This is a genomic window from Paenibacillus helianthi (genome assembly GCF_001909055.1).
Classification (GTDB): domain Bacteria; phylum Bacillota; class Bacilli; order Paenibacillales; family Paenibacillaceae; genus Paenibacillus_AQ; species Paenibacillus_AQ helianthi.
The window spans coordinates 57,672-115,342 of sequence record NZ_LVWI01000031.1; the positions used below are offsets into that span (position 1 = coordinate 57,672).

The following is a 57,671-nucleotide window of genomic DNA, read 5'->3' on the forward strand; positions in this document are numbered from 1 at the left end:
TTGCGGTTACAGGGGGGTATATTTATTTGCGCTGTATACGGAAATTTCTGTGATATTAAAATCAAGTGAATACACAAACATTGTCCCGTCAGTGATTTTATGCTGGCGGGCTTTTTTGTGCATTATAGTTTGGTTATGAGACACTAACGGAATGCGTTAAAAAGGCGGAAAAAGGAATCGAAACACATCCGTGATAACGGGTTTTTTAAGAAAATTAGTGACAATATTCGAACGCAAAAAAAACCGCCTGTAAAAGGAATAAAGATCATTGACGATGTTGCTCATACTATGATCCGATCATGTTTTATGTGACATTTTTAACATCTTAATTTTTAATTTTATTGCTAAATTAAGGGTGACATTAGGTTCCACATTCGACTTGGGAAGTCAGGATTAACACACAATATTCACATTTTGTCGTTTTTATGGCAGATTATCTTCTATTAAAGTAACACAGCACTGTCGCGTATAAAGAAATCGATTGAAATCCATAAATTATTGTGATTCCTGAGGCGTGGAAAATGCAAGATATGTCACTTCGCGACTTGCAAAATCAAGTTACAATCGTTGAAAAAGTCATAAGGATGTTATTCTACTTGACACTAAGAAAGGGGTTATGTCGATGGTACAATTACCTATCGTTAACGATCTCGGATTTTTTGAGATTCGTCTGGAGTCCATTGGAGGCTTAGGTGCGAACCTGGCGGGCAAAATGCTCGCAGAAGCAGGGGTGGTCGGAGCGGGCCTTAATGGTGTCAGCTTCTCGTCTTACGGCTCGGAGAAGAAGGGGTCTGCTGTTAAGGCGCATATCCGTTTCTGTGATCTGAACACACCTATCCGCGACACCTCTCCTGTGGAACGTCCACATGTTGTGGGTGTATTCCATGAAGCGCTGGCCAAGACAGTCAACGTGACCAGCGGTATTCATGAGCAGAGCACTGTTCTTGTGAATTCGGCCAAAACGCCGGAGGAGCTGAAAGAGCTCCTGAAGATGAAAGCCGGAACCATTGCCGTAATTGATGCAACAAGTATTGCACTGAAAGAGAAGAATCGCGTGAATATGGCAATGTTGGGTGCGTTGTTCCGGCTCTGTCCATTTCTTGATACTGCAACGATGAAGGATGTTATTGAGAAGTCCCTTGGCAAAAAATATCCCCAGGCTGTCGAATCAGCCATCACAACATTTGACCGCGGTTATAATGAAGTGAAGTTTATGCAATTTGAGCTGGCTGCAGGGGATAGCATGCCTGAATATGTCCGTTCCGATATTGGAGTTCTGGGTTTTGATACACAGTCGATTGGCGGATCTATTATTAATCCAGGGAGCACCTTCCTGAAAAATTTGAGTATTTCCCGCTCCGGTATGATCCCGGCGTATGAGAACGAAGCGTGCATCCACTGTGCTCAGTGCGATACGGTATGTCCGGATCAGTGCTTTGTATGGGAAGAACGGATTGACCGCAAGGGCCGTTCACAAATGTTCCTGACGGGTATCGATTATCAATATTGCAAGGGTTGCCTGAAATGTGTCGATGCCTGTCCGACATCCGCACTGTCAAGCCAGCGTGAGAAGGAAGGCTATGCGGACACCCACACAGTGCATCACCAATTTGATCTGATTACACAGGTCTAATCCTTGGAAGAAAGGTGGAATGAATAATGGCTATTGATTATGAACAAGAAGTAGGCTCCGCCAAAGTGGAGCAGAAATTCCTATATGAATCCGGTAATGAAATGGCTGCATATGCTGCTCATCAGATCAACTATCACGTGATGGGCTATTTTCCGATTTCGCCATCCACTGAAGTGGCCCAGTTCCTGGATACTATGAAAGCCAGCGGACAGCACGACATCATGCTTGTACCGTCCGATGGTGAGCATAGCTCTGCGGGGATCTGTTACGGCGCATCAACTGCAGGCGGACGCGTATTCAACGCAACCAGTGCCCAAGGCTATATGTTCATGCTGGAGCAATTACCTGTACAAGCAGGTACGCGCATGCCTATGGTCATGAACCTGATCTGCCGCTCGATCTCCGGTCCCCTTAATATTCACGGTGACCACTCCGATCTATATTTTGCCCTCAATACCGGCTGGCCGATTCTGATGTGTCGTGATCCTCAATCTGTCTACGACATGAATCTGATGGCCCTGAAGTTGGCTGAACACGCCAAGGTCCGACTTCCGGTAATGGTCGCATCTGACGGCTATTTCACATCTCACCAGAAGCGGCGCGTGCAAGCCTTTGCCCATCGGGAGGATGTTCACAAGTTTGTTGGCGAACAGCCCCCAGCGGGCTTCACAGACACCTTGGACCGCAACAATCCAGTTACCGTAGGACCGTACATGAACGAACCGGATTATATTAATAACCGTTATCAGCAATCTGTTGCGATGTACAATGCCGGAGAGGTATTCGAAGAGATTGCCCAGGAATTCGCTGAGCTGACCGGACGACACTATCCGATGATCGAGCAGTACCGGATGGAAGATGCCGATGTTGCCGTGTTCCTGATGAACTCCGCCTCGGAGATCATCAAGGATGTTGTGGACCAGCTTCGCCTCCAGGGGATCAAAGCCGGAGCCATCTCTCCGAACATGATCCGCCCTTTCCCGCAGAAGCAAATCGCTGAAGCGCTGAAGAATGTGAAGGCCATTACGGTCGGTGACCGTGCGGATTCCGTCGGCGGACATGGCGGCAACATGGTTAACGAGATCAAGGCAGCGCTGTTCACTTACGGAAATACAACCACCAAAGTAATCAGCCGGATTTATGGACTGGGAGGCAAGGACTTCTATGCCGAAGACGGACATCATTTCTTCCAATTGGCAATAGATGCAGTTGTTGCTGACCGTGTGGAAATTCCGTTTGATTACTATGGCCACAATCCTGGAACGCCGGACAAAGCGCCGAAGCGTCTGCTGAAGCCGATGAGTTTTGAATCACTGAAGACAGGTCTTATCACCGTGAAGCAGAACGAAGAGACAGGTAAGCTTAGTGTGAAGGTTCCGCCAATCCGCAGCCTGATGAAGAAACCGAGACGGCTATCACCGGGACACGGCGCATGTCCGGGCTGTGGTATTTTCTCAGGTCTGGAGCTGTTCTTCAAAGGAATTGAAGGGGATATTGTTGCCCTGTATCACACTGGCTGTGCAATGGTCACAACGACCGGTTATCCTTATTCAGCTCATAAATCGACGTTCATCCACAACCTGTTCCAGAATGGTGCAGCTACGTTGTCTGGTGTCGTGGAGATGTTCTGGGAACGCAAACGCCGCGGAGAACTGGATGGATTGGGACTACAGGAAGACTTTACCTTTGTCATGGTAACTGGTGACGGGGGCATGGATATCGGCATGGGTCCGGCTATCGGTGCTGCACTACGCGGTCACAAGATGATTATTGTTGAGTACGATAACGAGGGATACATGAATACAGGCGCCCAACAGTCGTATTCCACACCACTCGGCCACCGGACTTCGACTTCAAGCATCGGCAAAACACAGCAGGGTAAAGTAACCCAGCATAAGGATACCGCTCAGATTATGGCAGCCACCAACATCCCTTATGTATTTACCGGTTGTGAGGCTTACCCGCAGGATCTGCTTAAGAAGGCGGCCAAAGCCCAGTGGTATGCCCAGAATGAGGGTCTGGTCTATGGCAAGATTCTTATTGCATGTCCGCTGAACTGGATGAGTGAAGACAAGGACGGTACGAATATTGTATCGCTGGCAGTGGAATCCTGCTTCTTCCCGCTCTATGAAGTAGAACAGGGCACGACGACGATTACGTACAATCCGGAAGAGAAAGACAAGCGCGTGGAAGTTGCTGCATGGCTGAAAACAATGGGCAAAACGCGTCATCTTCTCAAGCCCGAAAACGAACCGGCGCTGCGCGCCTTCGAGGGTGAAGTACAGCGTCGCTGGAACCGTCTCAAAGCCAAACACGAGCACCCGGATTTATAGGACGAATAACATCTGTACTCATCAATAAATAGACGGGCCTGGCAGAATTGATCTGCCGGGCTTTTTTATGTCAAAACCTCACGAAAAAAACTATTTAATAAAACACTTTTATAAAGTATTATAATAAGTGGGGTGAACAGTAATGATGAATATCGGAGGAAACGCTCTGGTTATTAAGGAAGTGAATATCAACCTGGTGCGGCGTGTTCTGAAGGAATGTAAACAAGCCACCAAACGGCAGATTGCTGAGGGAACAGGCCTGAGCATCGTTACAGTCGGTACAGTGCTTGAAATTTTAATCCAGCATAGCGAGGTGGTGGAGGCGGGGCGAATTTCATCCAGTGGGGGAAGACCTGCCCAGCAGTACATATACAATGATGAGCATGCCTTGGCATTGATCCTGTTCCCATTTGAAGAGCTTGGAGGGATTAGTATCCGCTGCACCGTGGTTACACTCTTTGGGCGTTGTCTGCATGAGGCGAGCATACCTGTGCAAAAGGTTGATCTGATCTGCTTCGAAGTCATCATTGATGAAGTGTTGAAGCGGTTTCCCGCTATAGGGGCGATTGGTTTTGGACTGCCGGGTGCAGAAGCAGATGGAAGACTGGTGGTATCAGATTATGATACACTGCGCGGTATCCCAGTAGCGGAACATTTCAGACAGCGTTACCAGAAGCAGGTAATTATCGAGAATGATGTCAACGCTGCGGCAATCGGAAACTACAGCAGAACTGAGATGGAGACAGACGCTCCAGCAATCTATTTATACTTTCCTGACCGTTTTCCGCCAGGGGCTGGGATTATTATGAACGGCAGACTTCAGAAAGGGAAAAGTGGTTTTGCCGGGGAAGTGGCCAATATCCCTTTGGGTATTGCCTGGGGCAGCAGTGAATGGCAGTCCTCACCGGAGAAGCTGACTTACGCTATTTCCAGGCTGGTGTCTGCGGTCAGCAGTGTACTAAACCCGGGGTCGGTGGTACTATACGGCAGCTTTTTACAGGAGGGACATCTCATTGGTATTACGGAACAATGTGCAGAGTTGCTGCCGCCTGGTGCGGTTCCTCATCTTGTGCTCAGTATGGATTTCGCTGGAGATTATTTGCAAGGAATGATCGTTTCAACACTATCAACCCTGGAGACAGGGCTGCAATTGACCAAATCTGGAGTATAGGCGGTTGACTTCCATGTCTACTATTTTTCTCATTATTATTTATTTGGCTTTTATCAGTCTTGGCTTGCCGGATTCGATGCTTGGAGCGGCTTGGCCGATGATGCGTCCCGATTTCACAGCACCGGTGGATGTTGCGGGACTACTCTCCATGATCGTTGTCGCGGGTACAATCATATCTAGTCTGGCTAGTGGGATGGTGCTGCAGAAGCTGGGCACGGGGAAAGTTACTTTTATCAGCGTTGCTGTGACTGCACTCGCCTTACTCGGCTTTTCGTACTCGCCTTCGATCATCTGGCTGGCTGTGTTATGCCTTCCGCTTGGACTCGGTGCTGGCTCCATTGATGCCGGGCTGAATAATTATGTAGCTACCCACTACAAAGCCCACCACATGAGCTGGCTTCACTGCTTCTGGGGTGTAGGCGCTATGCTTGGGCCCATTATAATGTCGCGTTATATTGCTGCGGGTGATTCCTGGCGGCAAGGATATTTGACGGTCAGCCTGATTCAGTTCGTGCTGGTTATACTGCTGTTCATTGCCCTACCGCTCTGGAAGCGGGCAGAACCGACAGGTGAATCAATGGCAGCAGCAACAGATGTTCAGCAGGAAGTCATCTCGCCGCAGATTCCTGTAGCAGGTATACTGCGCATCAAGGGTGTGAAGCTGGCGCTGGTTACCTTTCTTTTTTACTGCGGGGTAGAAGCGACGCTTGGACTCTGGGGCAGCAGCTTTCTGGTCAATGAGAAGGGACTGTCAGCAGCAACGGCTGCTGGCTGGGTATCTCTCTATTATGGGGGGATAACAGTGGGCAGACTGGTCACCGGTTTTGTCACTTTCAGATTTAATAACCGCCAGCTTATTCGTACCGGTATATTGATCTCGATGCTGGGTGCGCTGCTGCTGTTACTGCCATTGCCGGCTGTATATTCCCTGTTTGGATTTATTCTTGTGGGACTTGGCTCGGCGCCGATATTTCCGTGCATGCTCCATGAGACACCCACCCGCTTCGGGAAGGAACATTCCCAAAGAATTATGGGCTATCAAATGGCTATGGCGTATACAGGAGGTGCATTTCTGCCGCCGTTATTGGGATGGATTGCCGCCCGCAGCTCGTTTGTGATTCTTCCGTTCATCCTTGTGGGATATATTGTTATAATGCTTATCAGCTCAGAGAAGATCAATGTTGTAATGAATAAGCGGAAAGATGAGGTCTCTATATGAGTAGAACAGTGGATTGGCAGAGTGGAGATTGGAGCAATCATCCAGTCTCGGCTGAGGTACAGGATGGAGTATTCGTTGTAACAGCAGCAGAGGGCAGCGATTATTGGGAAAAAACAATGTACGGGTTCCAGCATGTCAATGGGCACGCGCTCCTGGCTCCCTGGGAGGACAGTGATGCTGTTGAGGTCAGCTTTTCACTGCATGGGTTTACAGAGCTGTATGATCAGGCAGGGATCATGCTGTGGCTCAGTCCTGAGGTTTGGATCAAAGCCGGAATAGAGCTGAACGACGGTGTACCTCATATCGGTGCGGTTGTGACCGACGTTTATTCCGATTGGTCGCTGTCACCTGTAGCGGAATGGGCTGGAGAGGTGGTTACGGTCCGGGCCTCACGGATGAATGATGCGGTAGTCATCAGAGCCAGAACAGAGAATCATCCTTGGCGGACGATCCGGGTGGCGCGTTTTCCATATGAGACTGGGAAAAAGGCAGGTCCGTTTGTCTGCGCCCCCACCCGTGCCGGGCTTAAGGTAACGTTCTTGCGTTGGGTGAACACGGCGCCAGATACGGATATTCACGCAGACCCTCCCGAAGAGTAAGAGAAGTCGCAACATTGTGCCAAAGCTGGTTCTTAAACATCCCGCCTGTAAAAGAGTGGTAAGCCACCCTGTATACATGCGGGTTGTTTGTCATGACGTATGGAAACGGTCTCTACGAACGTTTATAGATTTCCCGCATAACATGTCTTAGCTCCGGGACGATCAGCCGCTCCATAGCGAGCTTGATCGCACCAGTTGAACCGGGTATGGAGAAGACTGCTGTGCTGCCGATGGTACCGGCAATCGCCCGGCTGAGGATAGCTGCGGAGCCGATGTCTTCGGTGAAGCTGAGCAGCCGGAAGATCTCTCCGAAGCCAGGGAGTGTTTTGTCCAGTAAGGAAGCCACAGCCTCATAAGTGGTATCCCGTGGGGAGATTCCCGTTCCACCGGTCAAGAGCACGGCTTCGATGCCTGAGTGAACGGAGCTTTTATAGACCAGCTCGCGGATATCTTCATAATCGTCCTTGACGATCGTACTGCCAATGACCACATATCCTGATTCTTCGAGCATAGTTCTGATCAGCGCGCCTCCGGTATCGGTTTCCGGTGTGCGGGTGTCCGAGACCGTTATGACATAACAGGTCACACTTTGGGGCGCTTCGCGCCGGTGTTCATCAACGGATGACAAGCGGACCAACTCCTTCTTCATCAATTTATTCCCCATGATAGGGGATTAACGTGGCAAAGACAAGTTGGAGGAGTAGGGCCGATAATGGACCCTATACTTCAGCTGTCGCCTTGCACCGTAAAGGCACTTGTAGTACACTCGCTACCATAACGGAATTTTGTCAGGGAGAGATGAAACATGGAACAGGCTATGCCGGTTTATATATTGTCAGGATTTCTGGGAAGCGGCAAAACAACATTGCTGCAGCGCCTATTGGACCACTGGAAGGGCCTGGGGCTCAAACCCGCGGTAGTGATGAACGAGCTGGGTGAGGTGAATCTGGACGGGCTGCTGGTCGAGCAGTCGGTCCCGATGGCGGAAATGCTCGGCGGCTGTATCTGCTGCTCCATCCGCGGCGATCTCAGCACAGAGCTTGCTACGCTGATTAAAAAAGAGTCACCTGATGTGGTTGTCATTGAAGCGACCGGTGCAGCGAATCCGCTTGAGATTGTAGATGCAGTTACTGAAATCTCATTGTATCAATTGGTGGAGCTGAAAGGTCTGATTACCGTAGTGGATGCTGCACATCTGATTGAGCTGTACCGTTCCCAACAAGGTGCGACTTACCGGTTGATGCAGGAGCAGATCCGCTGCGCTTCAGTGCTGATTCTGAACAAGACCGACCGGGTGACGAAGGAGGAAGCGGAAGAGGTTACTGAGATTCTGCGCAAATGGAACGCTTATGCGGAAATCCTGCCTGCGGTCCGCTGTGCGCTTGAACCAGAAGAGCTGCTGGATGGTCTTGGCGGCATTCATACCGAAGCCCGCTTCGGGGAAGGCGATGAGCTTCAGGAGTCAGAGGATCAGGATCTTACAAGTAAGGATACTGAATGGACGGGTGCTTCACATTCTACCCATGACCATGTGATGGCGTATACCCACTATTTCAAACGCCCAGTGAACAGCGAGGAATTTGAACAGTTTGTCAAGGAACTCCCTAGGGATGTCTACCGTGCAAAAGGAATTGTTACCTTCAGTGATACCTCCAGCCGGTTTCTGTTCCAGTATGCCTACAGAGAGGCTGATTTCATGAAAATCACCCCTCAGGGTGAAGTGCCGGATGTGGCGGTGTTCATCGGTGAGCACTTTTCTTCCAGTGACCTTCGTACCCGGCTTCTCCAGTTGGAGAAGCGCATTTTGGCTAGGCCCGCGGCTGTAAAGAGAAGCTTGTAGGGGAATTCCTCCCGGCAGGAGAATGGTTCGTTCCTATTCTTGCAGGTTAATACATAGGCATACCCTATAATAATTGCAGGAGGTAAAAGGCTATGACCCGAATTCAATATCAGGAGTGCATCGACGCTTGTATTCAAACTATGAATGCCTGTAACTATAGCTACGTCGCAAGCCTAAAAGAATACGATCTTGCCTCGCTTCGTGAGAGCATTAGACTGGACAGGGAGTGTGCGGATATTTGCTCATTCGCTGTCCAGGCCATGACCCGTCAAAGTCCGTTCGTTGCAGAAATTCTCCGCCTGTGCGCAGAAATTTGCGAACGTTGTGCGGATGAGAGCAGCAAGCATGTACATACCCATTGTCAGGGATGTATTGATTCCTGTCGTGCCACTGCAATCGCCTGCCGGTTGATCAGTGACGCAGTAGAGGTATATGCTTAATCCTGTTTCCAATCCCTTTATATAAAGTTCTAGCAGAAGTATTCCAAGACCAGAGGCTCCAGCAGTCCATACTGTGGGGTTCTGGTTTTTTGCTGTAATTATGAATCATTTGTCAGGTTTAAAAGGAAATCGAAGCCGCCCCGGCGAATTTATGGTTATGAAGTTTGTGAAGGGGAGGATAGCGGTATGTCTCTTGCCGATATCGGTACTAGCCAGCAGACGGACGGTCCAACGCCAATTATTGAGCTGATCCGGGCTACAAAGCTTTATGACCGGCGTGCTGTGTTGAGTGAGGTATCTTTGCTTGTGGAAGGTGGAGCGGCAATGGCCCTTATTGGCCGGAATGGTTCGGGAAAAAGCACACTGCTCTCCATTCTTGCCGGATTGACAAAGTTATCCTCCGGGACCATGGTGCGCAGCGGGCGCAGGATTGCCACGGGGTATGCCCCTGAAGCTTTTCCGGGGCTAAAGATGTCGGCAGAGCATTATTTACTCAGCATGGCCAGGATTGCGGGTCTTGCATTAGCTGAAGCAGAAGCCAGAATGGCAGAATTGCTGGAGATGTTTCATCTGGAAGAGTTTCGCAGACAGCGGATGGACGGGTTTTCCAAAGGAATGCTGCAAAAAGTGAACTTAATCCAAAGTCTGATCGCACACCCGCAGCTGCTGCTGCTCGACGAGCCGATGTCAGGACTTGATCTTCCCGCGCAGCATACACTGATCGGCCATCTGAAGGAGCTGAAGCGCAGCGGGACGGGGATTGTATTCTCCATCCATGAGCCGCAGACCATTGAAGCTCTGGCTGACAGCGTACATGTCCTGCATGCTGGCAGAACGGTTACAACCATCCATGGCCAAGAGGAAATGCGGGTGACACCCGCTGTTTACATAGTTTGCAAAGGCATTTCAGAGCAACGAAAAGCAGAGATTATGGACATGCCCGGGGTTACTTCCATACATGCACTGGATGGTACACCGGGAGATTATTTAGCAGCGACTCTAGAGATTGCAGCTGCAGATGATTATCTTCGCCACATCCTGCAGGCAGAAGGGTCAGTAGTATCTGTAGAACCTTGCGGCGGTTTAAGTGCTGGTGGTCTGGAGCAATGGATGGACCCCAAACCAGTCAAAGGGGGAACAGCGGGATGAGATGGCTTGTTTTCTATATGCTTCGCAGCTATACTGCATCACAGCGGTACTTCGGTCCTGTTGCTTTTACAATTATTGCTGTGCTGCTCCTTTACTCCTATAAACCTAATCCCGTGATGAACAGCTATGCCGCCACATCCATTATCCTGTTTGTGGGCTCGGCCTGGTTAGGTCTAAGCTTGTTGAATCATGAGCATCCGGTGCAACGGCAGGTTTCAATCGTTCAAGCAAGGAGCAAACTCCGATATCACACCGGTACTCTCCTTACCTTAGGCGCGTTGATCTTGCTGCTTGACCTGCTGATTGTGGCGTATCCGGTGCTTACAGGACAATTTGATGAACCGGCAGGTCTATACAGGATAGTTATCGCATTCGCCGGGCATGCGCTCCTGGGATTGCTGGGTGTAACTATATCCTTGTACCTCCAGGCTTCCTGGGTATCCAAAACGAGTTATGCCGCGGGACTAATGCTTACAGTTGTAATTTTATCCATTGGCAGCCATAAGCTGAGTGAGCTCATTCCAGGTCCCTTCGTTTACATCCTGCTTCCTCCGGCATCTCCGGTTATGGATACCCTAATGAATGCGGAGGATTTGCCCCTTATACATGTGCTGGGTGTATTCATGCATGCACTGATCTATATTGTGCTGTTCACTGGATTCAATCTGTACCGCTCCAGTCGAATGGACGACAGCAAAAGCTAATGAAGATGTGAAATACTAGACAGAAAGAGGAACGGGAGGAAAGATGAAGGATACATACATACCGGAGAGTGAACAATCCAAAGAGCTATTTGCTTATTTCGGCCTGGCTGTCTACTACTGTCAGGCACTGGAGCAGCAGTTGACTAACCTGCTGCTTCTAACGAAGCTGTCTCAGGGAGAAACGCCTACAGAAGCAGATCTTGCGGAACTGTATCAGCGCAAGCTCAGCAATTCACTCGGCCAGCTCATCAAAGAAATCCAGCATCACTTCCCTTTTTCGGAAGAGGAAACCAGCCAGCTTCAGGCAGTATGGAAGCAGCGTAATCATATTGTACACGACTATTTCAAAGAGCGAATTCAGGAGACCTTCACTCCTGCGGGCAGAGCGCATATGATTCGTGAACTGAAGCGTTTCAAGAATAAAGCCCGGAGGCTTGAGATCAAACTGCAGGGCTACTGCACTGAAATGTACAGCAAACTGGGTCTTGAAGAAGAAAATCTGATTTGAATAGTTGAATTATTGTTGAAAGCAGGATTCCAGAGCCTGAAGCCCATTGCTCACCGCCACTCCGGGAGCGAACCGGATCGATGAGGCCCGCGTGCATTCCGCAAGCGACTCTAAAGCTGATGTAAGCGCGGGGATCATCTCCGCGCTTAAGCCCGTATCCGGTTCCCACCACCAGCGCAGAATGTTCAGTACACCGTTTTTCTTGTCCATCACCGGTTCAAAGCGCGCAATGAAACGGTCTCCATAAAGCAGTGGCAGCACATAATAGCCGTACTCTCGTTCAGCAACAGGTTTGTATACTTCCCAGCGGTAAGTGAATCCGAACAATTGCTTGATCAGTTCTCTGTCCCAGAGCAGATTGTCGAGCGGAGCTAGTGCAGCGGCGAAATCAACGCCGGCTTCGTTATGATTAAGGGTACCGCCGTTCGCCAATATCTCTTCCAATACATGGGCATCTGAGGTCCGCATGTATAGCGGAAGTTTCAGGCCATCGACGCGAACTTCGCGGAGGGAGTCCCTTTGCAGCAACCGATTAATTGCGGCTGTCCGTTCCTTGCTCTTCAAGCCTGCAATTCCCAGCCAGCCGTCGCCGGACTTGTTCCACTGCAGGCCAATGCTGCCTATCCTGCGCAGCACATACCAGTCGTAATGCTGCTCAGACGTCACGTTGGGATCCTTGGTGCTGAGCAGATGCTCAGGCAGTAATTTCGCCGTGAAATCATAATAGCGGCGAGTGTGTACGCGGTGATGAACGGATATTTCACCCCAGAAATACATGCTCTCCATCGCCGCACGGGATAGCCGTGCCGGTGCCCAGGCCCAATCAATCTTGTCCTTGCTCTCCAGCTCGAGTGACGAGAGGGGACCGCGCCGGATCAGCTCTTCCCGTACATGCGACACCATAGCTCCGAGTGCCTCATTACCCTGATAGCGTTCTGCAGCCATATCTCTGCGGCGCTGAAAGTACGGCCAGTCCTCCGTGCAGTAGATCGACATATTCTTGTCCCAGCCGTCGACCAGAAGTCTGTCCTTGTAGAGCAGCTCAGAGGCAAGCTCAGGGACAAACCCAGGAATCCGCGCCTGCAGTACGAGCTCATGATTATGACCGGCAATTCGGAGCGGATCATATTGAATGCAGCCCACATGGCGGATGAAGTCGTAAATGGCAGCCTTACCATGAGGTGAGCCGCCGGAGACTAGCCGTTGATGCTGAAGCAGGAACTGCCGGGCTTGCCGTTTACTGAGCGAATAAGTGATCATTGTTTCCACCCCGATCTTACGTATTGCTTTCATTATACGGAACAAACGTTCCCTGCACAAGCATTCAAAAGCCCCTGATGCCAAAGGTCTGCATCAGGGGCTGATTGTGGTATGGGCTCCATCCTAGAGAACGATGCCCGCACTGTTACACTTGTTTTATGGATGGCTGTAAGACGGCTTCCAACCGATGATCCGGAGCGGGAGCCGGAAGCTCCGAGCCTCCGCCAGCACCGAGTTGCAGCTGATACATGCGGAAGTATCTTCCGCCGAGGGCCATTAATTCATCATGGCTGCCGCGCTCTACGATCTCTCCACGGTGCAGAACGAGAATCTGGTCCGCACTGCGGATGGTAGATAGGCGGTGGGCAATGATGAAGGTAGTGCGGCCCTTCTTGAGTACCTCGAGCGCTTCCTGAATCAGGCTCTCTGTTTCCGTGTCGATATTGGAGGTGGCTTCATCCAGGATCAGAATTGCCGGATCAAAGGATAACGCTCTGGCGAACGAAATCAGCTGGCGCTGGCCTGCCGACAAGGTACTGCCTTTCTCGACCACCGGCTCGTCGAAGCCTTGAGGCAAATGGGCCAGCAGTTTGTCTGCACCCACTTCGCGCAGTGCGCGTTCCACACGTTCACGGGAAATTCGCTCATCTCCAAGGCTTACATTTGAAGCGATGGTGCCCGTGAAGAGGTAAGGGTCCTGCAATACGATACCCATGTGGCTTCGCAGCCACTGCTTCGGTATGCCTTTAACCTCCTCACCGTCAATCGTAATGGTGCCGCGCTGCGGATCGTAAAAGCGGAAGAGCAAGTTGATGATCGAGCTTTTGCCGGATCCGGTATGGCCTACAAGGGCCACAGTCTCGCCGGGACGTGCTTCGAAGGAGATGTCCTTCAGGACGAAGTCTTTTTTATAGGCAAAAGAGACATCCTTGAATACTACATTACCTTTGTAACGCGGCATACTTCCATCGGTGACCGGTTCACCGGGTTCGTCCATCAGCGTAAACACCCGCCCCGCAGAAACCATGGAGCTGTCAAGGTTGGCAAGCTGGTTGACCATCCCGGTAATCGGCTGAAACATCCGTCCGAGCACATCGACGAACGCATACAGCACACCGAGTGACACAAAGGTAGAACCGCCCAGACTGCCAAAGCCGAAGTACCACAGGACGAGCACAAAGGAGAGGCTGCGCAGCGAATTCACCAGATTGTGGGAAGTAAAGGCGTTCAGATTCAGCATTTTGTTCTGATATTTCAAATAATCGTCATTGAGTTTCTCAAATTCTTCCTTACTCTGCTTCTGGCGGCGGAAGATACGGATGATTGACATCCCCTGAATCGATTCATTGATGATGGCGTTAATCTCACTAAGGCGTGATCGGATAATGGTATTGTATTTGGTGGCAACCTTGCGGTACAGGATGATCCAAAGAATCACAATCGGCACGATGAACAAGCTCACCAGGCCAAGACGGATATCCAACAGGAATAGGGCTACGTACACGCCTAGGATATTAATAATCCCTGTGCTGAAGTTTGATAGTACGGCGATGAACAAATCTTTTACCGCTTCCGTATCATTAGTCACCCGGGACACGACTTTGCCGGCAGGCAAGTTGTCAAAAAAGTAAACCGGCAGCCGCTGGATGTGCGCATACACATCGGTCCGCAGCTTGCGGATCACCTGATTGGCCGAGGATTGCAGCCAGTAGGTTTTGCCGAATTCTGCAAAGATAGAAATCACCAGGAAAAGGGCATACAAGCCTACAAGCTCATAGATTCCAGGTAGTTCGGGTTTGTAAAAGGAAAACAGTTCGTCCGCCGACAGCTTCACAGCCGGGTAGACAGCTTCTGAATCTCCATGCTTGATATATAGTGAGCCATCACGGTAGGTCCGCTCGCCGTCAGGCTGCGCTACCGGTTCATTGATGAAGTAGAAGGATCTGCCTTCCTGTAGCAGGCGGACCTCCGGGCCTTTGGCCTCACCCGGTGCAAAACGGTCACCGCGTTTGTAGTAGATGTTGTTATATTCAGCTGCTTCCTCGGATGAAGGGGTCTGGAAGTAGGGCTTCTCGATGCCCAGCATGTGATTATCGATCATGCTCTTGGCGATAAATGGGCCAGCGAGCTCGGCCGCCACTCCGATGGTAAGCAGCAATAGGGCTGCGATAAACGTCTTTTTGGCAGTTAAAGCATACTGCAGCAGGCGTTTGCCTGTACTCTGTGTCAACGGTGACACCTCCTAAAAGTTTTGTAAGCGTATCTTCATGGATTTCACTGCGTACAAAACTCGCTTCGTAAGCATACGCTTAAGTTTTGTTACTATTGCACCTTGGATGGATAGAACCCATTATTCATTGGTCAGGTTGTTCTCTACCTGCTGCCGGTCAAATTGCTCACGGTACCAGCCGTTCATGTCCAGCAGTTCTTGATGGGTCCCGCGCTCGGTAATCTGTCCATTATCCAGCACGACAATCAAGTCAGCATGCTCAATAGCGGACAGGCGGTGCGTCGAGATTAATGTAGTTTTACCAGCCCGTTCCTCACGGATGTTCTCAATAATTTTGGCTTCAGTCCGTGCGTCAACGGCGGACAGTGCGTCATCCAGAATCAGAATGTCAGGATTGGCAATAAAAGCTCTGGAGATCGATACGCGCTGCTTCTGGCCCCCGGAGAGGGAGACACCGCGTTCACCGACCAAGGTATCCAGACCGTCGGATAAGGTACCAAGATCGTTCTGGAATGCTGCTGCTGTGATCGCATCCATAATGCGGTCATCGCTGGCTCCGTGGTGACCGAACTGGATATTCTCACGTACGGATTTGGAGAATAGAATCTGTTCCTGCGGTACATACCCCATCCAGCTGTGGAGCTGATCCAAGGCGATTTGCCCTATTGGCACATCCGAAATCAGAATTTCTCCTTGGCCTGTCGGATATTCATGCAGCAGTTGCTTGAGCAAGGTGGATTTCCCACTCCCGGTACGGCCGACTACGCCGAGGGTCTGGCCTTGGGTGAGGGAGAAGCAGACCCCGCTCAGATTATCGATCGTTGAAGAGGGATAACGGAAGGTTACGTCCTTCATTTCAATAGTGGCTGGCTCAGCAACAGAAACCGGTTGGGCAATATCCTGCACATCTGGTTTTGAATTCAACGTTTCGTCGATCCGTTCCAGTGAAGCCCCGCCGCGCTGCATAATGTTGATCAGCTCACCTATGGCGAACATCGGCCAGACGATCATCCCAAGATACATATTGAAGGAGACCAGGTCTCCCAAGGTAATTTGGTTGCGGAAAACAAGATAAATTCCATAAGTAAGAGCGATAATGTAACTGAGTCCGACGCACAGCCGGATGGTTGGCTCAAAGAAGGAATCAACCCGCGCTACGGCCATATTTTTGTGGTAGACATCTTCCGTAATGTCGCTAAAACGCTTCTCGTCATGCCGTTCCTGTACATAAGCGCGGATGACGCGAATACCGGATACTGACTCCAGCACCTGATCGTTCATATCTCCAAAAGCATCCTGCGCCAGACTGTAGCGGTCATGAATGGCTTTTCCGTAGAAGATCATGGCGATCGCAATAAGCGGCAGCGGCAGTACGGCCGCAAGGGTCAGCTTCCAGCTAACCAGGAAACCCATGGCGAGGAGCACGACAGTAAGGAAGATGGTGGAATCGACGAGTGTAAGCATCCCGAAGCCAACGGTTGCCGAGACAGCCCGGATATCGTTGGTGGCACGGGCCATCAGGTCACCCGTACGGTTGCGTTCAAAGAACGAAGGAGTCATGGTCATCAGGTGATTCATGAAGCGGGAGCGCAGTAGGCGCTCTACCAGGTTGGACCCTCCAAAAAGCTTGTGCATCCATATGTAGGTGATCCAATAGATAATCAGCAGCATGAGAACAATCATGCCAATGTACTTCATGAGTGAACTTGCGGTGATCGAACCGCTGACAATGTCATCAATGGCGTTACCCAGCAGGCGGGGGGGCAGAAGCTCCAGAACACCGGCTACAATCAGTAAAATGAGTCCAATAGCATAGCGTTTTTTTTCACGGCGGAAAAACCAGCCGAGATTGCGGAGAACGGAGAACAAGGGAAATCCCTTCCTTTCGTGTTGAAATGATTGTCGGCTTTTAAGAAACGCTCAAGACGGTGGTGATTAATGAAAGTGGCAACTCTTACCAGCATACAAAAAGGCATACCATCCGGTAACGGATGATATGCCTGTAATTTACATCAGCTATCATGTCCACGGTGCTGTAATGCAGCACAGAGACATGGAAGAGACTTGCCTAATTTGATTTCACACGCTACGCATAACGCGCATGAATCTCAGGAGGTTTCCACTGCTGGGGCTGCTTCGGTATTCAGTTGTGTATGCGTGCCGACAATAGTGAGGAAATATACAGGTACAAGGTTAAACACCGCGCTCACCCTTTCATTAATTTTGGTAATAACTTGAAGACGATTCGTTATGTTCAGAGTTTATCACCCGGCCTGAAGAATTGTCAAATGTAATTTTGAATAAATTTCGAATAAGCTGTAGAATGATATCCGCTTAAATGATTTGGAATATAGTCATAATTTCAGTATGATTAGTATATACAGGAGGTGCTTACACAGATGAAGATGGAAGTCAGCAAAGACGCCGCCGCCTGGTTCAAGCGGGAACTTTTACTGCAGGACGGGGCTCACATCCGTTTATTTCCCCGCTACAGCTCGGGAGGAGGACTACATCCAGGCTTCTCGCTGGGAATTGCGGATGAGCCTCCAGGCCGTCCTGCTGTGCAGACGGATCAGGCGGGAATTATTTTTTATATGGAAGAGCAGGATCTTTGGTATATGGAGGGTTATAGCCTGGCCATTGTGTATTCGGAAGCCGAGGATGATATTGAGTATGTGTATAAACCTGAGGCGGTAGCCGGGGTTCAGAACGAATGATGCAGCGGGATGCTGATATGGACAAAAAGCCCTTGCCAAAAGGCAGGGCTTTTTGTGTGGTGGCTAGAGCGTGAATGCGCACGCTGCATGAGCGGGAAGAGCCTAGTGCGAACTGCGGAAGGTTTCTTCCTCCATGGCAAAATCAAAATCATCAATATCAAACACCTGAACAGGGACACCACCTTCAATAATGCGCTGAATCAGCTCGAATTGATCGGTTAGAATCGGTACTTTCTCCCTCTGAGAGGTCAGCAGCAGCTCCGTTTCAATCGGATCGAACGCTTCTCCATACGTGGCGTTATCGACACTGTTGATAATAGTGATCTGTGCGTGGCTGCCCAGCAGGATGCCGGAGCTTTTGGCCCAGGGAATGTTCAGGCAGCGGTTGATTTTTTTGGAATTCAGCGGCTCCTCGAAATAAGCAATAAGTTCGCGGATTTTGAGCTTCACATGCTGGTCATCCTCTGCATGGCTCATCAGAGGTTCGTCGCTGTCCCGCAGTTCGTATAATTCCATTACGGTAGTGTAAGGCACTATATATTCTACGGGGCTCCGCGGAATGAGAAGCTGGCCGTAAATCGCCATCATGACGGCTTCGGTCACAAATTGTCTGGACATCGTTATCCTCCTGAAGTTCGGGTACTGCTATTTAGAGTTGAACGCGTACCTATGGACTTAAAAATATAAAAACACTGTGGAACGAAAATGTCAACAGTACCCAATCAACACGGTAAAGAGAAAGGACGCTACTTTTTGTGAAGCAATGGAAATCTTATTATACTTTTGTACGGCCCTACATGAAATGGATTGTCCTTACCCTGTTCATCGGCATGATCAAATTCAGTATTCCGCTTACCCTGCCGCTCATCCTCAAATATGTGGTCGATGACCTGCTGAACAATCCGGCACTCTCTGTTGCGGCGAGGGTATCGAAGCTGATGACTATACTTGGGGGCTCACTTGTGCTGTTCGTAATTATCCGGGGTCCAGTGGAGTATTACCGCCAGTATTTTGCCCAGCTGATTACCAGCAGAGTGTTGTTCGACATGCGCAACAGACTGTACGGACATCTGCAGCGGCTCTCGCTTCGTTATTATCAGAATACTAAAGTCGGCGAAGCGATCTCCAGATTTATCAATGACGTTGAGCAAAGTAAAAATCTTGTTGAGGTCGGCATGATGAATGTCTGGCTGGATATGTTCACACTGGTGTTCGCCCTGGCCTTTATGTTCTATTTGAATCCGGTGCTGGCCCTCGTATCGATTGCTATACTGCCGCTGTATGGCATTGCAGTGAACACGCTTTACAAGCGTCTCAAGCTGTTGACCAAGGACCGTTCCCAGGCGCTTGCCGCGATACAAGGGTATTTGCATGAACGGATTCAAGGGATTGCGATTATCCGCAGCTTCACTATGGAGAAGGTGGACAAGAAGCAGTTCGAAGACATCAACGGCAAGTTTCTGGAAAAGGCCATGGCCCAGACGCGCTGGAATGCTGTAACCTTCGCCATCATCAACACCCTTACGGATATCGCACCGCTGCTGGTGATCGGATACGGGGGGTATCAGGTTATTCACGGGAATTTGTCGCTCGGGACCTTTGTGGCGTTCTTCGGCTATCTGGACCGGATGTACGCGCCTCTGCGTCGTCTGATCAATTCCTCAACCGTGCTGACCCAAGCGTCCGCATCACTGGAGCGGGTAATGGAGCTTCTGGATGAGCCTTATGATATCATCGATGAACCGGGTGCCAAGCCACTGGTGGCGCCATCAGGAGCCATAGAGTTCCGGAAGGTGTGGTTCAAATACAACGATGAGAATGACTGGGTGCTGAAAAATATTGAACTTCGCATCGATCCGGGACAGACAGTGGCTTTTGTCGGGATGAGCGGAGGAGGGAAATCCTCATTGATCAGTCTAATCCCGCGATTCTATGATATTACGGAAGGCAGTCTGTGCATGGACGGTCAGGATGTCAGGAGTCTGACACAGGAGAGCCTGCGGCGGACCGTCGGGATGGTGCTCCAGGATAACTTTCTCTTCAGCGGCTCGGTGCGGGATAACATCCTTTTTGGCAATCCCGTAGCGGGAGAGCAGGAGATTGTCGCGGCTGCACGGGCTGCGAATGCTCATGATTTCATTATGCAGCTGCCGGATGGGTATGACACAGAGGTGGGAGAACGCGGAGTGAAGCTATCCGGTGGACAGAAGCAGCGCGTCTCTATCGCACGTGTTTTCCTGAAAGATCCCAAAGTGTTGATTCTTGACGAGGCCACTTCAGCACTTGATTTGGAATCCGAGCATCTGATCCAGCAGGCGCTGCAATCACTGGCTTCGGAGCGTACCACATTAATTGTGGCTCATAGACTATCTACGATCACCCATGCGGATCAGATCGTCGTTTTGGAGAATGGGGAAATTACCGAACGGGGAACTCATGAGGAACTTATGGCGCTGGACGGAAGTTATGCCCGGCTGTTCAATGTACAGAGGTTGGATGCTTAAGATGGTGTGAGTCAAGATCAAGCGGTCCCTAAAGGGGCCGTTTTTTTGTGAACTTGAACCTTCCAGCAAAACCGTTGCATATCGATTTAAGTTACAGTATACTGTAACCAACACACTCGAGTGTAACTTGTTGCGATAAGGCGATTTATAACGGGAGATGAACCTGATGAATGTGTACACAGGTAAGCAATTGGCTGATATTCTCCAGCAGGAGGATGCGGATATAAATTTAAGAACGGTCCGGTATTATACTCAGATAGGGATGCTGCCGCCCCTGGAACTAGTGGGGAATAAAAGAGTATATACCGAAAGACACTTGGAATCTTTGCGGGCGATTCTGACCTTATCCAAGAGCGGGGAGTCCCTGGCGGATATTCAAATGAAGCTGTCTGCGCTCACTGCCGAGGAAGTTGCCAGCATCGGTGCCCGGCTAAGGTTCTACCAGCCGGAGCACATTCTGCAGCACGAGACGCTGGTGATTAACGAAGATGTAATGCTCACGGTAAGTCCGCAGATCACACCGCAACTGAAATCAGAGATGATTGAGGCTGTGACCCGGCTGCTGAAAGGAGAGAACAAACAATGATTGAAAATTCACTTCCGCTGGAGATACGCTTCGCCAAGTCCTTTCTTGAGCATGAAGAAGGAATGAATCATCTGTGGATCCGGCTGGCACCGTTAACCGGTGTGAAACATGCAGAAGTCCGGCTGCAGCTTCCCAAGGGGATCTACTGGACTGGAGCTGCCGGAGAATACCCTGTGGGTGCAGACCGTCAAATTATCCTTGAGTCCCTGCAATCACCAAGCGAGTTATTGCTGGAGATTTATACATTACAGCCGATTGGCTGCGGATGGACAGAGCTAATATTAACGGTGTCCTGTCTGGAGGAAAGTGGCGAGGAACGGGAATATTCACTCCCTGTTCCTCTCATGATCTCAAATGAAGAAGAGGCAGGTCTGCCCCTTATGGATGATGAGATCGTCCAAAAAGTAAAAGAGCATTATCCGCATAACCCTAAGCATCCTGATCATTATGGGAACAAAGAGCTGCTCGATTGCACACCCGGAAGGCAAATCCGTTACGATCCTCATTACCAGTCGGAATTGGAGAAGAAGTACAGGGTTGAAGGATAGCATTAATCTAAAAAAGGCTGCGGGCGCATTGAGCGAACCTGCAGCTTTTTGGTGTTTGCGTTGTAAATGATTAGCCTCTTCCGATCAGCAGTGACAAAATCCCGGCAGCGATCAGCGGTCCTACGGGAACTCCTTTGAATAAAGCTACTCCGAGGACGGTCCCGATCAAAAGACCGGCAACAATTGTAGGCTGACTGCCCATCAGCAGAGCGCCCCGGCCTCCAAGATAGGCCACCAGGATGCCGACAGCGATTGCCGCAAGCGACTTCCAATGCAGAAAGGAGTGCCAAATGGTGTCGAGCGAGATTTTCCCGCTGGCCAGTGGAGTCATCACACCGATCGTCAAGACGATAATCCCAACCGTCAGACCGTACTTTTCCAGCCAGGGAAAAGTCTGTTGAAGTCCAAGCACCCTCAGCAGCAGCAGAACAACCATTGCGATAGTAATAGGTGAATTTTTACTGATAATGCCCAGTGCTGCAAAACCGAGAAGTAGTAAAGAGGTTATATCCATAGCAGGCGGCACACTCCTTTTTTTCTAATATGCCCAATGCTTTAACAACCATTTAGATCGAGCTATGCGTATTTTTATGAGGTGGAACTTACTTGGCCAGACGTTTGGAGACGATATGATCCGCGATCAACTGACCGTGCCCGCGCCCGGTTTCGATGAATACCTCATTGGCATTGCGTCCGGAGGCAATAACCCCTGCGATGTAAAGCCCGGGTACATTACTCTCCATGGTAGAGGGATTAAAGGCCGGTTTATCTTGGCTATCGTCCATGCTTACTCCAGCGGAGGAGAGTAACGTCCTGCTGGGTCTAAATCCTGTTAAGGCTAGCACAAAGTCATTATCCAGTTCAGTTACATCGCCGCTGTGGCTAGTGATGATTACCGATCCTGGTGTAATTTCAGTCACCCGTGACTCGACGTGCAGAATAATCTTCTCCTTCAGAACCATGCTCTCAAAGATCGGACGAACCCAGGGCTTAATATTCTCAGAAATGCTAGCTCCCCGGTATACCATATCCACCTCGGCTCCAACGCGTACGAGCTCCAGTGCAGCATCTACAGCAGAATTGCTGCCGCCGATTACGGTTACCTTCATCCCCGTATAGGGATGGGCTTCGCCGAAATAATGGGTGACCTTGGGAAGCTCCTCTCCCGGAATTCCAATCAGGTTCGGCTGGTCAAAATATCCTGTAGAGATCACTATGTTGGCAGCCGTGCGGGTATGAGCTTCTCCCCGTTTGTTGCGGGTATGTACGGCAAAGGTCCCATCTTCCAATGGCTGAACGGACAAGGCTTCCTCGTAAGCGGCAATTTCCAGACCATGCTGTTCCGCAGCACGCCGGTAGTAGACCAGTGCTTCATGGCGGAAAGGTTTGTCATTGGGAGAGGTGAAAGGAACATTTCCGATTTCCAGCAGCGCAGTTGTGCTGAAAAATTGCATGTTGGTCGGATAGAGATAGATGGAGTGGACAATGAAATTCTTTTCGATGATCAGGCTGGACAATCCTTGGTGCTGGCATTCAATAGCAGCGGATAATCCGCATGGACCTGCTCCGATTATGATGACATCTTTCATTAAGCTTCAAGCCTCCCAAATAATCACTTGCTTTTTCTATAAAGCGTACCCTAAATTTAAAATTTTCGCCATTCTTCCCGTAAATCCGGGTGATAGCACTTGCTCCAGTCCATGGAATGCGATATAATTAGATATATATCTAAACTATATTCATTCTGTTAATTTTGGATAATTGTATTGTATAGGAGAGTGCCCTCATTGCAGCTTGATAAAATTGTAAATTACCACAAAGCTTTGTCTGACCCAACACGTTTACGGATTCTTCTGTTGCTGTCCAAAGGGGAGGTTCACGGGCAGGCCTTGGCAGAAAAGCTGAATTTATCGCAACCCACCGTGACGCATCATGCCGCGAAACTGCGGGAAGCCGCGCTAATCACAGAGCGTAGAGACAAGAACACGGTATATTTTATGCTGAATCCCGAGTTTATTCAGGCCGGTTCGGAGGCATCACTAAAGTTTATTTTTTCCAAGGGGGTGGAAGATATGGAGAAAGAGTCACCAGATACAAGCCTGAAGGATTCGGTGCTGCGTAATTTCTTCGCCAAAGACGGGCGCTTGCGGCAGATCCCCGCTCAATACAAAAAGAAGCTGATCGCTCTGCAGTATATGGTCGAAAAGCTGGAGCCGGGCGTAGTCTATACGGAAAAAGAGATCAACGAGTTCATTAAACCATTCCATGAAGACTATGCAACCATTCGCCGCGAGTTCATTATGCATCAATTCATGTACCGGCAGAATGAACACTATGAACTGAATCCGCCCGAGTTATGGACACATTGGGAAAATGTCAAATAATGATCTAAAGATTGGGTATTTTCTGTGACAAAAGACAGGCAAGCTGATTAAATGTCTGAATAACGAATAAAATGGAATTGTAAGCGTTATCTGACATATACTTCGAAAGGAGACTTTCAGTATGATATTCAAGCGCGCCAAGAAAAATACGTCCACTGTCCCTATCACTGTTACCTTACCGCAGATCAAGCAGGCTGTAAGGCAATTTGAAGAAGATATGCCCGCTCCTATCAACCGTACGGCTCTACTATTAGAGGATAAAAGCATTGATCTAAGCCGGCTTACCCGTTATTTAGGCGGTATACCCCAGCAAAAGTTTTATATGTCCCGCGAAACCTTTGAGATTTTTGAGGAAGCTGACAAGCTCGTGCCTTATTATCTGGATTTGGTGCAATCGGCTGTAGATAACTATATCAGTGATACTGGCAAGCTCCCGCTGATTGAGGATGCCTGGTTACCCGAGGTGCATTACCGGCTGCTCGCCAGTGAACGGTATCTGAAGGAAACTCCGCCTTTTCCCTTATATATTACCGAAGAGGAAATGATGCTTACGCATCGGCCGGAGCATTTTGAATAACGGGATACGAATCCGCGGACTGTTCAGTTGAAGGGGGAAGCCCTCTTTTACCGGAATGGTCTTTTCTTTGCGCGTTCCCCCATAGTACAATGGATTTCTGACTGCTACGGAATGAAATTCGAGGAACAAGGGGAACTTGGAATGAGAAAAGTACAAGCTTTGCTGTTTGATCTGGATAACACGCTAATGGACCGCGACCATACATTTCGCAGCTTTAGCCGGAAGTTCGTGCAGGATTTTCTGGGCCATTTGGAGCCAGGAGAGGCAGAGCGGGTTGTGGAGGACATCATCCTCAGAGATGCGGACGGATACCGGGATAAGGATGGTTTTTTTGCCGAACTAAGTGACGTATTGCCCTGGCAAAAACCACTATCAGCTATAGACATACGTGCATATTATGACAAGACTTATATTACTCACGGAGCGCTTATGAAGCATGCTGCCCATATTCTGGAATATTGCCGGGAGCGCGGATATATCCTGGGTCTGGTGACGAACGGCAAGAAGGATATCCAATATGGCAAAATCGATCTGCTTCAGCTTCGCGGGTACTTCAAGGCGATCGTGATCTCCGGAGAGGTTGGGATCAGCAAGCCTGATCCGGAGATCTACCGGCACGCACTGGATAGGCTGGGTGCAGCCGCAGAAGAAACCTTGTTTATCGGGGACCATCCGGTAAATGATATCTGGGGAGCAGCCAAGGCTGGAATGGAGACCATATGGCTAAAACGCAATCATCCGTGGGATGAACAGCTGGATGCCCTTCCTTGGAAAACCATTCATGAGCTGGATGAACTGAAGACTATAATATAGCGGCATATGATTGCGGGGTTGACAATATAATGCAGCTCCGTTTATCATTACACCATATTAGTTCGGAAGGAGACGATGTTATATGACAGTTTATACGGTTACTTCGTTATCGGTAAATACTGCTCAGGATACGTGTCTTCCGGGAACAGCGGCTGCAGTGTAAGGATTGCAGCTTAGCAGGCAAGCTCTATGATGCCTTATAGAGCCGCCGGGAACCGTATCGGTTCCGGCGGCTTTTTTGCGTGTGTATATTGCAGCGTTTGATTTTTGCTGTAATGCCGCGCACGGAAATTACTGGACTGTCCCTTCACAGGGGAGAGCCCGTACTTTTCGTATATGCTTTTATAAGCAATTTCTTTGCCAAAGGCAAAAGAATTGCTATGTGAGAGCTGCCGCCGGAATGAGGATTCCGGCGGTTTTTTTGTGTTCCGGGAAGTATGTGAAAGAGACAGTATCAGTCAGGTTGCATTAAAAAATTCGAAACAAAAACATTCAGGAGGCAATAATGACAATAGAACAATACGGCTGGAACAAGAGCTGGCAGAGCAAGTGGAATGATAAACTTAATGGATATGAAGGGAAGGAATATGTACCGGGAAGAATTATCGGGGACTTCGGCAGCAAGTACCGCGTGATGGCAGAGACCGGGGAAACTTGGGGCGAACTGGCCGGCAAGCTTAGACACACACTGACGGACTCCGGAGAATATCCGGCCATCGGCGATTGGGTGGTTCTGGTGATGCAGGATGGCGGCGAACATGCCGTGATTCATGGGGTCTTGCCCCGTCATAGTGTAATCTCCCGGAAGGTAGCGGGAAATACGCTGGATGAGCAGATCGTAGCCTCCAATGTTGATACATTGTTCCTGGTCAGCGCCTTGAATGATGATTTCAATGTCCGGCGGATGGAGAGATACCTGATTATGGCTTGGAACAGCGGGGCGAATCCGGTCATTTTGTTAACCAAAGCTGATCTCTGCCTGGATGCGGAGAGTAAAATCGCGGAGATGGAGCGGACGGCGCCAGGTGTAGCCATCCATGCAGTCAGTGCTTTGCTTGGGGACGGGCGGGAAGAACTGCTGCCATATATCAGCCCAGGGCAGACCGTAGCTCTTACCGGTTCCTCAGGCTGCGGCAAATCAACGATGGTCAACTGGCTAAGCGGCCGTAATCTTCAACTTACACAGGACGTAAGAGAAGGAGACAGCCGGGGACGGCATACAACAACCCACCGGGAAATGTTCGTCCTGCCGGATGGCGGAATCATTGTGGATACTCCAGGGATGCGCGAGCTGCAGCTATGGGAGGATGAAGGCGGACTTGATCTTGCCTTCAGCGATATCAGCGTACTTGCCGCCGAGTGCCGTTTCAGTGACTGCAGGCATGAACAGGAAGAAGGCTGTGCTGTACTTGAGGCTGTGGCAAGCGGGGAACTGGATGAGAAACGGCTCTGGAACTACCGCAAAACCCAGCGGGAACTGCAGTATCAGAGCAGCAAAGAGGTGAAGCACAAGCGGAAAACTGCTGCTGCTGCAACGAAGGCGGGAAGTAGCCGTACCCGGAATTCAAGCTGGCGCCGTGAGCTGGACGATTTATGATCGAAGTATCTGCATAGAACGAAAGGGACCCTTGCAGCCGTTGAACGGCTGTAAGGGTCCCTTGACTTTTGTCTGGCGGAAACGGCTAAATAAGCAGCCCGCCAAACTATATATAAATAAAAGTCCGGATGATGTGAAAGAGGAGATATCTGTAAAAAGTGCGGATGCTTAAATTCTTACCGGACTCTTAACGCTGTCTCACCATTTAGAACGATGCAGCTGCAGATTTAGCCAATTCCAGGCCGTTATTGATAATTTCTGCAGATTGCTGCGGATTCTGGTTGTGTCCTTCGATAATCACCTGAGTTGTTTCCTTGAAGCCCCAGAAGTTCAGCATACCTGCTACATAATTCACAGCCATTTCTGCAGTAGCAGCCGGACCTTCGGAATAAACGCCGCCTCTGGCATTCAGAATCACTGCTTTTTTGTCAGTCACGAGACCCACTGGACCTTCAGCGGTGTATTTGAAAGTAATGCCAGCTTGGCTCAGGTAGTCGATGTACGTATGCAGCACAGCTGGAACAGTCAAGTTCCACAATGGGAAGGCAAACACTACTTTATCTGCAGCCAGGAATTGATCAATATATTTTTTTACTACAGCAGCGCCGGCAGCTTCTTCAGGAGTAGCTTCATAGCCTTGACCAGCCTTGTACATCCCTGTAATCAATGTGTTATCGTAGTATGGAAGTTGTTCAGCGAACAAATCAAGCTCTGTAATTGTGTCCTGCGGATGAGTTTCCTTGTAGCTTGCCAGGAAAGCGTTATACAGTTGAACACTTACTGCTTGATCTGCTGGGCGGTTATTTGCTTTAATGAAAAGTACGTTTGACATTATGATTTCTCCTTAAGTTTCGTTTATTTATTAACTAACGTTAATATAGCATTTAATTATTTGTTTGTAAATATCCATAAGATAAAATTTTTTTATTCGACACCAAAGCGCTTTTCTTTGCACAGCTACCACATCTCCGGGCATGTTGAATGGTTTTGGGTTCTGCGACTCAATATATAGTAATTTTATTTTTTACAAGGTTTTTTTTGCATTTTGAGGCCGGGTTTAAGGAAACGGGGTCCCGGTTAAATAGGAGTTACAGGAGATCAGGAAGTGATTTCCTCTCAGATATAGCTGTAAAGGAATCCAAACAAAGGAGCGATTGACATGTCCATTGACCGTTTTATTATAAAAAAACTGGACAGCTGTCACGAAGAGCATACCCGGCGCAACCTAGTGAAGCTGTTCAAGCTGCGGATTCAGAAAGCCGAAAAACAAGAGAAAACCAATCTCCATCGGATCAGTTAGTCTCACGTTTCTCTCATAAGAAATACTGCCCAATATATTCAGCAGAGCATGTTCCTTGGATAAGGAATGTGCTCTTTTTCTTTGATGTATACAAAAAAAATCCCTCTATTAATAGAGGGATAATGCCAATGAATCATTTTCACTGTAACTGTGCAATATAGCTTCAGAGCCTTTAATTTCGATACTAATCAGAGAATTCAAACATTTCTGCAGGGCGCTTTTGCCCTTTTGAATTTTGAGTTCCAGCGTACTGTTAAGCAGTCGAAGTACTTTTTGGGTGGGCTGTTTGTTTTCTGTAGTGAAGTACACAGGTACAATCTTGTTCTGAAAACTGATGAGCATTCTCATTGAAATCACCTCGCTACAAGTATTTCATGTTATTGATCATACCCTTACTTTCTTAATTTTACCTTAAAATTAGCTTATGATAACATAAAGATTACAAGTTTTATAGCTTAAGCCTTTTCCGGGAAGGAAACATTGATGTGAATAACCATGATACGTTATATTTAGCGCATTTTCTGTTCCCTGATACATCGGGTGATAAAAGAGTTAAGGAGGTGCTGCAAAAGGGAGTCTTAGCGGACAGGATATGCCGTTTGGAATTTAGCGAAGGGGATTACGTACAGGATTTATGCCTGCTGGCCTACAAGGACAAAGTGCATTTATCCTATCTAAAAGACCCCGATGCCTTCAGCTATGAGCTCAAGACACCGGAAGAAATTAAACGAGCTTGCTATTATCTGATGAACTGCTTTCAACAGACAGCTGACATGGGTCAGGAAAACCCTGCGCTGTTGATGTCAAGACGCAAGTATGAGGAGCTGCAAAGACAAGCGGCCACCTGTACATTGTATTTTTTGTCTGAGCGATTGGCTGCAGAGACAGGTGATGTTGTCCATTCTCCCTTGTTGGCTAAGGCAATGAAAAATCCCACCGCCACCAGTGAGCTTAGGTTCTGCACACGGACAAAAGGTGGCTGGTCTTTTGAACGGGCTTCCTATCTTGAGGATATTGCCGATAGCTGGCTGATTCGGATCAGTTCCAGGGTTTCGGAGGACTGGCTGATTGCTGCACCGTTCACCAGACCACAGGTATGCTCTGCATTACATAAGTGGTTAGTTAGGCCATCACAAATATCTACTCCATAATGACAGTAGTATAGGGTGGAATTGTGAGTGTCGCCTGATCCAAACGGGCTGTGCCAGGAATAACTTTGATAATCTTCAGATACGGGTGTTTGCCGGTTCCCGGACGGATCGTGATGGACAACGATTCACCCGTCAGGTTATGGGCAACCAAGATTTGCTGTCCTGAAGTAATCCGCTCGTAAGCCATAACTCCTGCATTCCCAGAAGGATAATCACGGATGTCTCCGTCCCGCAGCGCCGGAATCTCACCCCGAATTGAAATGAGCTGCCGGTATCGTTCGAGCAATGAGTCGCTGCTATTCAGCTGACTTGCTACATTAACACCGGATTTATCATCGTTGTTGCTTCCCGGTTCCCAAGTGGTTTGTCCATTGGCCGGTTGGCCTGCTGTCCAGCGCATGGGTTCCCGGATACCTTCGTCCGGTTTGACACCAAGCATTCCAATCTCTTCACCATAGTATATAAAAGGATTGCCGGGCAGGGTCAGCAGCATTGACGCAGCCATTTTTGCATGCTGAGGCTGGTTCTGCAGCTGGCTCATTACTCTGTTCTGGTCATGGTTGGTCAGAAAGGTTGCGTCTGTGAAAGCATTACCCGAGAGCTGGGAATATAGTTTGTAGGTTCGTTCAAGTGTAAAGGCTACGCCGCTGTCTTTCTCTGTTTTGGCAGAATTTATCAAGGATTCAGCCAACCCGAAATTAAACCCTGAATTGAATGCATGATCCAGATAAGCTCCCACGGAAACTGCGGAATTCTCCCACACCTCACCCACGATATAGGCCTCAGGATTCACTTTACTCATGGACTGACGGAATTCCTGCCACCAGGCAACGTTTTTTGCCGTTGTAGCTGCACTTTTATCAGATAACAGATCCTCATATATGTGTTTTGCAGCATCCAGACGGAAACCGTCCACCCCTTGCTTCAGCCAAAACGTTCCGATATCTTTCATCTCGCTCCGGACTTGCGGATTATCGAAATTCAGATCCGGCATACCGTCCCAGAAGGTACCCATGTAATGGCTGCCTAAGAGAGGATGCCACGGATTGCCGCTGTCCGCCGCACTTGTTCCGCTTACAGGACGATGCTGGTCCTCCGCCCAAACATACCAATTCCGGTATTTTCCGTCCTTATTTTTGGCGGAGTCCACGAACCATGGATGCATTCTGGAGGTATGATTGACTACCAGATCCATAATGACCTTTATTCCACGCTTGTGCGCTTCTGTGAGCAGATTCTGCATATCCTCTATAGTTCCGTAATTTGGGTTGATGCTTCGGTAGTCTGTAACATCATAACCGTGATAGCTGGGGGATGGATTTATCGGCATCAGCCAGATGCCCCCGATTCCGAGATCGTCTTTTGTCGCAGGATTACCGTCATTGAGATAGTCAAGCTTCTCGGTGATTCCCTTAAGATCGCCAATACCGTCACCATCAGAGTCATAGAAGGAACGGACAAAAATTTCATAAAAAACCGTAGAGGGCTGTTCATCAACCGCCGCAGCGGAGGTAACGGATGAATGGGATGGGGAAGCTGGTGAAGCGGATAAGGAGCGGGGGGAAGCAGATGGCACATTCGAAGCTAAATTAGAGGGTGAGGTACCGGCTTCAGAGGCTCTGCCTCCTGAACATCCGGCAAGCAAAGCGGCAGAGAGGCCCGAGATGGCAACCACAGACAGAAAGCGCCGAGCATCGGCACGTTTACATAAATGAAACATGATAGGATTCCCCTTCCAAACGGATAACAACTTTAATATGTATTCAAGTAAGCGCTTTACTAATATATTAGTTTAAAAATCGTTCAAGGTAAAACGTTTGCACTCAATAAAAACGATTGAATAACTAGTAATCACTTGAATGTGAAGCAATTAAGCTGAACTATCTATGATTATCTCTTTATTTTCCCGGTTATCACAGTTTATGTAATGATTTTGAAGGATCATCGAAAACGAACACTTGAGTATACACAGCAAAATGCTTATAAAAACCGCTTGAATGTAGTGCAAACGTTGCACACTATGTCAGTTAACCATTCTTTAGGCAGGTGCATATGCTTAAGCAAGGGCGAAGACCCTGGAGGAAAGGGGAATGACGGATGAATATCAGGAAAAAAATTCCATTGTCGCTCATGATCATCACTTTATGTTTTTCTGTGCTCGCCGGATGTGGAGGAGACTCTGCTGAAGTGAAAGTTAAGGTCGGTGAAGTTACCCGTTCGGTATTTTATGCACCTGAATATGTGGCATTGTCGCAGAATTTTTTCAAAGATGAAGGGCTGGCGGTAGAGCTGCAGACGATTCCGGGCGGAGATAAAACCATGACTGCTCTGCTGTCCGGGGCTATTGATATAGCGCTCGTAGGATCTGAAACTTCAATATATGTCTTTCAGCAGGGAGCGAATGATCCTGTCATTAATTTCGCCCAATTGACACAGAGGGACGGCACATTCCTGTTCGCGCGTAAGCCGGATGCGGATTTCAAATGGGACAAATTGAAGGGGAGTACATTCCTGGGCCAAAGAAAAGGCGGAATGCCACAAATGGCAGGTGCATTTACGCTGATGCAGAAGGGAATTGATTCCGGGAAGGACCTCACCCTGATTCAAAATATTGATTTTGCTAATATTGCCGGGGCTTTCGCCTCAGGTACGGGAGATTATGTTCAGCTCTTTGAACCAACGGCCTCCATATTTGAGCGTGAGAAGCGTGGCGGGGTGGTAGCATCCTTTGGACTGGAAAGCGGCTATCTGCCTTATACGGTTTTTATGTCCAAACAAAGCTTTATCAGCAAAAACAGCGATACGGTACAGAAATACACGAACGCGATCCAGCGTGCCCAGCTTTGGGTGAAGGCGCACAGCCCGGAGGAAATTGCCGATGCGATCCTGCCTTACTTTGAAAAAACAGACCGGGATATTGTGATTTCTTCGGTCAAGCGCTACAAGGAACAGGATACTTACGCTGTGAATCCGGTCATCGACGATAAAGAATGGAATAATCTGCTGGACGTTATGGACAACGCCGGTGAATTGAAGGAGCGGGTTCCGGCAGCCAAGATCGTCAACAACAGTTTTGCCGAAAAAGCTGAAGCCAGCGTGAAGTGATTCGAGAATGCATCCGAAGTGAGTTTTGTACGAAGGAGATCAGAGTAGCTGATGCTAACAAAACTTAAAGTTAATGCTTCCGAAGCTAGTTTTGTACGAAGCAGATCAGAGTAGCTGATGCTAACAAAACTTTTAGGAGGGGTGATATGCTTCCCATTGTGCAGTTAAAGGAAGTGACGCATGCCTATTTGGGGGACCGCGAGGCGTCGCTTGCCATCGAGAACTTCAGTCTGAATGTGGAAGCGGGTGAATTTGTCAGTCTGGTCGGACCCAGCGGCTGCGGTAAAACCACGCTCCTGTCGATCATTGCCGGACTGCTTCAGCCTTCACGCGGGGAAGTGTCCGTGAGCGGACACACGGTCAACGGCCCTTCTCCTGAGGTGGGCTACATGCTGCAGCAGGATTACCTATTTCCCTGGCGGACCATTCTGGATAATGCCCTGCTGGGGCTGGAGCTGACCGGCAATCTCGATGAGAACTCAAGACGGAAAACCTTAGAACGGCTTGGTGAGATGGGGCTGGCCGGCAAAGAGCATTCCTACCCGGCTCAGCTGTCAGGAGGGATGCGCCAGCGGGTGGCACTGGTTAGGACCCTTGCTACGGACCCTGGGCTGCTGCTGCTGGATGAGCCCTTCTCCGCGCTGGATTACCAAATTAAGCTGCAGCTTGAGGATTTGGTCTCAGAGACTCTTCGTAACCGCGGAACAACGGCTATTCTGGTTACCCATGATCTGTCAGAGGCGATTGCTGTCAGCAGCCGGGTGGTCCTGCTTCAGCCGAATCCCGGAAAGATCCGCAAGATATTTATCGTGCCTGAAGCGATCAGGCGCACACCTCCGTTATATGCACGGGACTTGCCGGGGTTCGCGGAGCTTTTCCATGAGGTGTGGAAGGAAATGGAGCTTGCAGGGAGGGAAGACTCATGAAATCCGTTGAACAAATTGAATTAGCCGCCTCCCGTGCGTCATGGCTGGAAGAGAAGCATGCTCAGTATCAGAAGAAAAAACGGCGATGGCGCGCCCGGGTGACGGGTGTCCGCGGCAGTCTGCTCGTGCTGTTCTTTGTTCTTTGGGAAGCAGGGGCACGGCTGGGCTGGCTGGATGAGCTGCTGTTCAGCTACCCCACCAAGGTTTTCAGGCAGATTTGGAGTGATATGGTTAGCGGAAGCCTATGGCCGCATCTGGGCATGACGGTTGGCGAAACGGTTGTCGGCTTTGTGCTGGGGACACTTCTAGGCACACTTCTTGCCATCGTGATCTGGTGGTCGCCTTTTTTATCGGCAGTGCTTGATCCGTATATGGTTGTATTTAATAGTATGCCGAAGGTCGCGCTGGGGCCGATTTTTATCGTAATGTTCGGTGCAGGCTTTACGGCGATAGTGGTAACAACGTTGTCAATCACGGTAATAATTACAACACTTGTGGTGTATAACAGCTTTTGCAGCGTGGACCCGAATCTGGTGAAGGTGGCAAAGTCGTTTGGGGCCTCGCGGGTACAGATATTCAGCAAGGTGATCCTGCCGGCTTCCTTCCCCACGGTCGTATCCACGCTCAAGGTGAATGTGGGCATGTCTTGGGTAGGTGTCATTGTTGGCGAGTTTTTGGTGGCTAAATCCGGTCTTGGGTATCTGATTATCTACGGTTTTCAGGTGTTCAATTTCACACTTGTGATGTCCAGTCTGCTGATTATTGCCGCTGTGGCCACTGCCATGTATCAACTGGTGGTATATGTGGAGAAGCTGATTTTGTCACGACGGTGAAAAATATGTCATATTGTGCAGCTTCGCAAAATCTTGTACCATGTCTATATCTTCACTTGAAACTTATAGTTAACATAATAAGCTGGCGTTCCCGGGTAATGCATCGAATGATTCTAAACTGGAACTGCTTGACTTACAAGATCGCAAGGAGAGGTATTTTCATGGGATTTCGAGTTATCAAAACAGCGGCTGCTACACTGCTGTCGATCCTGCTGGCAGCCGCTGTGGGCATCCCGAATGCGCAAAGTGCGGGTCTGCTCGCGATTCTGGGTGTGGAAACGACACGCAAAAGAAGTCTGCGTACGATCACAGCGCGGTTTCTGGCATCGCTGGTGGGACTTTTTTTCGGCTGTATTTTGTTTTTCTTCCTGGGATTCCATTATTGGGTGCTCGGGATGTATGTACTCATCGGGTTCCCGATGATCGTAAAATCCGGCTACAAGGAGGGGATTGTTACCAGCTCTGTTATCGTATTCCGGGTATTTGGACAAGCTGAGTTGTCGGTACATGTACTGCTGCAGCAGATTGAGCTCTTGTTCATCGGCCTTGGATCTGCCGGATTGATTAATTTGATTTATATGCCTCAGACCGGAAGTGTCATTGCTGCCATCCGTAAAGAGGTGGACGGCTACTTCTCGGTTATTTTTACACAGATGGCTCGTACACTCCGTGACCCGGGATATCTCTGGGACGGTAAGGAACTGATCGGTGCGAATGAAGCGGTACAGCGGGGGCTGACAGCAGCCTCCAGAGAAATGGAGAACCATGTGATTCATCCGGATGAAGCCTGGAATGTTTACTTTTATATGCGCAAGGAACAGCTCGAATCGATTCAGAATATGATGCAGCTCCTCTCGCAGGTCTACCGGCAGTTGCCTCACGGGGACATGGTTGCAGATTTGTTCGATCAACTCAGCAATGATGTGTTGGCTGAAGAATATACGGGCCGGACCGAAAAACTGCTGGAAGTATTGGAGCAGGAATTTCAAAGAATGGATCTGCCGGAAACCCGTGAGGAATTCGAGGTCCGTTCAGCTATTCTGCAGTTATGCCGTGAGCTCTCACTGTATCTGAGTATCGCCAAAAGGTATAAAATGCCGGTTGATATCAAACCGGTGAAACGGCCTAGTTCAGCATAAAGCTGAAGGAAGAATTTAGGTATTCACATTTTGGTACGAAATAACGATAAAAGATATAGGAGCAAAATGCGTGTGCTTATTTAAGGCTGCGTTCAATAGGATTCAGAGCCAGGACATCATAGTATTACAAGCTGAATGGGGCGGCATATATTCCAAATTACAGCAGCTACTTCACATCTTGTGAATAATTCTGCACTGGCAGGTGAGGAAGATGAATAACAGCAACGAACAATATATAGGCAAACAGCTTATAGACAATCTATTTAATCACAACGGTGTCTTTGTATTACCTGCTATGACACTGCTGAGCTCGGAGCATATCCGGCTAATCACCCAGCATCGGATTATTCTCCAGCCGCATGATGTGATTCAGTTGGACAGTGAGGCTTTCTATCAGCTGGCAGTGGATGACTGTACAGAAGCTATGGAGAATATTTTTGAGCAGTTCCGCTATACCAAGAGCAAACGGCTTCCTATGCTGGAGCTAAGAAACGAGGTCATTCCTTTCATCCAGCAAGTCAGTGAGAAGAATGATTTTTTCGGGATATTGGCTGCACTGCAGTCTAAAGATGACTATACATACAGACATAATGTTGCTGTAGGCATATTATCCACACTTCTTGGGAAGTGGCTTAAGCTAAGCCCGGAAGACCTGGGCATGCTGACGATTGCCGCAACCCTTCATGATATCGGCAAAATCATGATTCCGGCCGAAATCCTTACCAAACCGGGGCCTCTAAATGAAGAGGAATTTACCATCATGAAAAAACATACTACGCTCGGCTACGAGATGATCAGAGATACGGTAGGAACGTCGCATATGCAGGCACTCGTGGCACTTCAGCACCACGAAAGAATGGACGGCAGCGGCTATCCGTTCGGGGTGCTGGGACACCGCATTACGGAATTCAGCAAAATCGTAGCCGTCACGGATATATTTCATGCCATGACTTCTGACCGTTATTACCGTTCAGCAGCACCTCTGTATGAAGTCCTTAAGCAAATGGAGGATAACTCATTCGGCAAGCTTGACCCTTATATTTGCAGTGTATTTATCAATAAGCTGATGCAGTCCATGATAGGCAACGACGCACTTCTAACAGACGGACAGATTGGTAAAATTATTATGATTCTGGCGCATGATCCGCTTCGTCCTTTGGTAAATATCGGTGAGGATTTCATTGATCTCAGCAAGCACAGAACCCTTGGAATTGTACGTGTCCTACCGCAATAGAATAGATGAAAAGGACCCCCGCAGAGTATTTGCGGGGTTTTTTTGCGAATTGGAGATATTCAGGAGGCTGCGGGTGAAAACGTATTTTTTCTTTTTTCTTGTGGCGGGAATTCGATTATGTACTCATATCCAGACAAATTTCACAATAAAATGAAGTATAACTCTTCCCGGGCAGCGGCTTGGAGGGCTTACCCAAATTTATTTCTACTCTAACAATCAACAAATGCCCAGAACGTGCATACACTTGATAGTGAATGATTGTATGGAGGAGGTTTAAAGATGTCATTAAGCCATAAACGTCAAACAAGGGAGATCATTACGAAGGCAATTTGCGGCAAAGGTCGTAAGTTCTCTACAGCAACCCATACCGTAACTCCGCCACACCATCCGACGAGTATTCTGGGGGCTTGGATTATCAACCACCAGTACGAAGCGGTTGCCGCCGGGAACGGAATCGAAGTAATTGGTACTTACGATGTGAACATCTGGTACTCGTATGACAAGAACAAGCAGACCGAGGTAGCCAAGGAAACGGTCTCCTATGTGGAACTTATTCCACTGTCATACCTGGATCCCAGACACCGTGCTTCCACGGTCGAGGTTTCTGCGGAGGCAACGCAGGAACCCAACTGTGTGGAAGCGGGCGTTTCTCCAGGAGGAGGAAGTGTGACGCTGCGTGTAGAACGGGAGTTCGAGGCGGAACTGGTGGCTGAGACCAAAGTCCGCGTGTTTGTCACCGATCAAAGCGACGATCCGGAAGACAAGGATTATGACTTTGACGGTGAAAGCTTCGATTATGAGGATCTGGACCCTGACGCCCTGGATGATGAGCTGTAAGGAAGAGGAGCGCCGCCGCCAACTGATTATCGAATGGGTTATGATCCATTATATGTAGTGAGGGCGGCGGCGAGAGGGCGAATGCCCTCCTTTTTTTATTTTATTTATCTGCGTGCAGCAGTTGCAATTTAAAGAGGGATGATGCTGCCTTATTACGGTAGTTTTCAGAAGGAGGCGGAGATATGAATGAAGGTCTTCGGGTCTACCAGAAATTATCTGCTGCCCAGCGGGAAGACAGGCTTCAACGCAGCGGCCTGGAAGCTTTGCTAACACAGGGCGGCAGTTCAGGCACTGGGGAGAATACATATGGAATGGCACCGGGAGAAAATCTTTACAGTCAGTACTATCGGGTCCTTGTATTCAATCTGACGGTTCTTGAAATTCGGCCGCTGGGGACGGGTGCAGCGATGAATCCAGCGTCATTACCTCCTGTAAAAGGTACAGTCACGGCCGGGAGACTGGGAACTTCCGGGATGGATGAAGGAAGGGCTCTGGAAGTTTTGGTAGCTGGAGAATGGCCCCGGAGCTTCTCCGGGGAGCGCGGTGGGGCAGTAGAGACTGAACCTAGACTATCAGCCTATCCTGCATCTTCCGGCCACCGGCGCGGTGCGGCGGGGAAAATAAGGGACACCGCGGTAAAGGCGTTGTACAGCCTTGGGCTAGATAGCGGTGAGCTGCTGCTGAAAGCCATGGGGGGCCGCCGCTACAGAGTAGATAAGGTGACTCCGCTTCCGGCAGCCGCCAGCGGGGCATTGCCGGAGCCCTACCGCGCAGCATCGCTGGCGCTGACGCGCTCCCTGGCTCTGGAGCAGCCCGGCCGTCCCGGGCTGCTGCTGGGCATGGACCCGGAGTTCCTCCTGCTCCGGGAATCCACGGGCCGCGTCGTGCCGGCGTCGCGGTACCTGCCCACGGACGGCGTCGCCGGCTGCGACGCCGGACCTCCGGGAACGCGGGGCACGTTCCCGGTCGCCGAGCTGCGTCCTGCGCCGCGCGGGGAACCGCGCGAGCTGCTGGCGCAGCTGATGTCCGCCGCGCGCACGGCGGACCGGCTCATCGCCGACCGCTCGCTGCGCTGGCGGGCGGGAGGCATGCCGCTGGCGGGCTGGGCCCTCGGCGGCCATTTGCACTTCAGCGGCGTGGCGCTGTGCGCGCCGCTCCTGCGCGCGCTCGACAACTATCTCGCGCTGCCGCTGATGCTCTTGGAGGACGCACGTGCAGCAGCACGGCGTCCCAGATACGGGGGGCTCGGCGATTTCCGGCTTCAGCCGCATGGCGGCTTTGAATACCGGACCCTGCCGAGCTTCCTGGTGTCCCCGGTCATCGCGAAGGGGGCGGTCTTCCTGGCTCACCTGATCGTGAGCCGCTATGAAGACCTTAGGCTACGCCCGCTCGACCGGGATGACCTGCACGCCGCCTACTACAGCGGCGACAAGTCCCCGCTGCGCGCTGTGTTCCCCCCGCTTGCAGCGCAGATTCGCGCCTTGCCTGGCTATGGGCAGGCCGCTCGCTATATAGAGCCTCTGTTCAGCAGTATTGCCGCTGAACAGACCTGGGATGAATCACGCGACATCCGCGGGCTTTGGTGCGGCAAAAAGCACCTGTGAACGCTCTGCAAGTGTTCACAGGTGCCCGACAATTTCTTGATTTCAGTGGTATCTGTCTTCTTCTTTCAATAGTCGTCTGTTGTTCTGCCATTTTAGCGTGACCCACCACAGGCTCTAGCTTTTATTAGATGTACAGCATCGTCCAAAACCCAATATCCTGAAAACCAAGTTTGTGATAGATCAGGCCGGCCTGCGGATTGTCGTAGAACAAGCAAGGCGTTTTGCCTTCTGTCTTCATGTCGGTACATAAACGGGCCACCACCTGGCTGGCTAATCCTTGTCCTCTGAATGCGGGGTGGGTGGCAACGGCCACGATCATCGCTGACATGGAGCTTTCCGCTGAGGTGGAGGCCGTAGCAATCACCTGGCCATTCTGTTCGATATAATAGGTCCGGCCTGTGCCGGTCTCCAGTGTTTTTCGCAGACTTTTGCGCGAATCGTCCGGGTTACTTATGAATTCCTCAATTTGATCCGTAAGCGAACAGATCGCTTCCACATCGGAAACGGTTGCCTTCTGGATAACATGTGCTGATGCTGCGGCTGTATGTACTGTACTGCTGAGCTTGCGGAGTTCGGCGAACCTCATTTGCTTCTCCGTCCGGATGCTCAAATGTTCGGCAACAGCCCTAACCACCTTCGCAGAACCTGATACCATCTCGAATTTTTGACTCCTCTTCATCAGCGCTGCAAATCCCGCGGCATCGAAGGGGCCGTCCGCATAGGGCAGAAAACTGCCGAAAAACCTCAGCAACACGGCGTTAAGCCGGCCATCATTTTCTCTGAACTCACCCCAGAGCTCCATGAAATCCTGTTCAAACCCAAAGTTCTCTACATCTCCAATAATAAACAAATTGATTGCGGGATCGTTGCTTAGCAGCGACATCAACGGCTCCCGGTCGGCCTCACCCAGTTTACGGATCATGCTGATTCCCTCCTCGGATCTATCTATGAAATGTTAAAACGCTTAGAAGTTGAACTCTGGATTATTATTATGGCTTTTGTCCATTTTTGTTTTTTTAAGTTCATCTTCTATAGTGATTTTACTGCATCAGGACTTAAAAGCACACCATTCCAAGCCTTGTGGCCCAAGGATTCCTTTGTTTTCACTGTGGATTACAGCCTGCGGTGCAGATGGAATTTCAGCTCAGGAGCAGAGGCCACAGGTGTAACGAACATGCACAGGGTGACTTTGCCGGGCAAGTTTCTGCTATAATAGAGAACAGTATGATGCAGGTATGGAGGTTGAAGATGGCAAATTATACGCCGATGATACAGCAGTATTTAAAAGTAAAGGAAGGAGCCAAGGACGCTTTCCTTTTCTTCCGTCTGGGCGATTTCTACGAAATGTTCTTTGAGGATGCGATACTGGCCTCCAAGGAGCTTGAGATTACATTAACGGGCCGCGAAGGCGGAGGCGAAGAGCGCATTCCCATGTGCGGAGTGCCTTATCATGCCGCCGAAGGTTACATACAGCGCCTGATTGAAAAAGGCTACAAGGTTGCCATCTGCGAGCAATTGGACGATCCCGCAGTCACCAAGGGGATGGTTCGTCGTGACATCGTCCGCGTAGTGACACCGGGCACGGTAATGGATGGCAAGATCATCTCCGACAAAAATAACAATTACCTCGTCTGTGTAACCGAGGAGGACGGGATGATGGCGCTGGCTGCCTGTGATTTGACCACGGGTGAGCTGTATGTCACTTCCGTGCTCGCGGGTGATGAATGGCTGAGGGATGAGATCGGAATCTATGAACCTGCCGAGATTATCGGGGATGCAGCGCTGCTGGACATGCTGCGGAGTGAGGCCTCGCTGCTGGCAAAACCGGTCGTATATACGCCTTGGGAGAAACGCGAAGAGGAGCTGGCGCGCCGTCAGTTCGGCGAAGCCGCCTGGGTGCGCCTGGAGAAGGAGCGCGGCCAGTGCCTTGCGCTGTTGATCTCTTACCTGAGCGAAACCCAGCGGCGTTCTCTGGGCCAGCTGAGCCAGATTTCACCGTACGAGCCGGGTAATTATATGATTCTGGATCCGTTCACCCGGCGCAACCTGGAACTGACCGAAACGGTGCGTGAGCGTTCCAAAAAAGGCTCGCTGCTGTGGCTTCTCGACCGGACCGAAACTTCCATGGGCGCCCGTCTGCTACGCCGCAGAATAGATAAGCCGCTGCTCCAGCGTGCCCCGATTGAGCGCCGGCTGGAGGCAGTCGATTATTTGTACAACCAGTTTATCGTCCGAGAGGATTTGCGCGGAGCGCTGAAAGAGATCTATGATCTGGAACGGCTGGTTGGACGGATCGCCTTTGGCAGCGCCAACGGCCGGGATATGAATGCGCTGAAACTATCGCTCGCCCAGATTCCCGCGCTGAAGGAAATGTGCCTGGATTCCGGTTCGGCAACTCTGCAGGAGATCGGAGCCAGTATGGATGAATGCGCGGAGCTTCGTGAGGATATCGAATCAGCCATCGTTGAAGATGCGCCAGTATCGGTGCGTGATGGCGGAATGATCCGAACAGGCTACCATGAGCGTCTGGATGAGCTGAGGGAAGCGAGCAGCAGCGGCAAACGCTGGATTGCAGAGCTGGAAGCCAAAGAACGCCTGGCCACGGGCATCAAATCCCTAAAGATCGGATATAACAAAATATTCGGCTATTATATTGAAATTACGCGCTCCAATCTTTCCTCTTTACCGGAAGGCCGGTATGAACGCAAGCAGACGCTGGCAAATGCAGAGCGTTTTGTTACACCTGAACTGAAGGAGAAAGAGGCTCTGATCCTGGAGGCACAGGACAAAATGACTGATCTGGAATACAGTCTGTTCATCGAACTTCGCGACCGGATCGGGGCGCAGATTCCCCGCCTTCAGGCACTAGCCGAGAAGGTGGCTGAAATTGATGTCTACCAATGCCTGGCAGCGGTCAGTGCCGAGCACCGTTTTGTGAAGCCAAAGCTCTCCGACGGTTATGATCTGCGGCTGGAAGGCGGACGCCATCCGGTAGTAGAGGCGGTGTTGAAGGATTCGGCGTTTATTGCCAACGGCAGCACTTTAAGCAAGGCAGAAGGAAATATCCTGCTGATCACCGGCCCGAACATGGCGGGTAAAAGCACCTATATGCGCCAGGTCGCCCTCATCTGCATCCTGGCCCAGATCGGCTGCTTTGTGCCAGCCGGCAGTGCTGAGGTACCGCTTATTGACCGCATCTTTACGCGTATCGGTGCAGCGGATGACCTGATCGGCGGCCAGAGCACCTTTATGGTGGAGATGGCTGATATCCAGGTGATGACGGAAAAAGCAACATCGCGCAGCCTAATCATCATAGACGAGCTGGGCCGTGGCACTTCGACCAGTGAGGGGATGGCGATTGCCCAGGCGGTCATCGAATATGTGCATGATACCATTGCCTGCAAGGCCTTGGTCTCCACGCATTTCCATGAGCTGTCCCATCTGGAGCAGAGCCTCTCAGGGCTCCGCAACTATTCAATGGCCGTACAGGAAAGCGGCGATAAAGTGAATTTCCTGCGCAAGCTCGTACCGGGAGCGGCGGACAGCAGCTACGGGATATATTGTGCACGGCTGGCAGGACTTCCGGAAGGCATTATCGACCGCGCCTACGGCCTTCTTCAGAACATTGAACAGGCCGCCCCTCCGGGAAGTGTTTCGCTGAATTATGGCTCAGGCTATAATGAACATACCGTGCAGGGTATTCAGGAAAACAAGGTCCTACCTCTGCAGCCAAATGCTGAAGGAGGTCCATCCACGGCTGGGCAAGCCTATTCTTCAGCGCGCAGCGGCAGTGTTCATTCTGGTGGCGGTACTATCGAAGCTTCAACAACGGCGGCTCAGCTTGAAACGGCCGTCTCACTTGCTTCTTCCGCAGGTGAAGAGGACAATGAAGTTGTACAGCTCTCTATCTTTGGAGAAGAAGAACCGCGCAAGAACCGCAAAGGCGGGGCTGCAGTGGCGACCGTAAAAGAGAATCCGCTGCTTAAGGAGCTGATCTCCGCCGTTCAGGGGGCTGACCTGATGAATATGACGCCGCTACAGGCAATGGGCCTGTTGAACGAGTTGAAGATCAAAGCCAAAGAGCTGACCCTATAAGTATCATTGTAGCTCTATTTCAAGGGCCGTTTATTTGTTAATTAAGTAATGTAATATATCTATAAAAAGCCTATTCGCGAGGTGAAATGAACATGGCCAAGATTCATGTGCTTGACGAGCATATTGCCAACCAGATCGCTGCCGGGGAAGTGGTCGAACGGCCCGCTTCGGTAGTAAAGGAGCTTGTGGAGAACGCCATCGACGCCGGAAGCACCCGCATAGAAGTGTCGGTGGAGGAGGGCGGACTACAGAGCATCCGGGTGAAGGATAACGGCTCAGGGATTGATCCCGAGGATTGTGAGACTGCCTTCTACCGTCATGCGACAAGTAAGATCCTGAACGGCAGGGATTTGTTTCAAATCACCAGTCTGGGATTCCGCGGGGAAGCTCTGCCCAGTATTGCTTCTGTGTCCAAGCTGTCTTTGCTTACATCAAGCAATGAGGATGGAAAGGGCAGAGCGCTCAATATCGAAGGCGGCAAGCTGATCCGGAATGAGGATGAGCCCTCCGGCAAGGGCAGCGATCTTGCGGTAAGGGAATTATTTTACAATACTCCGGCAAGGCTGAAATATATGAAAAGCGTACAGACGGAGCTGGGCCATATTTCAGACGCGATGTACCGCACGGCACTGGCGCATCCGTCCATCTCCTTCACCCTTCATCACAACGGCAATCAACTGCTGCATACGCTTGGCAACGGGGATCAGCTGCAGGTTATTGCTGCTGTATACGGCACCTCCGCTGCCAAAGCAATGCTGCCGGTTGCTGCGGAAGATCCGGATTACCGGCTCTCCGGTTATGTCAGCCGGCCGGAGTGGACGCGCTCCAACCGCAATGCGGTCACTACCATTGTTGGCGGGCGGTATATCCGCAGCAATGGCCTGAATGCAGCCATTATGCGGGCCTATCATACACTCCTGCCGATCAACCGCTACCCTCTCTTAGTACTGCAGCTTGAGATGCACCCTTCGCTTGTGGACGTCAACGTGCATCCGGCAAAGCTGGAGGTCCGATTCAGTAAAGAAGTGGAGCTCTACGCTTTTGTTGAGCAGGAAATACGTAAGGTATTGCTTGGTCAGAGCCTGATCCCCCGGCCCGGTAGAGAAATGATCGGTTCCAAGGGTAGCAGTTCCTTTATTCAAGAGCAATTTGCTTTTTCGAAGGGAGCTGTTCCGCCACCTCAGGATGGTACAGGCAGCCGCATCGACCAGGACATGGTTAATCCACGCAGCGGTCCTGCTGCTGCAATCGGTACTATAGAATCTGCCCAAGGAGAGCGGCATGGTGGTTCGTCAAGCAGCGAAGGACCGTTAAGCGGCCTCCAGTCCCAGGTTCCCCAGGTCCGTGAGAGCAGCGGCGGCAGCGATGCTCCACTGTTCGGAGGAGCTGCTGGCGGAAGAGAATCACGCTACAGCAATACCTCAGGAACGGGTTTCCAGACACGGGAAACAGCGACAGCCTATAGTGGCGCCAGCACTCCGCCATCCGTTACGCGTTCGAATGAAGGTGCCGGGGGCTACCGCCAGTTCCCGATGTCGAATGCCACTCGGGGCCAGATGCCCTCCACAGAAGAACTCTATGCTCCGCCCTCCAGTGAAGAGGCTGGTCTTCCGCAGTTTCCGGAGCTGAACTATATCGGCCAGCATCATGGAACCTATATTATTGCCCAGAATGACAGTGGGCTGTATCTGATTGATCAGCATGCTGCGCATGAACGGGTGAATTACGAATATTATTATGAGAAATTCGGACGTCCCGAAGACGCTTCACAGGAGCTGCTGCTGCCCATTACATTGGAGTTCACACCATCCGAGAGCCGGCAGCTCAGTGAGCGGCTGCACTGGTTCCAGCAGGCCGGAGTGTATCTGGAACACTTTGGAGGCCAGACCTTTCTGGTCCGCTCCCTTCCATATTGGTTCCCGGAAGGGGATGAGAAAGCGGTCATCGAAGAAATGGCGGAGTGGGTGCTGAGCGAGCGTACCATTGACCTTGCGAAACTTCGTGAGAAATCATCGATTCTCTGCTCCTGCAAGGCCTCTATCAAAGCTAACCAGAAGCTGACAGAGCATGAAGTGGAATCGCTTCTCTCACGTCTGGCTGCTTGCCGTCAGCCCTATACCTGCCCGCATGGGCGGCCGATTGTGGTATCCTTTTCCTCGTATGATTTAGAGAAGCTGTTCAAACGAGTGATGTAATTGAATAATGGAATTTGTTGTGAGCAGGAACGGAGGCAACATGATTATAACAACGGGCTTTGACCCGATCCCGGAAATTGAAATACGGGCCAAGAACCTAGCCATACAAACGGGTACAATCTATGCGCAAAGAGGCAAATTGTCCATGGCCAAGATGGTGGAACGATACGGGGACGGAGAGATTCTGGTAGTTCTGCAGGAGGCAGTGCGGCTGATTACTCCCGGCATGCCGCCGATGGAATTCCATCCCAGCATGGGTTTTGTCCGGGCTAAACGGATTATCCGGGGTGAGCATGATCCGATGCTGGAAGCCGCCGGTATGGTGCCGGGCGACAGTGTGCTGGATTGTACGGCAGGACTGGGCAGCGATTCCCTGCTGTTTGCGGTGCACGGCGGAGAAGAATCCATGGTTACGGCACTAGAGAGCTCCCTGCCGCTTTGCGCGCTGCTTCTCGAAGGCATGAGCCATTATGTTTCGGGACAGGAAAAAGTGAATGCTGCACTCCGACGCGTGCGTGTTGTGCACAGTGATCATTTGGCTTATTTGCGGGAACAGCCGGATCACAGTATCGATATTGTCTATTTTGACCCGATGTTCCGGGTACCGCTGACGGATTCGGCGGCGATATCCCCTCTGCGCCAGTTCGCGAATGCGGCGGCACTGTCACCGGAGAGTGTCGCTGAGGCCGTCAGAGTCGCCCGCAAAACGGTTCTTTTGAAAGAAAAAGCCTTAAGCGGGGAATTCTCCCGGCTTGGTTTTACCGAGTTGCTTCGGGCTAGCGCCAAAACTTCGTACGGGGTGATATCCATTGACAACTGAGACAAAACGGAGGGTTCTGGTGCTGCTTGGCCCGACAGCAGTCGGCAAAACCAGGCTTAGCCTTGAAATGGCAGAGGCCTATAATGCGGAGATTATCTCCGGTGATTCGATGCAGGTCTACCGGGGGATGGACATCGGAACAGCCAAAATCAAACCTGAGGAAATGATGGGAATTCCCCATCATCTGATCGATATTCATGATCCTCAGGATTCTTATTCTGCTGCTGAATTTCAGGAACAGGGCGGACGGCTGATCGAAGAGATCAGCCGGAAGGGGAAACTTCCTTTTATTGTAGGCGGCACAGGCTTATATATTGAGTCCCTTTGTTACGGTTTCCGCTTCTCAGAGGCTGTAGCAGACGAAGCATTCCGCAGCGAGCAGGATGCCTTTGCAGAGGCGCATGGAGCTGAGGCGCTGCATGCCCGCCTGGCTGCTGTGGACCCGGTCAGCGCTGCCAGACTGCATCCCAATGACCGCCGCCGGATCATCCGTGCGCTTGAAATTCACCATCAGACAAAGGTCACACTTTCCGAATCCCATGCGGATCAGAAAAAGGAATCCCCGTATGAGCTGTGCCTGATCGGTTTAACAATGGACCGGAAAATACTATATAAACGTATTGAAGACCGAATTGATCAGATGCTGGCGGAAGGACTCGTCACTGAGGTGGAAGGACTGCTGCAACGCGGCTACAGCAGAAGCCTGGTGTCCATGCAGGGATTGGGCTACAAGGAAATTGCCGCATACCTCGCGGGCGAAATGACGTTGGACGAAGCAGTGACACTACTTAAACGCGATACCCGCCGATTCGCCAAAAGACAGTTGTCATGGTTTCGCCACATGAAAGAGATTCAGTGGATCGACGTCGATGAGACCCAAGACTTTTCAGAGAATTTTGCCAAAATCCGTGCTAAAATAGCAGACAAGTTTAATGAAGCATTGTAACTGTTGATAATAAAGGGTTTTTTAGATGTTCTCGAGGGTTGTAAATCACGTAAAATCACATTTCTTGCTAACATTCAGTATCAAGGATGTCTCCAAAGTGAATCTTCACTTTTTCGGAGGCATCTTTTTTTTATTTTTTTCGTGTTTACATGTGTGCCTAAAAATATGAGGTGTGATTCTCCATTGAATCAATGTATACTTCACAATGCTTTGCATTGATTGTTAAGTGTTTTCTGACTGATCGGCCGACCGTTGTCTCTGGAGAAGATGAAGTTCGAATACTCGCGTCATCAAATAATTTATGAAGTATCTTTTGATACTGTCGAGTGGTAATTTTGTTAATGTTAATTTTCGAAATGTGCTTAAATATCAACAAAAGTGTGACCTCGCGTTGTTCCATCGTGTTTTCCTTAACTTCAGTTTTCGCATAACCCTCAAGCCATTTAGCAGCCGCTTCTTCAAAAGAAGTAGTTTTGGCCTTCTTTGTATCGAGCGCGCCTACTTCTGAGTAAGGACCTGAACACTACAGCAATGGCAACGGGTACATCCTACACATCAACTGCATCAACTTTAAGCCGGCTGAAGCTTGACGGGGTGTTAGAGAATGATAGCCGGCGTTCCCCTAATAAACTCCGTGATGGCAATGAACAAGCAGCGGTTTCGGAGGAAAATGAAATCAACCTGCTCTCTGTTCAGTCAGATATCCGGATCACAGATTTTGAACGGAATTGGATGCTTCAACATTATCCAAAACTAAAGCATAAACGTGGAGCTGCTGCTGCAGTTCTTGGATGTGACAGGCGGCGAGTGTGCCAGTTGGCCATAGCGCTGAAGCTGGATCAAAAGAATGTTTCATCCGGATAAAGGGGGTGCAGTCATGACAAACAGACCAATATCAAATCGGCAGGCGGAGACACTTGAACTTATAAAAGGTTTTATTTCTCAAAAGGGGTATGCTTCTTCAGTTACTGAGGTTGCGGATCTTCTGACGCTGAAGTCTCGTTCCACAGCACATTCGCTGATTAAGTGAATAAAGGTTATCTGGAGAAGACAGATTTTGAGGTCGGAACATTACGGGTTGTGGGGCATAAGGATAGTGATTCGCTCGAGTCATATGAAGCGTTGCGTGAAAAAAAACGCGTGCCTGCTGCAGGAGAAAATGGAGCTACGGAAAAAGCTTAACGGAAGGTGAATAGAGAACCCAAAAGAACCCCTACCTTGAATTGGAGGGGGAATGCACATATTAGAATTGAATAATCTGATGTAGTCTTCAAGTAACTACAAACAGTGCCTAACTTATCGGAAAAACAGCGAAGTTTCCGTTCATACCAGGCTGTGCAATATTGACAGCAAATCCTCGACCTCCGCGGGCTGCTCCTTCAAAACGAAGTGTCAAACGAATTCCTTTATATCCATGATGTTCAATAGCCTTAGCATAGAAGTCTCTGATATAGGGGAATCCATTATTGTCTGCGAGAGTTACTATCGGCTGTTCGAGTGAATTAGTGATAATGAAAACATCTAAATTGTTTCCATCTGCACCTGCGGCATCGAATTGGATACGGCGTGTTGAAAATGTATTGTCTCGCGGTGAATAATTGCTTTCTGATGTCTGAGGATATGCTGTTTGCGCTGGGTAAGTTGGGTAAGGAAAGTTGTACCCAGATTGATAATAATTCATTTTTCGATTCCTACTTTCATCGTGTTTTTGCGTTCAAAATAGTTATATGCCCAATTTCCTTTTTTTGCCACAAATAACTAGCCACGATGGAATAAACTACATTTATGTTAAAAGAATTTATAGAGTGATATACAAAGACCTCCACTACCTTGGCCTTGGCCGGGACGGGGGTCCAATCACTTACCTTCATTCGAAGTATAAATTAGCAATCCAACTGGCTTTTGACATCCTCCGGATCGACGAAACAGAGGCCCGTCGCCGGGTGGAAGTATACTTGGAACCGGTTCGTGTGTACCGACAGATTGGATTCGTGCGGCGCCAGGCGGCACTCACGGCCAACCCGGAGCCTCGGTATCATGGATCTACCAATGCAATAAGCCGGACGACGGAGAATATAGCGGTATGGAATACGGTTAGGGAGGCGGAGCTGGAGCGACAGTCACTGCTGCTGGATCTGGTAATGGGTCGGCTTAAGAAGGCTGGAACGAGAGATCATTCAGCTGCGTTATCTGGAGCATGAGGATGAGAATTATACCGCAGTATAATGGAAGTCATAGTTAAATGAGTTAAGGTTACTCTTTTTAGGCTGACGGGCAGTTTAATGGAACCCTCCATGTTTCGAAACGTAATTATTTTATGATGTGATTAACTCTGAGTATATTCAATAAGTGAGGTGTAACTGTGTCATCAATTTTACTAATGATTTTTTCAATTAATTTTGCTCTCCTACTTTTGCACGAAATGGATGCAATAAGAGCCAAAGAATGGAGAATGTTTATAATCCTAAAAGATATGGAAGATAAACGTGCATTCAAAGTATTTACAATTTTGCATCTACCGCTATATACTTTTTTACTGTTTTCATTTATAAGTCAACATCTTTTATCTTTCGTAATAATAGATCTATTTTTAATTTTTCACTCGATCGCTCATTTTTTCTTTGAGAAGCATCCAAATAATAATTTTAAGAACTTATACTCAAGATTAATTATATATCCAATGGGCTTATTGGGTTTGTTACATCTTGTTGGGTTAATGTATTTTTAGCAGATGTCGGTTAAAATAATTGCATATTACCCCCACACTGGATTTCGCAAGTGAAATGAGTAGTTCAGCACGGTTAACTCCAGCATGACGTTTTACATATTGCTTCCAACCGCGAAGGACCTCTTAGGCAAGGGGAAGAGTCTGAGTGTTGCGATTGCACTGGTGCAAGTAAGGATTTTAAAGACCTGGCGAAGTTCAGGAGAACAATGTCTACCCAGCGATGAATCTGATTAACCGCAGCCTTGAGGCGCTTGGTAATTGTCTCTCGGTTTGGCATTAAAATACGTAGTTCATGCCCATCTTTGCAGGAATAACTTTACTTTGTATTTTGGGACTTTCGAAACTTCTTAATAAGCTTAGTAAATATGGGAGACGATCGGATCACTGACTCCTTACAGGATATGCATACGGGTAATGTGGAGCGGGTAATGATCAGCGGTGTGCATATCGATGATATGGTTCTCCTGGTTGCCAAGGTTGACGACAATAACGGGATTGATATACGCTTTCGGGTACTGCAAATGATTTTGATTTCATTGAGCAATTTCCGGATTGCATGGCCTAAATGGATTAAACTCATGAGTCTAAGTAGGAATTAGACAACCTGATGGAAGCATATTGGTTACTTAAAACCCTTATGAGGTGGATGATGAGACCGATGCTTCATAATCAAGAATTCAAAGTCTACATTATAACCAAGGGAGCTGTCCTGAGGTTCTTAGTTATTGAAATCATCATTGGTACAATGACCTATTCTATAGCCATGAAGCTTTTTCATAATATCATCTTGGCGAGTGTAGGTGGGTGGGTAGGGACAGAAGGAATAAAGAGATTGTATGCTGTGAGTAAAATCATCGGGAAATAGAATTTTGTATTATTACATGTTTGGAAGCAACGAGGGTGTAGTCCGAAAGCATCGGCAATCGTAAAAGCCCATCAACCCTTAAATGGTTTAGTGGGCTTTTTTCTGTTCATTCATTAATCCTTATAATCCCTTAATAACCCTTAAGTGTATTGTGAATTTTCGTCGAAAAACAGACTGTTTGTTCGCCTTTATTTATTGTGGGCTTGTATGCATACATATTAAAGGAGATGGAAATTTGTGAAAAAAAGAATGGGTAGTATAGGTAAGTTACTAATAGTGTTGTTGTCATTTTATCGGTTTTATTTATCCGCCCAATACTTGAAGATGAGGTTTCATATGCTGAAGGTGGGGGCACCATTAGTGAAATGCAAGGATTAGTGCCGCCTGATGGTTCTATAGCATATGGAAGTAATTCCTATGGTGGGATGACAGCAAACAATGTATTAGACTCGAATATAGAAAGTTTTTGGAACAGCGGTAGTACCAGTGGTGCATTAGAGGTGAGATTTCCCAAAGAAGTATATCTTGAATTTGTTCAGTTGGCGGCTTCTTCAAATCCTAAGACGGATGCTACCTATAAAGTTTATGGTTTACAATCTAATAAGTGGGTAGAGATTTCGGGAAAATGTAACTAAAAGTGTAGAGAATCATATAACAAAAACCTATACAATTCTTGATCCTTTTGTAGTAACCCCCGGAAAGTATAGTGGGGTTAGAATAGTATGTACTGGGAGTACTACTTGGATCGCTATTAGTGGGATCACAATAGGTTCTCTGACACCTGAACCAACTTTTGCACCAACAACAGCACCTACACCAACAGTAACACCGCAACCAACTGTTGAACCAACATCAACACCAACGGTTACACCGTCACCGACTCCAGAGCAGCCAACAGGTGACCGGGCGATCCTGGTAGTGACGATGAACACTGGCCTTGAAAAAGAATTTGTGATCTCAGGATGGCCGAGGTAAATGCCTTCATTGCTTGGTATGAGCAGGGTGGTACAGGAACAGCATCATATGCAATCAACAAACACGACAATAACAAAGGACCCTTTACCAGCCGGAAAGATTATGTAATCTTCGCTAAAATTCTTACGTTCAGTGTAGACGAATATTCTACAAAATAGCATTTACACATTGTTCCAGTTATTATTTAGTGAACATAAAGAACGTATCCTACCCCGCCAATATGGGGGGATTTCCTTACGTTCAGGGGAATTTTACCTTTTTAAATATACATAATGTACCAAATGGGATGTTGTTTTATTACACGGATCGGAAGCACCGAGCGTGCAGTCCGAAAGCAACGGCAAAAGCCCGTCAACCTTAACTGGTCGGCGGACTTTTTTTGTTTATATGATAAACTCCGTAAATACAGGACTCCGTATATTCCGGATTTGGTCCAGCTCCTGATTCTCACCTTGGCGAGCAGCCGGGGCTCCAATAACTTTTTGATCCTCATTACAATATTACAGGACTTGCAAATATATCACCATTTAAATCCATATTATTTCTCCGTTTCAATTTGCAACCGCTAATTTGGTTTTGAGCATCAAATAGATTTCGCGTTTGTTATCTGACTAGACCCAAATCTAGTTGCATAACTTAAATTACGCCCTCTCCTCCAATAGCAGTTGCTGTGAATGCTATGGGTCCAAATAGATTTATAGGCAAGTTGCTATCATTTTGGATCACCAATTCATAGTTGTGAATTCCAAGATAAGGACCATCAACCCACAGAACATTTAATTGAATATCAGTAGTTGTAGTAAAACGATAAAAGGATCTATAAATATCGACTCCAGCACGCCGGATAATAACAAAAAATTGACTATTAGCAAGTGCAGTAAGACTAAAACTACCATTTAACTCGACTCTACTGGAGAAAGAGGCAGGATTAGCCGGACTAATATTTACTTGTGCCGTGGCTAGTCCCGCTCCAGCTCCAGGAGTCCCAACAACTGTTGTAGTAATAGTAAGCGGGTCTAACGGAATTTTTGCCTGTGAACCGTAACTTATAATTGTCGCCATTTATCATCACTCCATTTCAAGGTTATACGTTATTATATTGTGAATCCGCAATTATAGATTGGACAGAATTCCTGATGATTATATACATTTAAGTTGTACATTGCTTAATCATATAAACCTAGATATCACGTGAACTAATTCTTTTGTATGTATACTCACAACTTGTCGCTCTTCTATTACTATTTTCAGTTCTTTCGGCATATATTAACTCCTTTCACTTATAAAAATCCCGGCATTTTCTATGGAATATCATACTTATTAACTGTTTCGGATATTTATCCGATAAATTAATATAAAGGCAAAAATAGTTATTAGTGGGATTTTTATGAATTTGAAAAAAGTTGCTGCAATCTCTATCTTGACGCTTATACTAGGAAGTACGGTTGCATTTTCTGCTGCGAACGAAGTCAAAGGAACGATTTCTAATCTAAAGTATAAACTTAATGGCTTCGACTGGGCTCCAAGTGCAAACTCAGCAAAACCAGTAGTTATTAACGGCCAACAATACATACCGGTAAGCGTAGTTACCGAAGCGACAAAAATAAACATAACAGTAGATAAATCGACAAATACATTACAAATAGGCGAAAAGCAAAAGTCAGTACCATTGATTAAAGAGAAAGCCCTCTTTAATAAAGATATGGGTTACTCGCAAAACCCAGCTTATGTAAATTTTAATGGGGTTAATTATAAAGAAGCTATCGTCGCTCCTAAAGTTTATGGATTAGCGGTGGCAACATTTTATCCATATAAGAAGTATCAAACTCTAGTAGTGGATATTTTTACATTGGGGAATAAAGCAGAAATACAATTTGTTAATAATGCGACTAAAGAGGAGCTGAAAACTATCATATTAGAACCTGGCACAAAACTCACCTCAAGTGAGATAGATGTTGCGGGCGTTTCTGAAATCGGAGTTGTGGTTTTCTCACTTGAGAGTAATACAAATAAGAAAGGGGCGGATGTAGTTATCTTGCCGACTTCTTATTATAAGTAACCAGAACCCCCGTTAGGCAAAATACCCAACGGGGGTTCTTTTCATACAATGAACTTCGTAAACACCGGACTCCGGAGCATGCCAGATTTGGCCCCAGTTCCTCATTCTCACCTTTACCCTTAGCTGGGGTTCAAGATGTACAAACTCGTTGTTTTCACCCTTCATAAGTTGCTGGGCCACTCCTCGAAAAGCCTGCTTATGCAGAGGCGATGCCCCAAGCTCGATAGTTCCCGCAGGGCGTAGCTTGCCAGACGGATCAGGCACAGCAGCAAGCCACCCAAATTCCTGCTTACGAAATCCCGTGATATAAACCTCTACATAGGTCTAGTTAATGACCTTCTTCCAGACTGCAGATCGGCGGTCCGTCTCATATATGCTGTTCTTTCGCTTACCCACAACACGCTCCATCCCACGATCCTCGATTTGCTTAAACAATGCCTCGCCTGCACTGTCCACATGTGGCACCACGCCATAATTACCGGAGGGGAGGGATAGTCCTTCTAGTATCTCTTTGCGGCGCAGGAGCCGAAGCCCACGTAGGTCATGGTCTTTAAATTGCAAGATATCAAAGATGACGTAATAGGCTGGTAGGGTAACTTTGAGCTGCTGGATCTTATCCGCCCGCCGCGCCTGGAATTGACTCATAACCGTTTCAAAATCTGATACTCCGGTTGTCGGATTGACGCATGCGACCTCACCGTCCAAGATAATGTCATCAGTAAATGGGAGCTGAAACTCAGGGTACAGCCGGGTGCAGTCGTTATTGTGGCGGGTGTATAGCCGGACATTCCCGGACTGCTAGGAGTAAATCATCGGTTGGCCGTCGATCTTTGGTTCATATATAAAATCACTGTGGCTAAACGGACCAGGGGCCGTTTGCAGCAGTATAGGGGATATAAACATAAAAAACCTCTATCCAATTATAGCGTTTGGCTATAAGGGATAGAGGAGGTAAGTGCTGGGAAGGATTATTCGGCTACGGTGTACTCACTTACTTCATAGGTAAGGATTTTATCAAAGACAACATAATCTTTACGCTTTTTAAAGGGGCCTTTATTGTTTGTGTGCTTGTCAATCGCATACATACCAGGGCTTCTTCCTGCATCACGGGCATCATACCAATTTACGAATGCTTCAACCTCAGACATAGGAAGATCATATTCCTTCTCCGTTCCGTTAATCAACGTTACGGTAAGAATAGCCCGATCTCCTGAAGGTTGCTCTGGAGTTGCTGAGGGCTTAGGAGTTGTTGACGGTGTTGGAACAGGTGTTGCCGTTGGTGATGGAGTTGGTGATGGAGTTACTGTCGGCACCGGAGTAGCTGTTGGTGTCGGTGTCGGAGTGGCCGTTGGCGCCCCTAAATCTGGAGCGGAATCACTTACGTTTGTCGTTACATAACTATCACCTTCCCCACCTTGTAAAGCATAACCTGTAGCACCGGTAGGATTAGACCCTTCTGATACAACAATTACCATATAACGTACTGGCCTAGTAACTCTCGGAAAGTTAATAATCACACCTAAAGGATAATTAAAATTTGTTAAGCTTTCCAAAATTTCGCCTGAAGATCCATGAAATTCAATACTGGTTATTTTTCCAGTTCCCGCGATGTTAATTGCTCTAATATTATGCACTGTACCAAAATCAATAACTTTCGTGATAGATGCTGCAAAAGCCCCCTGTACAGGCAAAGCCACAAACATTAACACTAGCACTAGCAATAGTTTTAACCTTCTCATTTGCTACACTCCTCATTATGTATTATAGAAATTGACTTTACAAAACTTAACAAGGATTGTCTAAACAAATATGACTATATCTGCAATATTGTGATTGAACACGATGAAATTCTTTTTTATCCCAATCAAAGAATATCTTACTCATTGTATAAAGAACGTATGTTTGGTTATAATACAAACAAACGTTCTTATTTTATTGGAGGCGATCACATGAAAATGAGCATCGGCCAAACCATCGAAATTATATACCTGGACAAAGCTGGGAAGATTACGCAGCGGAAAATCGAAGTGAACGGCATCCGTGACGGGCGTATCCGGGTCACTTGTCTAATCACCGGCGCGCCGCGTGTATTCTTAACTGTCAGCATACTTTCATGGATGCTGGTAGCAAAGAAGCAGCATGCTTGATGATACCCCGCGCAAGCTACTTCGGATCATATCTCAGTTCCGTTATCATTTCAGACGGATGCCCAATATTAAGGAATTGGGACGATTGAGCGGGCGGCGGCCGCCGGAGATCATCAAGGCATTTAAAGTCCTGTCCGCCGAAAATTACATACAATGGAGCGTATCCATGCCTATCCAGACGGCATCCATCCTTGAGGGCTGGGAACGTAACGTTCCATACGACACCTCCCAGGAACGAGGCGTACAGAACGGCAGAGAGGGGAATAACATTGATTACTGGCTTTATCATTAAGGAGGGGGCACAATGACTAAACTGGAAGGAAACGAGCGGTGGAAAACAAAAATGATCATGACTGAACATGTTGATCAGTACGATGAGCAGCAACGCCACCCTGTAGATAAATTGTTAACGATTGAAGAGTAGACAATGGTACGCGACCTCATTTTGCTTCCTTACATAGATACAATGGTTGGCAAGAGCCTAAAGGAGATTGAGAAATATTTTGCCGTGGAAATCAGGAACGGTTTGGCATGACACATGATGAGATGCGTACCGAAATTAGCTTAAGGCTAACTCAGTATACTGCCGATCTTGGAGGTATGCTAAAAGATCAACTCAAATGAGTAATCCCTTGTTATTTATTGTATTGAACTAGGCCTATTCATCTTTTATTTATCCGATGAAATCTCAGATACTAACCACCAAATTTATTGCGAGGCCTTCTCCAGTGTTCCCTGCTGGAAGCAATGAGATTGACGGGAAGGGTGCCTTAGATTTAACATATAGTTGAGAGAACTATATAGAAGAGATTTAGATTCCACCTATAATCAGATAGAGAAGGAGCCGTGGAAAATCACGTAAAAATCACATTTGTGCTTAAAATAGCTTAAAGAGGTTGTTATAGAAAAGGCCAAAAACATCAACGTTAGGACATAATAAGGTGGAGATTAGCCACGATTTTACTTCATTGATGTAATGGCTAAATCCGTGCTATAATAGCAGGAAAGTTTCTCTAAGGTCTTGAATATACTTCTGAACAATCTAATTGAACCATTGGGGGTACGTCATATGAACAAGTCCATTAACATCCAAGATACGTTCTTGAACCAACTGCGTAAAGAGAATATCCCTGCTACAGTATATTTGACCAACGGCTTTCAAATTCGGGGAATCATCAAAGCCTTCGACAACTTCACAATTGTCATCGACAGTGACGGCCGCCAGCAGATGGTGTACAAGCATGCGATTTCCACCTTTACACCACAGCGCAGCGTATCACTTATGCAGGACAATGGAAGCGAAGAATAAGATTTTACAGTCTTAAAGCGAAACCTTTTTGTTTATAAATCGTTTGAATAGAGAGTGCGAGAGAGCAACCTGTGAAGGTTGTTCTTTTCATTCGTGCACTTCATTACAGGAAAGTTCCGAGAGGGAGTCAGGAGGCAGCATGTCCAGAGACGAGATATCCAGGACGAATCGCAATAGAGACAGAGGAAGCCAGTCATCGAACTCAAATTCAAATTCTAAAGGTAAACCTAAGAAAAAGAAGAAGTTTTTAACCAAGAAGCGTGTGCTATGGACGTTGTTTTTTGCCACGGCGTTGGCGATTTTTTGTGCGTTGGGCGGTTACCTGTTCATTATGTTGAACGGGCAGAAGCTGCTGGATGCGAACCAGGATAAGCTGTCGGTCAACGAGACTACGAAGATATATGACCGTAATGCGAACCTAATCGGTGAGCTTGCGCTGGAAAAAAGCGAACCCGTTGAGTATGATGCGATTCCGAAGCTGCTGGTCAACGCTTTTGTTGCGACTGAGGACAGACGTTTCTTTGAACACAGCGGTGTTGATTTATGGTCGATCGGCCGTGCGGCAGTGAAGGATATTGCGGCGCGCAGCAT

The 57,671-nt window shown here is 48.6% G+C and carries 57 protein-coding genes and 2 pseudogenes (2 of these 59 cut by a window edge); 43 read left to right on the forward strand and 16 right to left on the reverse strand.

What is annotated here, in order from left to right; all coding sequences use genetic code 11:
* From A3844_RS08180 to A3844_RS08205, 6 genes are all read left to right on the forward strand, one after another.
* Positions 1-53 carry the 3' portion of an oligosaccharide flippase family protein gene (locus tag A3844_RS08180; protein WP_074107129.1) on the forward strand. Its footprint begins 1,429 nt before the window's first position, so 53 of the gene's 1,482 nt are visible here — the last part of the coding sequence; its start codon lies beyond the left edge, outside the window; the stop codon is at positions 51-53.
* Positions 54-622: 569 nt separating this feature from the next.
* The gene (locus tag A3844_RS08185; protein WP_074107130.1) at positions 623-1,633 is read left to right on the forward strand and encodes a 2-oxoacid:acceptor oxidoreductase family protein; all 1,011 of its coding nucleotides are present in this window, start codon (positions 623-625) and stop codon (positions 1,631-1,633) included.
* A gap of 26 nt (positions 1,634-1,659) precedes the next feature.
* Complete coding sequence (locus tag A3844_RS08190) at positions 1,660-3,966, forward strand: thiamine pyrophosphate-dependent enzyme (RefSeq protein ID WP_074107131.1); 2,307 nt, start codon at positions 1,660-1,662, stop codon at positions 3,964-3,966.
* 142 nt (positions 3,967-4,108) lie between these two features.
* Positions 4,109-5,137, forward strand: a complete 1,029-nt coding sequence (locus A3844_RS08195; protein WP_074107132.1) for an ROK family protein — start codon at positions 4,109-4,111, stop codon at positions 5,135-5,137.
* Between the two features lie 13 nt (positions 5,138-5,150).
* Positions 5,151-6,356 (forward strand): MFS transporter, encoded by a 1,206-nt coding sequence (locus A3844_RS08200; protein WP_074107133.1) that lies wholly within the window; start codon positions 5,151-5,153, stop codon positions 6,354-6,356.
* Entirely contained in the window at positions 6,353-6,955 is a 603-nt protein-coding gene (locus A3844_RS08205; RefSeq protein WP_074107134.1) for a DUF1349 domain-containing protein, read from the forward strand. Before A3844_RS08200 ends, A3844_RS08205 begins: the two co-directional genes overlap by 4 nt.
* A gap of 112 nt (positions 6,956-7,067) precedes the next feature.
* Here A3844_RS08205 and A3844_RS08210 read toward each other — a convergent pair whose 3' ends face one another.
* Positions 7,068-7,604, reverse strand: a complete 537-nt coding sequence (locus tag A3844_RS08210) for a MogA/MoaB family molybdenum cofactor biosynthesis protein (protein WP_074107135.1) — start codon at positions 7,602-7,604, stop codon at positions 7,068-7,070.
* A gap of 156 nt (positions 7,605-7,760) precedes the next feature.
* On the opposite strand from A3844_RS08210, the gene A3844_RS08215 reads away from it, so the two are divergent.
* From A3844_RS08215 to A3844_RS08235, 5 genes are all read left to right on the forward strand, one after another.
* A complete protein-coding gene (locus tag A3844_RS08215) occupies positions 7,761-8,795 on the forward strand; it encodes a CobW family GTP-binding protein (protein ID WP_074086199.1) in 1,035 nt (344 codons plus the stop codon).
* 92 nt (positions 8,796-8,887) lie between these two features.
* On the forward strand, positions 8,888-9,235 hold the full coding sequence (locus A3844_RS08220) for a four-helix bundle copper-binding protein (RefSeq protein WP_074086200.1): 348 nt from the start codon (positions 8,888-8,890) through the stop codon (positions 9,233-9,235).
* 186 nt (positions 9,236-9,421) lie between these two features.
* On the forward strand, positions 9,422-10,384 hold the full coding sequence (locus A3844_RS08225; protein ID WP_074107136.1) for an ATP-binding cassette domain-containing protein: 963 nt from the start codon (positions 9,422-9,424) through the stop codon (positions 10,382-10,384).
* On the forward strand, positions 10,381-11,088 hold the full coding sequence (locus A3844_RS08230; RefSeq protein WP_074107137.1) for a hypothetical protein: 708 nt from the start codon (positions 10,381-10,383) through the stop codon (positions 11,086-11,088). The genes A3844_RS08225 and A3844_RS08230 overlap by 4 nt, the downstream gene beginning before the upstream one ends.
* A gap of 43 nt (positions 11,089-11,131) precedes the next feature.
* The gene (locus tag A3844_RS08235; RefSeq protein ID WP_074107138.1) at positions 11,132-11,596 is read left to right on the forward strand and encodes a hypothetical protein; all 465 of its coding nucleotides are present in this window, start codon (positions 11,132-11,134) and stop codon (positions 11,594-11,596) included.
* Between the two features lie 9 nt (positions 11,597-11,605).
* Here the strand turns inward: A3844_RS08235 and A3844_RS08240 are convergent, their stop codons facing one another.
* The 3 genes from A3844_RS08240 to A3844_RS08250 all read right to left on the reverse strand — a co-directional run bounded on the left by A3844_RS08240 (position 11,606) and on the right by A3844_RS08250 (position 16,955).
* Positions 11,606-12,856, reverse strand: coding sequence for a winged helix-turn-helix domain-containing protein (locus A3844_RS08240; RefSeq protein WP_074107139.1), 1,251 nt, complete (start codon positions 12,854-12,856; stop codon positions 11,606-11,608).
* Positions 12,857-13,001: 145 nt separating this feature from the next.
* On the reverse strand, positions 13,002-15,086 hold the full coding sequence (locus tag A3844_RS08245; RefSeq protein WP_074107140.1) for an ABC transporter ATP-binding protein: 2,085 nt from the start codon (positions 15,084-15,086) through the stop codon (positions 13,002-13,004).
* A 120-nt stretch (positions 15,087-15,206) separates the two neighbouring features.
* Positions 15,207-16,955 (reverse strand): ABC transporter ATP-binding protein, encoded by a 1,749-nt coding sequence (locus tag A3844_RS08250; RefSeq protein WP_074107141.1) that lies wholly within the window; start codon positions 16,953-16,955, stop codon positions 15,207-15,209.
* 530 nt (positions 16,956-17,485) lie between these two features.
* Between A3844_RS08250 and A3844_RS08255 the strand changes: the two genes are divergently transcribed.
* Positions 17,486-17,803: a HesB/YadR/YfhF family protein gene (locus A3844_RS08255; RefSeq protein WP_074107142.1), complete on the forward strand. Its 318-nt coding sequence runs from the start codon at positions 17,486-17,488 to the stop codon at positions 17,801-17,803.
* A gap of 102 nt (positions 17,804-17,905) precedes the next feature.
* On the opposite strand, the gene A3844_RS08260 is transcribed toward A3844_RS08255, so the two are convergent.
* Positions 17,906-18,421: an ADP-heptose synthase gene (locus A3844_RS08260; protein ID WP_074102844.1), complete on the reverse strand. Its 516-nt coding sequence runs from the start codon at positions 18,419-18,421 to the stop codon at positions 17,906-17,908.
* 137 nt (positions 18,422-18,558) lie between these two features.
* Between A3844_RS08260 and A3844_RS08265 the strand changes: the two genes are divergently transcribed.
* From A3844_RS08265 to A3844_RS08275, 3 genes are all read left to right on the forward strand, one after another.
* On the forward strand, positions 18,559-20,307 hold the full coding sequence (locus A3844_RS08265; RefSeq protein ID WP_074102845.1) for an ABC transporter ATP-binding protein: 1,749 nt from the start codon (positions 18,559-18,561) through the stop codon (positions 20,305-20,307).
* A 166-nt stretch (positions 20,308-20,473) separates the two neighbouring features.
* Positions 20,474-20,893 (forward strand): MerR family transcriptional regulator, encoded by a 420-nt coding sequence (locus tag A3844_RS08270; RefSeq protein ID WP_074102846.1) that lies wholly within the window; start codon positions 20,474-20,476, stop codon positions 20,891-20,893.
* Positions 20,890-21,441, forward strand: a complete 552-nt coding sequence (locus A3844_RS08275; protein ID WP_074086210.1) for a hypothetical protein — start codon at positions 20,890-20,892, stop codon at positions 21,439-21,441. The genes A3844_RS08270 and A3844_RS08275 overlap by 4 nt, the downstream gene beginning before the upstream one ends.
* A gap of 70 nt (positions 21,442-21,511) precedes the next feature.
* On the opposite strand, the gene A3844_RS08280 is transcribed toward A3844_RS08275, so the two are convergent.
* Together A3844_RS08280 and A3844_RS08285 are read right to left on the reverse strand one after the other, a co-directional pair.
* Positions 21,512-21,955: a DUF441 domain-containing protein gene (locus tag A3844_RS08280; RefSeq protein WP_074086211.1), complete on the reverse strand. Its 444-nt coding sequence runs from the start codon at positions 21,953-21,955 to the stop codon at positions 21,512-21,514.
* A gap of 88 nt (positions 21,956-22,043) precedes the next feature.
* The gene (locus A3844_RS08285; protein ID WP_074086212.1) at positions 22,044-23,030 is read right to left on the reverse strand and encodes a YpdA family putative bacillithiol disulfide reductase; all 987 of its coding nucleotides are present in this window, start codon (positions 23,028-23,030) and stop codon (positions 22,044-22,046) included.
* Positions 23,031-23,228: 198 nt separating this feature from the next.
* On the opposite strand from A3844_RS08285, the gene A3844_RS08290 reads away from it, so the two are divergent.
* From A3844_RS08290 to rsgA, 4 genes are all read left to right on the forward strand, one after another.
* Positions 23,229-23,825, forward strand: a complete 597-nt coding sequence (locus tag A3844_RS08290; RefSeq protein WP_074107143.1) for a DUF2087 domain-containing protein — start codon at positions 23,229-23,231, stop codon at positions 23,823-23,825.
* 121 nt (positions 23,826-23,946) lie between these two features.
* Entirely contained in the window at positions 23,947-24,402 is a 456-nt protein-coding gene (locus A3844_RS08295) for a DUF3939 domain-containing protein (RefSeq protein ID WP_074086214.1), read from the forward strand.
* A gap of 141 nt (positions 24,403-24,543) precedes the next feature.
* Entirely contained in the window at positions 24,544-25,215 is a 672-nt protein-coding gene (locus tag A3844_RS08300; protein WP_074107144.1) for an HAD family hydrolase, read from the forward strand.
* 505 nt (positions 25,216-25,720) lie between these two features.
* A complete protein-coding gene (gene rsgA / locus A3844_RS08305; protein WP_074086216.1) occupies positions 25,721-26,812 on the forward strand; it encodes a ribosome small subunit-dependent GTPase A in 1,092 nt (363 codons plus the stop codon).
* 205 nt (positions 26,813-27,017) lie between these two features.
* On the opposite strand, the gene A3844_RS08310 is transcribed toward rsgA, so the two are convergent.
* On the reverse strand, positions 27,018-27,644 hold the full coding sequence (locus tag A3844_RS08310; protein ID WP_074086217.1) for an FMN-dependent NADH-azoreductase: 627 nt from the start codon (positions 27,642-27,644) through the stop codon (positions 27,018-27,020).
* Positions 27,645-27,971: 327 nt separating this feature from the next.
* Between A3844_RS08310 and A3844_RS32740 the strand changes: the two genes are divergently transcribed.
* Positions 27,972-28,112: a hypothetical protein gene (locus tag A3844_RS32740; protein ID WP_167374650.1), complete on the forward strand. Its 141-nt coding sequence runs from the start codon at positions 27,972-27,974 to the stop codon at positions 28,110-28,112.
* Positions 28,113-28,220: 108 nt separating this feature from the next.
* Here A3844_RS32740 and A3844_RS33400 read toward each other — a convergent pair whose 3' ends face one another.
* Positions 28,221-28,460 (reverse strand): hypothetical protein, encoded by a 240-nt coding sequence (locus A3844_RS33400; RefSeq protein ID WP_074086218.1) that lies wholly within the window; start codon positions 28,458-28,460, stop codon positions 28,221-28,223.
* A gap of 251 nt (positions 28,461-28,711) precedes the next feature.
* Here A3844_RS33400 and A3844_RS08320 point away from each other — a divergent pair, with 251 nt between their 5' ends.
* Positions 28,712-29,263, forward strand: a complete 552-nt coding sequence (locus A3844_RS08320; RefSeq protein WP_143192042.1) for a hypothetical protein — start codon at positions 28,712-28,714, stop codon at positions 29,261-29,263.
* Here the strand turns inward: A3844_RS08320 and A3844_RS08325 are convergent.
* Positions 29,253-30,983, reverse strand: coding sequence for an alpha-amylase family glycosyl hydrolase (locus tag A3844_RS08325; RefSeq protein ID WP_074107145.1), 1,731 nt, complete (start codon positions 30,981-30,983; stop codon positions 29,253-29,255). The two genes, A3844_RS08320 and A3844_RS08325, sit on opposite strands and share 11 nt — an antisense overlap.
* Before the next feature lie 377 nt (positions 30,984-31,360).
* Here A3844_RS08325 and A3844_RS08330 point away from each other — a divergent pair, with 377 nt between their 5' ends.
* From A3844_RS08330 to A3844_RS08360, 7 genes are all read left to right on the forward strand, one after another.
* Positions 31,361-32,368, forward strand: coding sequence for an ABC transporter substrate-binding protein (locus A3844_RS08330; protein ID WP_074107146.1), 1,008 nt, complete (start codon positions 31,361-31,363; stop codon positions 32,366-32,368).
* Positions 32,369-32,514: 146 nt separating this feature from the next.
* Positions 32,515-33,294, forward strand: coding sequence for an ABC transporter ATP-binding protein (locus A3844_RS08335; RefSeq protein WP_074107147.1), 780 nt, complete (start codon positions 32,515-32,517; stop codon positions 33,292-33,294).
* Entirely contained in the window at positions 33,291-34,127 is an 837-nt protein-coding gene (locus A3844_RS08340; RefSeq protein WP_074086223.1) for an ABC transporter permease, read from the forward strand. The genes A3844_RS08335 and A3844_RS08340 overlap by 4 nt, the downstream gene beginning before the upstream one ends.
* A 161-nt stretch (positions 34,128-34,288) precedes the next feature.
* Positions 34,289-35,266: an aromatic acid exporter family protein gene (locus tag A3844_RS08345; protein WP_074086224.1), complete on the forward strand. Its 978-nt coding sequence runs from the start codon at positions 34,289-34,291 to the stop codon at positions 35,264-35,266.
* 211 nt (positions 35,267-35,477) lie between these two features.
* Positions 35,478-36,500, forward strand: a complete 1,023-nt coding sequence (locus A3844_RS08350) for an HD-GYP domain-containing protein (RefSeq protein WP_074086225.1) — start codon at positions 35,478-35,480, stop codon at positions 36,498-36,500.
* Between the two features lie 279 nt (positions 36,501-36,779).
* Complete coding sequence (locus tag A3844_RS08355) at positions 36,780-37,337, forward strand: outer spore coat protein CotE (protein ID WP_074086226.1); 558 nt, start codon at positions 36,780-36,782, stop codon at positions 37,335-37,337.
* Positions 37,338-37,519: 182 nt separating this feature from the next.
* A complete protein-coding gene (locus tag A3844_RS08360; RefSeq protein ID WP_074107148.1) occupies positions 37,520-38,941 on the forward strand; it encodes a putative amidoligase domain-containing protein in 1,422 nt (473 codons plus the stop codon).
* A gap of 124 nt (positions 38,942-39,065) precedes the next feature.
* Here A3844_RS08360 and A3844_RS08365 read toward each other — a convergent pair whose 3' ends face one another.
* Complete coding sequence (locus tag A3844_RS08365) at positions 39,066-39,863, reverse strand: GNAT family N-acetyltransferase (protein ID WP_074086228.1); 798 nt, start codon at positions 39,861-39,863, stop codon at positions 39,066-39,068.
* Between the two features lie 326 nt (positions 39,864-40,189).
* Between A3844_RS08365 and mutS the strand changes: the two genes are divergently transcribed.
* The 4 genes from mutS to miaA all read left to right on the forward strand — a co-directional run bounded on the left by mutS (position 40,190) and on the right by miaA (position 46,997).
* Positions 40,190-43,036, forward strand: coding sequence for a DNA mismatch repair protein MutS (mutS, locus tag A3844_RS08370; RefSeq protein WP_074107149.1), 2,847 nt, complete (start codon positions 40,190-40,192; stop codon positions 43,034-43,036).
* Between the two features lie 92 nt (positions 43,037-43,128).
* Complete coding sequence (gene mutL / locus A3844_RS08375) at positions 43,129-45,231, forward strand: DNA mismatch repair endonuclease MutL (protein ID WP_074107150.1); 2,103 nt, start codon at positions 43,129-43,131, stop codon at positions 45,229-45,231.
* Positions 45,232-45,271: 40 nt separating this feature from the next.
* Positions 45,272-46,051 carry a class I SAM-dependent methyltransferase gene (locus A3844_RS08380; protein WP_074086231.1) on the forward strand — a complete coding sequence of 260 codons (780 nt, stop codon included), beginning with the start codon at positions 45,272-45,274 and terminating at the stop codon, positions 46,049-46,051.
* Positions 46,041-46,997: a tRNA (adenosine(37)-N6)-dimethylallyltransferase MiaA gene (gene miaA / locus A3844_RS08385; RefSeq protein ID WP_074086232.1), complete on the forward strand. Its 957-nt coding sequence runs from the start codon at positions 46,041-46,043 to the stop codon at positions 46,995-46,997. Before A3844_RS08380 ends, miaA begins: the two co-directional genes overlap by 11 nt.
* 157 nt (positions 46,998-47,154) lie before the next feature.
* Here miaA and A3844_RS33975 read toward each other — a convergent pair.
* Positions 47,155-47,448 (reverse strand): annotated as a pseudogene (locus A3844_RS33975) (tyrosine-type recombinase/integrase); the annotation flags it as partial.
* Between the two features lie 426 nt (positions 47,449-47,874).
* Between A3844_RS33975 and A3844_RS08400 the strand changes: the two are divergent.
* A complete protein-coding gene (locus tag A3844_RS08400) occupies positions 47,875-48,027 on the forward strand; it encodes a LexA family protein (protein WP_167374651.1) in 153 nt (50 codons plus the stop codon).
* A gap of 261 nt (positions 48,028-48,288) precedes the next feature.
* Here A3844_RS08400 and A3844_RS08405 read toward each other — a convergent pair whose 3' ends face one another.
* Positions 48,289-48,678 (reverse strand): hypothetical protein, encoded by a 390-nt coding sequence (locus A3844_RS08405; RefSeq protein WP_074107153.1) that lies wholly within the window; start codon positions 48,676-48,678, stop codon positions 48,289-48,291.
* 124 nt (positions 48,679-48,802) lie between these two features.
* On the opposite strand from A3844_RS08405, the gene A3844_RS08410 reads away from it, so the two are divergent.
* The 5 genes and pseudogenes from A3844_RS08410 to A3844_RS33405 all read left to right on the forward strand — a co-directional run.
* Positions 48,803-49,198: a hypothetical protein gene (locus tag A3844_RS08410; protein WP_074107154.1), complete on the forward strand. Its 396-nt coding sequence runs from the start codon at positions 48,803-48,805 to the stop codon at positions 49,196-49,198.
* A gap of 179 nt (positions 49,199-49,377) precedes the next feature.
* Entirely contained in the window at positions 49,378-49,725 is a 348-nt protein-coding gene (locus A3844_RS33880; RefSeq protein WP_074087491.1) for a DUF6713 family protein, read from the forward strand.
* Between the two features lie 365 nt (positions 49,726-50,090).
* Entirely contained in the window at positions 50,091-50,324 is a 234-nt protein-coding gene (locus A3844_RS08420) for a hypothetical protein (RefSeq protein ID WP_143192045.1), read from the forward strand.
* A gap of 631 nt (positions 50,325-50,955) precedes the next feature.
* Complete coding sequence (locus A3844_RS32245) at positions 50,956-51,225, forward strand: hypothetical protein (RefSeq protein WP_143192046.1); 270 nt, start codon at positions 50,956-50,958, stop codon at positions 51,223-51,225.
* Positions 51,226-51,469: 244 nt separating this feature from the next.
* Positions 51,470-51,723, forward strand: a pseudogene (locus A3844_RS33405) (ran-binding protein 10); the annotation flags it as partial.
* A gap of 478 nt (positions 51,724-52,201) precedes the next feature.
* On the opposite strand, the gene A3844_RS08435 reads toward A3844_RS33405, so the two are convergent.
* Positions 52,202-52,627, reverse strand: coding sequence for a hypothetical protein (locus A3844_RS08435; protein WP_074087490.1), 426 nt, complete (start codon positions 52,625-52,627; stop codon positions 52,202-52,204).
* Between the two features lie 325 nt (positions 52,628-52,952).
* Here A3844_RS08435 and A3844_RS08440 point away from each other — a divergent pair, with 325 nt between their 5' ends.
* Entirely contained in the window at positions 52,953-53,624 is a 672-nt protein-coding gene (locus A3844_RS08440; RefSeq protein WP_074107155.1) for a hypothetical protein, read from the forward strand.
* A gap of 324 nt (positions 53,625-53,948) precedes the next feature.
* Here A3844_RS08440 and A3844_RS33885 read toward each other — a convergent pair whose 3' ends face one another.
* Positions 53,949-54,371 carry an ATP-dependent DNA ligase gene (locus A3844_RS33885; protein WP_341864885.1) on the reverse strand — a complete coding sequence of 141 codons (423 nt, stop codon included), beginning with the start codon at positions 54,369-54,371 and terminating at the stop codon, positions 53,949-53,951.
* 221 nt (positions 54,372-54,592) lie between these two features.
* Positions 54,593-55,363 (reverse strand): hypothetical protein, encoded by a 771-nt coding sequence (locus A3844_RS32745; protein WP_167374652.1) that lies wholly within the window; start codon positions 55,361-55,363, stop codon positions 54,593-54,595.
* 210 nt (positions 55,364-55,573) lie between these two features.
* Between A3844_RS32745 and A3844_RS08455 the strand changes: the two genes are divergently transcribed.
* The 4 genes from A3844_RS08455 to A3844_RS08470 all read left to right on the forward strand — a co-directional run.
* Entirely contained in the window at positions 55,574-55,771 is a 198-nt protein-coding gene (locus A3844_RS08455) for a hypothetical protein (protein ID WP_074107156.1), read from the forward strand.
* Positions 55,764-56,063 carry a hypothetical protein gene (locus A3844_RS08460; RefSeq protein WP_074107157.1) on the forward strand — a complete coding sequence of 100 codons (300 nt, stop codon included), beginning with the start codon at positions 55,764-55,766 and terminating at the stop codon, positions 56,061-56,063. Before A3844_RS08455 ends, A3844_RS08460 begins: the two co-directional genes overlap by 8 nt.
* A gap of 777 nt (positions 56,064-56,840) precedes the next feature.
* Positions 56,841-57,080, forward strand: coding sequence for an RNA chaperone Hfq (gene hfq, locus A3844_RS08465; RefSeq protein ID WP_025703341.1), 240 nt, complete (start codon positions 56,841-56,843; stop codon positions 57,078-57,080).
* Positions 57,081-57,219: 139 nt separating this feature from the next.
* Positions 57,220-57,671, forward strand: partial view of a transglycosylase domain-containing protein gene (locus tag A3844_RS08470; protein ID WP_074087134.1) — the 5' portion only. 2,173 nt of this gene lie beyond the right edge of the window; the window shows 452 of its 2,625 coding nt (coding positions 1-452); its start codon is at positions 57,220-57,222; its stop codon lies off the right edge, out of view.

What these genes read in the sequence shown, in the direction of transcription:
- A3844_RS08185 (WP_074107130.1), top strand. Translation starts at nt 623, where the DNA reads ATGGTACAATTACCTATCGTTAACGATCTCGGATTTTTTGAGATTCGT.
- A3844_RS08190 (WP_074107131.1), top strand. Translation starts at nt 1,660, where the DNA reads ATGGCTATTGATTATGAACAAGAAGTAGGCTCCGCCAAAGTGGAGCAG.
- A3844_RS08195 (WP_074107132.1), top strand. Translation starts at nt 4,109, where the DNA reads ATGATGAATATCGGAGGAAACGCTCTGGTTATTAAGGAAGTGAATATC.
- A3844_RS08200 (WP_074107133.1), top strand. Translation starts at nt 5,151, where the DNA reads ATGTCTACTATTTTTCTCATTATTATTTATTTGGCTTTTATCAGTCTT.
- A3844_RS08205 (WP_074107134.1), top strand. Translation starts at nt 6,353, where the DNA reads ATGAGTAGAACAGTGGATTGGCAGAGTGGAGATTGGAGCAATCATCCA.
- A3844_RS08210 (WP_074107135.1), bottom strand. Translation starts at nt 7,604, where the DNA reads ATGAAGAAGGAGTTGGTCCGCTTGTCATCCGTTGATGAACACCGGCGC.
- A3844_RS08215 (WP_074086199.1), top strand. Translation starts at nt 7,761, where the DNA reads ATGGAACAGGCTATGCCGGTTTATATATTGTCAGGATTTCTGGGAAGC.
- A3844_RS08220 (WP_074086200.1), top strand. Translation starts at nt 8,888, where the DNA reads ATGACCCGAATTCAATATCAGGAGTGCATCGACGCTTGTATTCAAACT.
- A3844_RS08225 (WP_074107136.1), top strand. Translation starts at nt 9,422, where the DNA reads ATGTCTCTTGCCGATATCGGTACTAGCCAGCAGACGGACGGTCCAACG.
- A3844_RS08230 (WP_074107137.1), top strand. Translation starts at nt 10,381, where the DNA reads ATGAGATGGCTTGTTTTCTATATGCTTCGCAGCTATACTGCATCACAG.
- A3844_RS08235 (WP_074107138.1), top strand. Translation starts at nt 11,132, where the DNA reads ATGAAGGATACATACATACCGGAGAGTGAACAATCCAAAGAGCTATTT.
- A3844_RS08240 (WP_074107139.1), bottom strand. Translation starts at nt 12,856, where the DNA reads ATGATCACTTATTCGCTCAGTAAACGGCAAGCCCGGCAGTTCCTGCTT.
- A3844_RS08255 (WP_074107142.1), top strand. Translation starts at nt 17,486, where the DNA reads ATGAAGATGGAAGTCAGCAAAGACGCCGCCGCCTGGTTCAAGCGGGAA.
- A3844_RS08260 (WP_074102844.1), bottom strand. Translation starts at nt 18,421, where the DNA reads ATGTCCAGACAATTTGTGACCGAAGCCGTCATGATGGCGATTTACGGC.
- A3844_RS08270 (WP_074102846.1), top strand. Translation starts at nt 20,474, where the DNA reads ATGAATGTGTACACAGGTAAGCAATTGGCTGATATTCTCCAGCAGGAG.
- A3844_RS08275 (WP_074086210.1), top strand. Translation starts at nt 20,890, where the DNA reads ATGATTGAAAATTCACTTCCGCTGGAGATACGCTTCGCCAAGTCCTTT.
- A3844_RS08280 (WP_074086211.1), bottom strand. Translation starts at nt 21,955, where the DNA reads ATGGATATAACCTCTTTACTACTTCTCGGTTTTGCAGCACTGGGCATT.
- A3844_RS08285 (WP_074086212.1), bottom strand. Translation starts at nt 23,030, where the DNA reads ATGAAAGATGTCATCATAATCGGAGCAGGTCCATGCGGATTATCCGCT.
- A3844_RS08295 (WP_074086214.1), top strand. Translation starts at nt 23,947, where the DNA reads ATGATATTCAAGCGCGCCAAGAAAAATACGTCCACTGTCCCTATCACT.
- A3844_RS08300 (WP_074107144.1), top strand. Translation starts at nt 24,544, where the DNA reads ATGAGAAAAGTACAAGCTTTGCTGTTTGATCTGGATAACACGCTAATG.
- rsgA (WP_074086216.1), top strand. Translation starts at nt 25,721, where the DNA reads ATGACAATAGAACAATACGGCTGGAACAAGAGCTGGCAGAGCAAGTGG.
- A3844_RS08310 (WP_074086217.1), bottom strand. Translation starts at nt 27,644, where the DNA reads ATGTCAAACGTACTTTTCATTAAAGCAAATAACCGCCCAGCAGATCAA.
- A3844_RS32740 (WP_167374650.1), top strand. Translation starts at nt 27,972, where the DNA reads ATGTCCATTGACCGTTTTATTATAAAAAAACTGGACAGCTGTCACGAA.
- A3844_RS33400 (WP_074086218.1), bottom strand. Translation starts at nt 28,460, where the DNA reads ATGAGAATGCTCATCAGTTTTCAGAACAAGATTGTACCTGTGTACTTC.
- A3844_RS08325 (WP_074107145.1), bottom strand. Translation starts at nt 30,983, where the DNA reads ATGTTTCATTTATGTAAACGTGCCGATGCTCGGCGCTTTCTGTCTGTG.
- A3844_RS08330 (WP_074107146.1), top strand. Translation starts at nt 31,361, where the DNA reads ATGAATATCAGGAAAAAAATTCCATTGTCGCTCATGATCATCACTTTA.
- A3844_RS08335 (WP_074107147.1), top strand. Translation starts at nt 32,515, where the DNA reads ATGCTTCCCATTGTGCAGTTAAAGGAAGTGACGCATGCCTATTTGGGG.
- A3844_RS08340 (WP_074086223.1), top strand. Translation starts at nt 33,291, where the DNA reads ATGAAATCCGTTGAACAAATTGAATTAGCCGCCTCCCGTGCGTCATGG.
- A3844_RS08345 (WP_074086224.1), top strand. Translation starts at nt 34,289, where the DNA reads ATGGGATTTCGAGTTATCAAAACAGCGGCTGCTACACTGCTGTCGATC.
- A3844_RS08350 (WP_074086225.1), top strand. Translation starts at nt 35,478, where the DNA reads ATGAATAACAGCAACGAACAATATATAGGCAAACAGCTTATAGACAAT.
- A3844_RS08355 (WP_074086226.1), top strand. Translation starts at nt 36,780, where the DNA reads ATGTCATTAAGCCATAAACGTCAAACAAGGGAGATCATTACGAAGGCA.
- A3844_RS08360 (WP_074107148.1), top strand. Translation starts at nt 37,520, where the DNA reads ATGAATGAAGGTCTTCGGGTCTACCAGAAATTATCTGCTGCCCAGCGG.
- A3844_RS08365 (WP_074086228.1), bottom strand. Translation starts at nt 39,863, where the DNA reads ATGATCCGTAAACTGGGTGAGGCCGACCGGGAGCCGTTGATGTCGCTG.
- mutS (WP_074107149.1), top strand. Translation starts at nt 40,190, where the DNA reads ATGGCAAATTATACGCCGATGATACAGCAGTATTTAAAAGTAAAGGAA.
- mutL (WP_074107150.1), top strand. Translation starts at nt 43,129, where the DNA reads ATGGCCAAGATTCATGTGCTTGACGAGCATATTGCCAACCAGATCGCT.
- A3844_RS08380 (WP_074086231.1), top strand. Translation starts at nt 45,272, where the DNA reads ATGATTATAACAACGGGCTTTGACCCGATCCCGGAAATTGAAATACGG.
- A3844_RS08400 (WP_167374651.1), top strand. Translation starts at nt 47,875, where the DNA reads ATGACAAACAGACCAATATCAAATCGGCAGGCGGAGACACTTGAACTT.
- A3844_RS08405 (WP_074107153.1), bottom strand. Translation starts at nt 48,678, where the DNA reads ATGAATTATTATCAATCTGGGTACAACTTTCCTTACCCAACTTACCCA.
- A3844_RS33880 (WP_074087491.1), top strand. Translation starts at nt 49,378, where the DNA reads ATGATTTTTTCAATTAATTTTGCTCTCCTACTTTTGCACGAAATGGAT.
- A3844_RS08420 (WP_143192045.1), top strand. Translation starts at nt 50,091, where the DNA reads ATGGGAGACGATCGGATCACTGACTCCTTACAGGATATGCATACGGGT.
- A3844_RS32245 (WP_143192046.1), top strand. Translation starts at nt 50,956, where the DNA reads ATGCAAGGATTAGTGCCGCCTGATGGTTCTATAGCATATGGAAGTAAT.
- A3844_RS08435 (WP_074087490.1), bottom strand. Translation starts at nt 52,627, where the DNA reads ATGGCGACAATTATAAGTTACGGTTCACAGGCAAAAATTCCGTTAGAC.
- A3844_RS08440 (WP_074107155.1), top strand. Translation starts at nt 52,953, where the DNA reads ATGAATTTGAAAAAAGTTGCTGCAATCTCTATCTTGACGCTTATACTA.
- A3844_RS32745 (WP_167374652.1), bottom strand. Translation starts at nt 55,363, where the DNA reads ATGAGAAGGTTAAAACTATTGCTAGTGCTAGTGTTAATGTTTGTGGCT.
- A3844_RS08455 (WP_074107156.1), top strand. Translation starts at nt 55,574, where the DNA reads ATGAAAATGAGCATCGGCCAAACCATCGAAATTATATACCTGGACAAA.
- A3844_RS08460 (WP_074107157.1), top strand. Translation starts at nt 55,764, where the DNA reads ATGCTTGATGATACCCCGCGCAAGCTACTTCGGATCATATCTCAGTTC.
- hfq (WP_025703341.1), top strand. Translation starts at nt 56,841, where the DNA reads ATGAACAAGTCCATTAACATCCAAGATACGTTCTTGAACCAACTGCGT.